The following is a 56953-nucleotide window of genomic DNA, read 5'->3' as shown; positions in this document are numbered from 1 at the left end:
GACGGGCGCTGGGGGCAGGTGCATGTCCGGATGGCGCCGGGACCGCAGGATGTGCCACCGCTGCTGATGCTGCACCAGACGCCCAAGAGCGGTTGGATCTGGGAGCCGCTGTTCGCGCGGCTGGCGCAGGGACGCACGCTGATCGCGCCGGATACGCCGGGCTATGGCGCGTCCGATGGTCCGGGCGAGCCGGTGAGCATCGAGGATTATGCGGCCGAGATGCTGGCCCTGATGGATCGGCTGGCGGAGCAGGGCGTCATCGCGGGCGGGGCGTTTGATGCGATCGGCTATCATACCGGATCGCTGATCGCGACGGCGACGGCCAACATGGCGGTCGATCGGGTAAGGCGGCTGGTGTTGGTGTCGCTGGGCGCGCTGACGCTGGAGGAGAAAGCCGGCTGGCTGGCGAAGATGCCGCCGGAGCCTGTTCTGCATGCCGACGGATCGCATCTGATCGCGATGTGGCGGATGATCGACGGCTTTACCGATCCGCGCGCGTCGCTGCGCTGGAAGCAGGATTCGCTGACCGAAAATCTGCGCAGCGGCGCGGGTTTCTATGATGGCTATCGCGCGGTTGCGGCGCATGACTTCTTCGCCGGACTGGCGCAGCTGGCGCAACCTACGCTGGTCCTGAACCCCGAAGATGATCTGTGGCACGAGACGCATCGTGCCGCAGCCTATGTGCCACAGGGGCGGATGGTGGAACTGCCCGGTGCGGGCCATGGCCTGTTTGCCATCGAAACCGATACTATCTGCGATCTGGTGGAGGCGCATCTGGCATGAGAGTGCGAGACGACATGGCGGCTGGACCACCTTCGCGCGTTTCCTGTTCGGGAAACGAAGAAAGAAGCCGGCATTCTTGCAGCGTCGGTCAAGTCTCTAGGATCGGTAGGGAGCCGCTGACAAAATGAGTCACCATGTCCATTTCGCTGCATATCAATAGCGCGGTCCGGCAGGTCGATGCCGATGCGGATTGCCCGTTGCTGTGGGTGCTGCGCGACGATCTGGGGCTGACGGGCACCAAATATGGGTGCGGCATCGCCCAGTGTGGGGCCTGCACCGTGCATCTGGACGGCCAGCCCGTGCGGTCCTGCTCCATTGCGGCCGGGGATGTGGGCGATGCGGAAATCGTGACGATCGAGCATGTGGCCGGGGCCGAGGCGCAGGCGGTGCGCGACGCATGGATCGCGCATAATGTCCCGCAATGCGGCTATTGCCAGTCGGGACAGGTGATGACGGCGGTCGCCCTGTTGCGCGAAACGCCGCACCCGGATGACGCAGCGATCGATGCGGCGATGGCGGGCAATATCTGCCGCTGTGCCACCTACTATCGCATTCGCGGCGCCATCCATGCCGCAGCGGAGGGCTTGCCCACGGAACAGGTGCGATGAAGTGGCTGGGCGCCGCCGCCGCCTGTCTGGCACTGGCCATGGCGGGCGGCGGCCAGTCGCGCGAACAGGATGGACTGCGCACGGCCGAAGACTTTGCCGGCATCCGCGATCGGCAGGCGCGCTCGCTCGCCTTGTTTGCGGAAGCGGGCAAGGTGATCCGCAGTCCGCGTTGCCTCAATTGCCATCCGGTCGGCGATCGCCCGACCCAGACCGACGCGATGATCCCGCACATGCCCGCCGTGACGCGTGGGCCGGACGGCATGGGGGCGGTGGCGATGCGCTGCACCAACTGCCATCGGGGCGGGAATTTCGCGGCCTCGCGCGTGCCGGGCGATCCGGCTTGGCATCTGGCGCCAGTCGAGATGGGCTGGCAGGGGAAGTCGCTGGGTGCCATTTGTCGCCAGATTCGCGATCCGGCGCGCAATGGCGGCCGATCGCTGGCGCAGATTGTCGATCACATGGCGACCGATCATCTGGTCGGCTGGGCATGGCGTCCGGGGGCGGGGCGCAGTCCCGCGCCGGGGACACAGGCAGGCTTTGGTCGTCTGATTGCGGCATGGGTTGCCAGCGGGGCCGCCTGCCCGATGGCCTGATCCATCCATTGTTCCGGCAAGGCTGCACGAGTCGGCGCCGATGCCGATTCTTCCGATCATCGCCAATGCTGCGTAGTTTCCCGGACTGGACAGGAAAAGCGGCGAAATCCGTGCATTTCCTTCGCTTCACAGCGCTGGGCTGACCAATGAGCCGGAGGATAAAATTCGTGGCGCGAACATTTTCGACCTATCGGATCGACCATGGCCTGCTTTGTCAGCAGCCTGCGATCGCACCGGTTCGGCGAAAGTCGTGCGATTGCATAACGGCATGAATGAAGGGCATTAAAAACCGTCATGTCGATAATAAATCATCATATTATAAAATAAAATAGAATGAAGTGACGCAGGCAGGATCGAAATTATGAGACATGAAATGGATTATATAGTTCATTTCATTTGGGGGTAAGCGATGATTATCAGGCAGCGTAAATCACTATTCATGGGGTCGGCAATGATGTTGCCGATCCTTTCGATGATGCCCGCCACGGCCCATGCCGCCGATGCGGGTGCACCCGCCGCGGCCGATCAGGCCGGGAGCGCGACCAGCGGCACGGAGGGCGCCGTTGGCGAAATCCTGGTGACGGCGCGCAAGCGCAAGGAAAGTGCGCTGGATGTGCCGGTCGCGCTCAACGCCTATTCCGCCGAGACGCTGACCGCCCGCAACGTCCAGACAGTCGAGGAACTGACCGCGATCACGCCGGGCATGAACCTCAACAATTCGATCACCGGCTCCGCCCGGTCGGACCGCAGCCAGACGGCGCTGATCATTCGCGGCATGGCGCCCAGTCGCGGCAACCGCACCAGCTCTACCTTCATCAACGGCGTCGCGGTGTCCGACGGCACCGTCACCGGCATTTTCGACATTGCCAGCGCCGAAATCCTCAAAGGTCCGCAGAGCGCCTATTTCGGTCGCCAGACCTTTGCCGGTGCGATCAATTTCGTGACGGCCGAACCCACCGATGAATGGCAGGGCTCGTTCAGCGCGCTGGGCGGATCGCGCAGCTATGTCGACCTGCGCGGCGCCGTGGGTGGCCCGATCATTCCGGGCATCCTGTCCTTCCGCGCGTCCGGCCGCTATTTCAGCCGCGACGGATCGTGGAAGAACGCAGCCGAGCCAGGCAACACGCTGGGCGACCAGTCGACGCGCAGCGGCACGCTGGCACTCAAATTCACGCCGACCGACAATCTGACCGTCAAGCTGCTGGGCATGGTTGCCAACGACGATGACGGCGCGGGCGCGACCGGCGTGATCCTGCCGTCGCAATCCAACTGCGTCATCAACGGCAATCCCTATTTCTGCGGCACGTTGCCCGCCCTGGCTGCCGGCCAGCCCAGCGCGCGGACGGAAGTGACACCGGGCGTTGCCGCAATGTTCGACGAATATTCGCCGCTATTCTCGAAGGACGAGAATATCGATCATTTCGGCATGAAGCGCGACAGCAACCATTTCAGCGCCACGGTCGACTATGAAACCGACGGCGGCGTCACTCTCTCCAGCCTGACCGGCGTCAACCGCACCAGCTGGACCGTGCTCTACAACCTCAACGGCCGCGCGTCGCCCTATCTCAACACCTATACGACCGGGCCGGAAGCGCTGGAATATACCGACTGGCCCTTGATGATCCAGCATGAGCAGAAGGATTTCAGTCAGGAATTCCGCGTCTCCTCACCGCAGGACGGGCCGTTCCGCTGGATGTTCGGCGGCAGCTATCTGTGGGCCAAGGGCTATGAAAGCTATGCCCAGCTCTATTTCTTCAGCGGCCTTTCCTCCGCCTTCTCCTCGATCAACGAGAATAAGACATGGGGCGGCTTTGTGGGCCTGTCCTACGACCTGTCGGACCAGTTCACGATCAACTTCGACGGTCGCTACCAGTCGGACAAGATCATCAGCTACACGGCCGCTGGCGATGTCGGCTATCAGAAGACCTACAAGGATTTTATGCCCCGCATCACGGCGCAATATAAGCCCAACCGCGACATGATGTTCTATGCCACCTATTCGCGTGGCGTGAATCCGGGGCTTGGCATCGATCCGCTGCTTTCGGTCCCGACGGAATATCAGTCCGCATTGGAAGCCCAGGGCGTAACCCATGGCGTGAAGCCTGAAATTCTCGACAATTTCGAGGCGGGCGTGAAGGGTAGCCTGTTCGACAATCGCCTGACGATTTCGGCCGATATCTATTATGATATCTGGAAGGACAAGATCGTCGAGCAGACGCTGCTGCTGCAACGTGAAAATGACACGCCACTGTTCGTGTCCGTCTTTACCAATCTGGGCAAGGTCGCGCTCAAGGGCTTTGAACTCGACATGACCGCGCGGCCGGTGGACGATCTGACGCTGACACTCGCTGGCGCGATCAATGACAGCGAAATCAAGAGCGGCGTCTGTTCGACCTGCTCCACCTTGTCAGGCAACAGCGATGTCCGGGGCAACCGCCTGCCCTTCACGTCCAAATATTCGGTCGATGCAAGCGGCGAATATTCGCACGACATCGCCGCGCTGGACGGGTTCAAGGGCTATGTCCGGTCGGAATTCACCTGGAAGTCGGGCGTGTATGAAAGCGAAGGCAACTACGCCAAGACGAAGGCGGCGACCAACGTCAACTTCCGGCTGGGCGTGCGGTCGAAGACGATCAATGTCGAAGGTTTCGTGACCAATGCCTTCAACAACAAGACCTATACCAGCGTTCAGCCCAACTGGGACATCAGCAACCCGGTGGAGGATTTTGGCGCGCACAAGACCATGTATGTGGGCCTGCCGCAGCTGCGCACCTGGGGCCTGCGGGTCGGTTACAACTTCTGACGGGGAGCACCGGTCCGGTCGCTGCAAAGGCGCCCGGACCGGATATGTCGCATTCTGGCCGCGCGGGTGAAGACCTGCGCGGCCATTTTTGCGTTTATACAGGGTGGTAGGGGAAGCGGACGGCCGGGGGGGCGCCCATGCGCTCCAGCGCGTTGATGACCGCCGCGCCGGCCAGCACCGATCCGGGTTCGCCGATGCCGGTCGGGGCGGCCGCGCTGTCGAGGATGGCGATATCGATCCGACGTGGCATGGCATCCATGCGCAGCACCGGATAGCGGTCGAAATTGCGTTCGACCACCGCGCCCTTGTCGATCGTCAGCGCGCTGTGAAAGCTGTTGGACAGGGCAAAGCCGATGCCGCCTTCGACCTGCGAGCGGATGATGTCGGGATTGACGGCAAAGCCGACATCGACGGCGCAGGCTACCCGCTCCACCCGGAAATCGGCGGGCGAGCCGGAAACTTCCACAATCTGCGCGACATAGCTTTCGTCCGCTTTGTGCACGGCGACACCGCGCATCCGGCCGTCGGCAGGCGGTGTGTTCCAGCCGATCATCTCTGCTGCACGCGCCAGCACTGCCGCCTGCCGGGGGTCGCCCTGCAACAGGGCGAGGCGAAAGGCGACCGGATCGGCCCCGGCGGCGCGGGCCAGGCGATCGACGAAAATCTCCTTCGCCACGCACATATGATTGTTGCTGATGCCGCGGAAGGTTTCGACCGGAATGTCGAGCTTGGGCCGCCACCAGGCCAGTTCCCCGGCGGCAAAGCCATACAGGTCGAAGGCATTGCCCAGCAGTACGCTGGACCTATGAAGATCGGGCAGGACGTCGATCAGATGGGCGAACACGCCTTCGCCCGCCGCATGATGAGCGATGGCGGTCGGCCGCCCCTGCGCATCCAGCGCGCCGCGCAGATGATGGCGCACCTGCGGGCGATAGCGCAGCCCGGCCATGTCATCCTCGCGCGTGCGCATCAGCTTGATCGCCCAGCGCCCGCCGGTGGCGCGCAGCAGATGGGCGATTTCCACCACCCAGTCGGAATCGGACGCCGCGCGCCGACCGAAGCTGCCGCCCGCCGCGATACTGTCCAGCGCGACGGATTCGATGGGCAGATCGAGTATCTTGGCGACGGCCGCCTGATTGGCGGTTTGCGACTGGAAGCCGCCGCGCAACAGGCAGCGCGCGCCCTCCATCCGCCCCATCACGCAGAGCGGCTCCATCGGCGCATGGGCGAGATAGGGAAATTCGAAGCTGGCCTCCACGCTCTGCGCGGCGTTGGCGAAGGCCTGATCGGGGTCGCCGCGCTGCTGGCGGTGATCGGGCGCGCGCTCTGCCATCATGGCTGCCAGACCCTGCATGAACGGGTCCGACCCGGTGATGCTGGCGGCGCTTTCGTCCCAGACGATGTGCAGTGCCTTGCGCGCCTTCATTGCCTGCCATGTGGTGTCGGCCACCACCGCCACGCCGGTCGGGATGGCGACGACGGCGCGGACGCCGGGTAGGGCGCTGGCCGCCGTCCCGTCGAAACTTTGCAGCCGTGCGCCGACGCGGGGAGCGCGGGCGACCAGTGCGACCTTGAGGTCGGGCCAGCCGCCATCGATCGCATAGCGCTGCGCGCCGGTGGATTTGGCGGCGGCGTCCAGCTGGCGCAGCGCCTGTTTGCCGAGCAGGCGATAGGCGCTGCGCGGCTTGGGTGTGGCCTTGGGTGCGGGCAGGCGGCCGGCGGCTGCGGCGAAGACGCCAAAGCTCCCCTGCCGGTCGCCTGACGAGAGCAGGCCCTTGTCTATCGCGATGCTGTCGACCGGCACGGCCCATGCGCTTGCGGCGGCCTGCACCAGCATCCGCCGGGCGACAGCGCCAGCTTCGCGCAACTGGTCCCAGCTATTGGCGATGGAGGTGGAGCCGCCGGTCGTCTGCGCGCCGAACATGGTGTGGGCATAATCGGGCATGCGCGCCGGCGCGCCCTCCACCCGCACCTTGTCCCAATCGGCATCCAGTTCCTCCGCGACGATGGAGGCAAGGCCGCTCCATATGCCCTGCCCCATGTCCAGATGCTTGGCATAGACGGTGACGATGCCGTCGCCGTCGATTGACAGGAAGGGGCGGACGAGGCCGACGGCGGAGGTGTCAGCTTTTGCGGGCGCAAGGCCCAGCATCAGCCCGCCGGCCGACAGGGCCACGAAGCTGCGGCGGTCGATATCGGAAGGAATGCCGCCGCCGCGCGGCATCAGGCGAGAAAGGCGGCGACCGCCGCGACCCAGGCTTCGGGCTGCTGGTCGACAATGTCGACGCCGCCGCCCTCCAGTGCGACGAAGGCCATGTCCGGGCGCAGCGCATGGGCGCGGCGGGCATGGTCGTAAATCTGGTCGCCGGTGTTGGTCAGGATCAAGGTCGGGCACTCAAGACGCGGCAGGCTGTCTTCATGGCGATAGCCAAAGCCGGCATTATGGCCATACCAGAAGGGGGCCTGTGCGCCCAGCGCCTGTATGAGGAAGCTGTTGATCCGCTCGATCGGCAGGGTACCGGCGACAAGCCGTTCGCGCACTTGCGCAAAAGCGACGAAATGGCCCGCGCCCGGCTGGGGCAGCCATTGCTTTTCGCGCGGCAGCTTTTCGGTGAAGAAGGCGTCGCGTTCCGCATCGGTCAGCGGCATGGGGCCGTTCAGTATCAGTCGGTCGACGGTGACGGCGCCGGACAGGGCGACTTCCGTGCCGACCATCGACCCGGTATGATGGCCGATGATGCTGACGCTGTTCAGCCTCAGTGCGTCCAGCGCAGCAAGGACGCCGGTCGCCAGATCCTCCACGCTGGGCGGGAAGGGCGGGCAATCGGACCCGCCAAAGCCCGGCATGTCGATGGCGACGACATCATAACCACGGGCCGCCAGCAGCGGATGGACGGCGTCGAACTGTCGTCCATCCATCCCCGCCTGATGCAGCAGCAGGACCGGGCGGCCGCTGCCCATGCGGCGATAGTGAATCTGGCCCCATGGCCCGTCGACATAGGCGCGGCGCGGTGTCGCTGGCAGGGCAGGGGTGGCGGTCAAGCCAGCACCTCCCGTCCCAGACGCAGGCCGAAGGTCACGGCGGAAGAGACGATGCCCCCGCTCAGGAAACCATGGCCCAGGAACCCGATGCCGATGGCTTCGCCGGCGGCGAACAGGCCAGCGATCGGCTTGCCCTGCGGATCGACCACGCGCAGATCATGGTCGACGCGGATGCCGGGATAGCAGCAGATGGAAAAGCCATAATGGCGCACGGCATAGAACGGCCCTTCCGCGATCGGCGCCGGCATATGATGGCGCCGCAACATGTCGCTGCCCACCGCCTGTCCGCGATTGTAGAGATCAACCGTCGCCGTCAGCCTGTCTGCGGGCAGGCCGCATCCTTCGGCCAGTGCTGCAATGCTGTCGGCGCGGACATAATCCTCGTCCGGGCCGTCGAACAATTGCGCAAGCTGCTCCGGCTCGAATTTGAAGAGCTGCGGCGATTCCCGCCGCGCCTTTTCGTCATAGATGACCCAGAAGGTCCAGCCGGGCTGTCGCATGATGGCCCGTTCTCGCGCGTCGATGATCTCTTCATCCTCCGGCATGAAGCGTTCGCCATCGGCGTTGACGTAGATTTCCCACGGCGGGCGCAGGATCGGGTTGATGACGGTGTTCATCCATGCCGATGCCGGCGCGCCCAGATTGCGCGTGCCGCCGAAGGAGGGGAGCAACGTGTCGCGATACCAGATGTCGCCGCCCGCCGCTGTCGCCAGATCGATGCCGTCGCCGACCACCGTGTCGATATGATAGCGCAGCGGGGTGATGCCATGGATTTTCTGCCAATGGTCTGCGCTGCCGCTGAAGCCGCCGGTGGTCAGGATCACGGCGCGCGCATCAAGGCGTATTTCGTCCTCGCCGCGTGTCGCGATCACGCCGCTGGCGACGCCGTCGTTCACGATTACCTCCCGTACCCGCGTACCCAGGAACAGCGTGAGATTGCCCGTATCCGCCAGTTGCGCCAGAGCGTTGCGATAGGCGTGGATCAGCGAGAAACCCTGCTGCGTGCTGCGATAGGTGCGCGGCGTGGTGTAGAGATCATGTTCCGGGGCGAAGACCGGCTCGAACGGGGTGCAGGTCCAGCCCTTGTCCAGCAGCCAGTCGATGGTGTCGGCCGCGCGGTCGATCCAGGCGCGTAGCAGCACATGGTCGCCGGTGCCATGGTTGATCCGCAGCGCGTCGGCGAAATGGGCGTCGGTGCTATCCTCCACCCCGGCCGCCTGCTGCATCGGCGTGCCCGCCGCGCTGATCGACCCCCCCGACAGGACCAGCGTACCGCCAATATCCTGCGCCGCCTCCACCAGTGCGACGCGCAGACCGCGCTCGGCCGCAGCGACCGCAGCCGGAACCCCGGCGGTTCCCGCACCCACCACAATGACATCGAAAGTCTGGCTCACTCGCTACTCCGCTTGGCTGATCGGGACAGGACGTCATCTTGTCGAGGACAGCCTATCCCCGCGAGTGGACAGACATCAATGTTCGTCACGCGAACAAGATGGCGCGGAGCGAGCCCCATGGCGGCGCGTTCATGCGAGAGCGGCTGAGACGATGCGCCAGAGCGGGAGAGCGACCATGAAGATCAGAGCGGCGATGCTGACGCAAAGCGGGGGGCACATGCTGCCCTATGAACAATCGCAACCGCTGACTCTGCCGCACCTGACGCTAGATCCGCCGGGGCCGGGCGAACTGTTGGTGCGCATCGATGCGGCGGGGCTGTGCCATTCCGACCTGTCGGTCATCAATGGCGATCGACCGCGCCCGATGCCGATGGTGATCGGTCATGAGGCGACCGGCATTGTCGAATCGCTGGACGAGGGGTGCGACGGGCTGACGGTGGGGGACCGGGTGGTGCTGGCCTTTCTGCCCGCTTGCGGCCATTGCCCCCGCTGTCTGGCCGGGGAAATGTGGTTGTGCGGCCCCGGCACGGCGGCCAACGGGCGAGGCACATTGCTATCGGGCGCGTGCCGGCTGCATGACGATCATGGTCCGGTCCATCATCATCTGGGCATTTCCGCCTTTGCCAGCCATGCCGTGGTCGACGCCCGGTCGGCGGTGAAGGTGGACAGCGACATTCCGGCTGAAATCGCCGCTTTGTTCGGTTGCGCGGTGCTGACCGGCGTGGGGGCGGTGGTCAATGCTGGGGTGCTGCGTCCGGGCGAAAACGTCGTCATCCATGGTCTGGGCGGGGTTGGCCTGTCCGCGTTGCTGGGGGCGAGGGCGGCCGGCGCGGCGACGATCCTGGCGATCGACCCGTCGGCCGAGAAGCGCGCCATCGCGCAGGAACTGGGCGCCCATGCCTGCGCGCCAGAGGAGGCTGCGCACCTGTCCAATTCGCTGTTCGCGGAGGGCGGGGCGGACCTGGTGATCGAGACGGTTGGCCATGCCGCCGTGCTGCGCGCCGCCATCGCATCGGGCCGCCGGGGCAGCCGGATCGTGACCGTAGGCCTGCCTCATCCCGACCAGATGATCGACCTGCCCGCGCTGACATTGGTGGCGGAGGCCAAGACGCTGATCGGCAGCTATCTGGGCTCCTGCGTGCCCGCGCGCGACATTCCCCGCTTCATCGCCCTGTGGAAGGCTGGGCGGTTGCCGGTGGAACGGCTGCTGACGTCGGTCGGGCCGCTCGACACGATCAACCATCTGCTCGATGAAATGCAGGCAGGCAGGGCGATCCGGCAGATCGTCAAACCCTGATAGGGTTCAGGCCCTGATAGAGTTCAGGCGCGCCCGATCATGTCGGTGCCGATGCTGCGGGCGGTCGCCCGCAAATGCGGCAGGTAGCGGGTGACGGCGTCGTCCAGCGTCATCGCCGCTGCAAAGAAGACCAGCGTCAGCGTGCCCAGCACCTCTTCCTCGCAGAAGATCGGCACCGCGAAGGAGGATGTGCGCCCCGGATTGGCGGAATAGGCGGTGCGGGCGACCGCAGCATAGCCCTGGCGCCGGATCTTGTCCGCCTCACCGCTCGATTCAAAGGCGCGCAGCATGCGGATTTCATGCTCGGTCCCCGAATCTTCGATATGCGCGATCAGCGTGTCGCGAATTTCCTTGCTGGTATGGGCCAGAAAGGCGCGGCCGGACGCGGACTGGATCAACGGCACCTGCCAGCCGGGATAATAATGGTTGAAGGTCATCGGCGTCTGGGTGCTGGTCGAATCGCGCACCACCATGAAATTGCCGACGCGCGTCACCACGCTGATCGGCCAGTGCACCGATTTGGTCAGCGCTTCGATATGCGGACGCGCCTGGGTAACGAGCGCGTCATGGCTCTGGAAGCCATAGGCCAGCGCCTGCACCAGCGCGGTCGCGCGATAGCGTTTGCGGTTCGGTTCCCGCTCGATCACCCCTTCCTCGATCAGCGCGCGCACGATGCGCAGCGCCGTGGGATAGGGCAGGTCAACCGCCTGCGCGATCTGCGTCATGCTGGGTGCGCCCTGAAGGTTGATCACGCGCAATATGTCGAGCGCGCGCCCGATCACCCGGATTGATGCGTCTTCGGTCAAGTCGGACCCTGTCTTTCTTCCGCCTGCGGCACGTTTCTCTGTGCCAGTAGAGCCTGACTTCCTTCACCGCGCAAAGACATTTGTTCATCAGACGAACATCGACGGGGACGGCGCTGGTTTCGCGTTCGCACGTTCCGCAAGCCTTGCCCTGTCGACGCACAGGGGCGTCGCCTTTCCACAAGGGGGCCAAGTGCTTCAGACCGAAGTTCTTATTGCGGGCGCTGGCCCGGTCGGCGCGATCGGCGCGGTGCGGCTGGCGTCGATGGGCGTGGACGTCATCTGCTGCGAAAAGACCGACAGTTTCGCCAGCGACCTGCGCGCATCCACCTTTCATCCGGTGACGGTCGAGATGCTGGATCAGGTCGGCGCGGCGGCGCCGTTGATCGAACGCGGGCTGAAGGCGCCGGTCTATCAATGGCGCGACCGGCGCAGCGGCCAGTTCCGCAATTTCGACATGGCTGAGATTGCCGACGCGACCCGCTTCCCGTTCCGCCTGCAATGCCCGCAGCATCATATGGCGGCGATGCTGACCGATCATTTGCCTACGCTGGCCAATGCCGACATGCGTTTCGGCACGACGCTGGTCGCGGCGCGGGAGGATGGCGAGGGCGTGGTCGCCACGGTCATGCGCGACGGGCGCGAGGAAGAGATACGCACCAAATTCCTGATCGGGGCGGATGGCGCGCGGTCGACGGTGCGGTCAATCATGGACGTGCCGTTCGACGGTTTCACCTATGAAGAAAAGTTCGTCAGCATTTCGACCGCGCATCCGATCGAACAGACGCTGACCGACATCGAATATGTGAACTATATCGCCGACCCGGACGAATGGCTGGTACTGCTGCGTGTGCCCGAATTGTGGCGCATTCTGGTGCCTGCCGCCGTCGATGCGGACAATGACGCCCTGCTGTCCGACGAAAGCGTTGCTGCCATATTCGACCGGATCGTGCCGGGCGTGCCCATCGAGACGGTATTCCGCAAAATCTATCGCGTGCATCAGCGCGTGGCGCGATCCTTCCACAAGGGGCGGATGATGCTGGTGGGCGATGCCGCCCATCTCAACAATCCGCTGGGCGGGTTCGGCATGAACAGCGGCATCCATGATGTGTGGAACCTGGCCGACAAGCTGTGGAGCATTTTGCGCAAGGATGGCGACGCGGCGTTGCTGGAGCGGTTCGACCGGCAGCGACGCGGCATCACCACCGCCTTCATCCAGGCCCAGTCGATCGAGAACAAGGCGTTCATGGAGCATGGTGCGGGCGAAAGCCATCAGGGCCGCATGGATAAGATGGAGGCGATCGCCGCCGATCCGGCACTACGCCGCCACTATCTGCTGAAGCAGGCGATGATCCAGAGCCTGGCCGACGCGGACAAGATCGCATGACCCGGAAGGACCGCATATGAGCGACGACCTGAACGACAATTACCAGCGCGCCTATGGCCGTTCCGTGGGGTTCGGCCAGCGGCCCGCACTGATCCTCATCGATTTTGCGCAAGGCTATTTCGATCCGGCCTGCGATCTTTATGCGGGCGTGGACGATGCGCTGGCGTCGGCGCTGCGGGTGCGGGAAGCGGCAAAGGCGGCGGGCGTTCCAGTGATCCTGACCAATGTGGTGCTGCACCCCAATTGCATGGATGGCGGGCGCTTCTTCGAAAAGTCCAAGCCCATGCGCTATTTCATCCGGGGCAATCCGATGGGCGACTGGGCTAAGGGACTGGTGCCGGACGACGACGAACTGATCGTGTCGAAACAATATGCCAGCGCCTTCTTCGGCACGTCGCTGGCCGCGACGCTGACCTCACTGGGTGTGGACAGCGTGCTGCTGACGGGCCTGACCACCAGCGGATGCGTGCGGGCGACCTGTGTCGATGCGATGCAGCATGGCTTTCGGACGCTGGTGGTGGAGGAAGCCTGTGGCGACCGCCATCCCGATCCGCACCGGGCCAACCTGTTCGACATGAACGCCAAATATGCCGACGTCGTCAGCGAAGCCGACACGATCGCCTATCTGGCCGCGCTCCGCGCCTGATCCCATCCTCCATCGAAAGAGGGTTCTGACCATGACCTATCGTCTCGGCGTCGATGTCGGCGGCACATTCACCGACCTGCTGCTTTTCAACCAAGTGTCCGGCGCCTTCTGGCGGCACAAGACCCCTTCCACCCCGCATGATAGCTCGCAAGGCATATTGAACGGCCTGACCGCGATCTGCGAGAAGGCAGGGATCACGCCGGCCGCCATCGACTATTTCCTGCATGGCACCACCGTCGCGACCAACGCCATATTGGAAGGCAAGGGATCGCGCGTCGGCCTGATCGTGTCGGAAGGCTATGGGCAGGTGATGCAGATCGCCAGGTCCTTCGTCCCCGGCGGTCTGGCCGGCTGGATCGTATGGCCCAAGCCCGAACCGCTCGCCGCGCTGGAAGATACGGTGGAGATTGCCGGGCGCATGGACGCGCAGGGCAATGAACTGCGCCCGATCGATGAGGATGGCATTCGCGCGGCGCTTAGCCGTTTTACTGGGTTCGAGGCACTGACCGTCAGCCTGATGAACAGCTACCTCAACGGCGCGCATGAAAAGCGGGTGGGCGAGATTGCCGCGGAAATGCTGCCCGGCGTGCCGGTGTCGCTCAGCCATGAAGTCCTGCCCGAAATGCAGGAATATGAGCGGACGCTGACGACGGTGGCCAATGCCGCCGTGCGGCCGGTCGTCGGCAAATATGTCCGCAACCTGCGGGCCAGCCTGCGGGATGGCGGGATGGCGGGATCGCTTTCGCTATTACGCTCCGACGGCGGCCTCATGTCGTCGGAAAAGTCGGAGGAGCATCCCGTCGCGCTGCTGATGTCCGGCCCGGCGGGCGGTGTCACCGGCGCGCTGTGGGTGGGCAAGAATGCCGGCATCCGCAACATATTGACGCTGGACGTGGGTGGCACGTCCACCGACGTCGCGCTGATCGAAAATCTGGAGGCGCGCCGGGTGCGCACCACCGAGGTCGGGCATCTGGCGGTGCGCGCCTCCGCACTGGACGTCAAGACGGTCGGCGCGGGCGGCGGCTCCATCGCCTATGTGCCCGAACTGACCGGCGCCCTTCGGGTCGGCCCGCAATCGGCGGGCGCGGTGCCGGGGCCGGTTGCCTATGGCAAGGGCGGGCAGTTGCCGACCGTGACCGACGCCAATGTCGTGCTGGGCTATCTACCCGAAAATCTGCTGGGCGGCGCCTTCAAGCTGGACCGAGAAGGGGCGACCCGCGCGGTCCAGACCATCGCCGACCGGCTGGGCATCGGCCTGATGGAGGCGGCGCGCGGCATCATCGACATCGTCAACGAAAATATGTTCGGTGCGCTGCGGATGATTTCGGTGCAGCAGGGCTATGACCCGCGCCATTTTGCGGTGATGGGCTTTGGTGGCGCGGGGCCGCTGCATGTCAATGCGATCTCGAAACTGATGGGCGCCTGGCCCGCCGTGTCGCCGGTCAGCCCCGGCGTGCTCTGTGCGCTGGGCGATGCGACCACGCGGATGCGGACGGAAACCGCACGCAGCTTCTCCCGCCGGTTCGACGAAACCGACGAGGGGCAGGTGACGGCCCTGCTGGCCGAGATGGCGACGCAGGTCACGGCCGAACTGACCGGGGAAGGCATCGCCCCCGCCGACATCACGGTCCAGTTCGAACTGGACGTCCGCTATGAAGGGCAGGCGTTCGAAGTGCCGCTGGCGATTGATCCGGCCATGCTGGCCAGCGATGGCCTGACCGGGGTCGCCGCGCGCTTCGATACGGAGCATAAACGGCTCTTCACCTTCAACATGGACAGCGCGCATGAACTGGTGAACCTGCGCGCCGTGGCGCTGGGGCCGGTGCTGGAACTGGAGGCGCAGCGTCTGCCGCAGGGCAATGGCGATCCGATTGCCGCCAAGTTGCGCGATCATCAACTGTGGGCCGATGGAGCCATGGCGCCCGCGGTCATCTATGATCGGGCCAGATTGCGGGCGGGCGATGTGATCCCCGGCCCGGCCATCGTGACCGAGATGGATTCGACCACCCTGATCGAAGCGGATTGCGTCGGCACGGTGGACGCATTCGGCAACATCCTCATCAACCTGGCCTGAGCGCGAAGGAGCAAGACCCATGCCGGCACAGATCATCCAGGCGAACCAGACCCCCTTCCAGAGCGGGGACATCGATCCGGTGACGCTGGAAGTCATCGAAAATGCCCTGCGCAACGCCCGCATCGAAATGGACGCGACATTGGTGCGCACCGCCATGTCGCCGGGCATCCGCGAACAGGGCGATGCCTTCCCGCTGATCGCCGACCATCAGGGTCGCATGATCGTGGGTCAGTTCGGCAGCTATATCGGCCCGTTCCTCGACGGTTATGATGGCACGGTGGAGGATGGCGACCTCATCTTCCTGTCCGATCCCTATTCGGTCGGCGGCGCGATCAGCCATTGCAACGACTGGCTGGTGCTGCTGCCGGTGTTCAAGGATGGCCGCCTGATCGCTTATACGTCGATGTTCGGGCATCAGTCCGACATTGGCGGCATGGTGCCCGGATCGATGCCGATCCACGCGACCGAAATCTTTCAGGAAGGCGTGCGGATTCCGCCGGTCAAGATCTGGAAGAAGGGCGACTATAATGAAGATCTGGTCCGGCTGGTCATGCACCAGTCACGCACGCCCGACTGGTGCAAGGCGGACCTTAACGCGCTGATCGCCTCCTGCCGCGTCGCCGCCCATCGCGTGGTGGAGATGGCGCAGCGGTTCGGCGACGATGTGTTCGTGTCCGCCACCGAATTGCTGCTCGATCGCAATTACCGGGCGATGCAGCATCTGATCGAAACCTCGATCGGCGAAGAGAAGGTCAGCTTCGAGGATTATATTTGCGACGATGGCATGGGCTTTGGCCCCTATCGGATCAAATGCACCATGTGGCGGGAAAATGGCCGGGTGGTGCTCGATTTCGACGGCACCGATCCGCAGTCCAAAGCATCGATCAACATGTTCCTCAACGAGAACATGATGCGGATGTTCTTCGGCATCTACATGATCATGGTGTTCGATCCGCAGATCCTGTTCAACGACGGCTATTATCCGCTGATCGACGTGCGCATTCCCGAAGGGTCGCTGCTCAAGCCCAAATTCCCCGCCGCCCTGTCGGGCCGTACCCATGTTCTGGGCCGGCTGTTCGACATTCTTGGCGGGCTGCTGGGGCAGAAGACGCCCCAATTCCTGAATGCCGCCGGCTTCTCTTCCTCGCCGCATCTTTTCTATGCCGGGACCGACCGGAACGGGAAATGGTTCCAGCTGTTCCAGATCGGCTTTGGCGGCATTCCGGGCCGGCCGCTGGGTGACGGGCCGGACGGCCATTCGCTCTTCCCCGGCTTCACCAACGTCCCCAACGAGTTTCTGGAACGCTATTTCCCGCTGATCATCGAAAGCTATGCGACGGTGGCCGACAGTGGCGGGCCGGGTCTGCATCGCGGTGGCAATGGCATCGACATGGTCTATCGCTTCCTGGAGCCGGGCGTGATCGCCATTCATGACGATCGCTGGTTCGTGCCGCCCTGGGGCGTGAATGGCGGCCTGCCCGGCGCCCGCGCCCGCAAACTGCTGGTAAAGGCGGACGGGACGGAAATCGTCGTCGGCAACAAGCTGGAGGATTATCCGGTGGAGGCGGGCGACAGGCTGCACTTCATCACCTGGGGCGGGGGTGGCTGGGGCGACCCGCTGGACCGCGATCCGGCCCTGCTGGCCAAGGAACTGACGCAGGGGCTGGTGAGCGCACAGGGCGCGCGCCGCTATGGCGTGGTGCTGGTCGACGGTGTGGTGGACGAGGCCGCGACCAAAGCGTTGCGGGCCGAGATGCGCAGCGCGCGCGGCGATGTGTCGGTGTTCGATTTCGGCCCGGATCTGGAGACGTTGCGGGCCAACTGTCTGGAGGAAACCGGCCTGCCCGCGCCAAAGGCGCCGCAATGGGTTCGCGCGATCGCCTGATTAGGCGACAGGCCGGTTTCGAAAAGCCTCCTCCCTCTGATCGAGGGAGGAGGCTTTTTCGTTACTTGTCCTGCGTAAATTCGGTGGGGTAGCGCCCCAGCGTGAAGAACAGCATCGCCGCCCCGGCGAGCATCGCCGCCGACAGGAAGAGCAGCAGATCATAGCTGCCGGTCTGGGCGCGCAGATAGCCGAACAGGATCGGCGCGACACCTGAACCGATCGCGAAGATCGCGAATTGTAGCCCGAAAATCTCGCTATAGTGGCGACGGCCAAAATAGCGGCCGGTGATGAAGGCCATCAGGTCGAACTCCGCGCCGGTGATCAGGCCTACCAGGATGACGCAGCCGATCGCCATGGCCGGATGGATCGCATCGGTGGTGAGCAGCAGCGCGCCCGCCATGGCTGGCAGGATCAGCGCCAGCGCGGCGACCGGCGCCCAGAGCCGGTCCAGCAGCAGACCGCACAGCAATCGTCCGCCGGTAATGCTGAGCGCCAGCACCGACAGCGCTTGCAACGCCTGTTCATGGGCCAGGCCCGCTTCGGTCAGCAGCGGCAGGAAATTGGTGAGCAGGCCGCCGCTGGCCGCATTGAGCAGCATCGCCCCCAGCGCCGCTGCCCAGAAGCGGTAATGGCTGACGGCTTGTTTCAGGGTGAAGCCAATCGCGTCGCCGCCCCTTGCCTGTTCCTCGTTCGGCGCGCTTTCAGTCAGCCAGCGATATTGCAGGGGCAGAGATAGCAGCAACGGCAGCAGTGCCAGCCCGATGAAGGCGCCGCGCCATCCGGCGGCATCGATCCAGCGATCGATATAGAAGGGATAGATGGCGCCGGCGATTCCGGTGCTGGCCAGCATCAGCCCCAGCGCCAGCCCGCGCCCGCGATTGAACCAGCGGGTCACGATCTTGGCATAGGTCATGGGCAGCGTGCCAAGTCCCAGGACGGTCAGCAGGCCCCACAAGCCGTAGAAGAGGGTGACATTGCCGCGCGGCGTGGTGGACAGCAGCAGCAGGCCGATGGCAACCCCGACCGTCGACCAGAGCGCGATCCGCCGCGCGCCCAGCCGATCGACCAGACGGCCCATCGTCGCGCCCAGCAGGATCACCGCGATCGTCGCGGCAATGGTCGCGCCCAGCACGCTGGCGCGGCTCCAGCCCAGATCCTGCCCCACCGGGCCGGCGATCAGGCCGATGGTATAGCCGCTATGGGGCGACAGACCCAGTGCCAGGCCAACGCAGCTGGCGACCAGCGGCCGCCAGCCGCGCCGCATCTCCGCCATGGCGGATGCCGGCGCGGCGATGGCGGCGGTCAATAGCCGAACTCGCGTTCGTCGGAAAAGTCGGTCACGTCATAGCGCGACAGTTCATAGGCGTGGCCCTTGCGATAGCCATTCATGCGCGCGACAATCTCATCCTCGCCAGTCGTCCAGATTTCTAGGTCGCCGTCAATATCCCCGGTGCGCCACATGTAATGATGGCAATTCATGATCTTGCCGGCAACGCTGATGTCTTCCATTCCCAGATATTCGACTGGCATCTCGACCTTGCGGCCATGGCTGATAGTGCCGCCATTCCAAGTGAGTGATGTGGTGAGCAGCCGGATAGTCTGCACGCCGCTGACGCTGCGGTCGAGCTTCATCAGCTTCCACCCTTCGGCCGTGGTGGGATGATAGCCCAGCACTTCCTGCGCCCGGTCGATCGGGAAGCTGGATTGATCCACAGGGCCGCCATCTGGCGGCAGGACGATCGACGTGACGGTGTCGCCGCTGACATGCCGCACCAGCGCGCCCAGATAGACATTGTCGGAAAACAGGCGGACGAAGCCGTCGCGGGGCGTGAAATCCCGGTCCGCCGTCTGGGTCACATGCCGCACGATCGCGCAGCCGGGAAAGCGCGACAGGCTCATCGCAGTGCGCGATCCGTCCGGGTTGCGGGTGACGATAAAATCCTCCCAGTCGATCGCCTGGTCGGGATGGCCCAGAGGATAGGTGACATAGGAACCGATAGTGCGGGTGAGGGGCATGAAGAGGAATATCCCTGGCTGGCGTTGATCGAGAGGCTGGACGGCGGGCCGTTCAGTTCGTCAGCCATGGCTCCGCGAAGCGACAGGGGGTGGCAAATATCGGGTGATGAATGTTCGTGTGGCGGATAGTGCCGGCGGCGCACATGGCAAAAGGGGCCAGTGCTCGCGCACCGGCCCCGGTCCTGATCTCAGTGCAGAACGGACGTCACGCCTTGCCGGTCAGCCCCCCGACGATCGGTGCGAGGATGGACTGAATCAGCCTTTCCCGCTCCACGCGGCGGGCGCTGTCGTCTTCGGCGTCCGGCGCCAGCATCTCTATGCCGGACGACACATTCAGCCCCTGATTGTCCAGCACCTGCTCCAGCGATTTCAGCCGCTCGCGGGTGACGGACAATTCCATCGTCAGCGTGACGACGGCACGCAGCAGGTTGTCGACCACCGGGTCGGGCAGGAAGGTGACATGGCGATCGGCCGCCGCCGGGCCTGCCGGCAGGTCGGTGGCGGCTTGCGGGTCTTGCGTCGTCATCACGGCTTGCGCCCTCCGAAGAAGAAATAGGCGGCCGGCCCGACTGCTTCATAATCGGCAAAGGCGGTCTGCGGATCGAAACCGGCCTTTTCCAGTTCGGCCTTCATGTCGAGATCGACAAAGCCGGTCCAGAAGGGTTCGCCATTATGCCGCACCTGCCAGTCGTTCGTGACCTGCTTGGCCAGCGGGATGCGGTGGGCGTGATAGGGCACGTCGAGGTGCAGCACCAGACCGCCCGGTTTCAGCAGCCGCCAGCATTCCTTGAGGATGCGGGGCACCTGCGCGGCGGACGTTTCGTGGAACATGATGATCGACGTGATGAAGTCGAAACTTGCGCCGGGAAAGCCGGTTTCGGCGGCATCCAGTTCATGGAAATGAATGGCGAGGCCCGCGCTTTCCGCCGCGCCATGGGCGTAGCGGACGAAGGGGCGGGCGCAGTCCAGCCCGTGGACATCGGCATCGGGCCAGAGCCGTTTATAGGCGTGCGTTTGTTCCGCCGTGCCGCAGCCCATGTCGAGGACGGCAGTGGGGACAAGGTCAGGCGCGCGCCGGGCCGCGACCTGCGCCACGAACTGCCCCAGCGTATCCTTGGTCGCCGACTTGCCAGCCGACATGCCCTTGGCCGCGCGATACATTTCGACCGTGCCGGTATAGACCAGCCCCGCCTCGATATCGTCGGGTCGCCGTTCACGCCAGTAGCCCCCCGGCTGGCGATGGATTTCCGTGGTCTTGACCGGCGCCTTGACCACCAGTTGATCGTTCAGGTGCAGACTGCCGCCGCTGGCGGGCTGATCGCGGATCGTGCGGAAGGTGGCGACGCGATCGTCGATGATGCGGTCCGTCGTCTGCTGGACGGTGTCCCACATCATATTTTGGCTGTGCCAGGTCAGCGACGCCCAGAGCTGGAACAGGGGATCGGCCGCGCTCGCCGCACCAGCTTCCTTCCGGTTCGCTGGCGGCTGGCCATGCGCGCGGGCATGGGCCGGTGCAATTTCCTTGTCGAACCGATCCTGAAAGGCGGCCTCGACGGTGAAATTGACATATTTCTTGAGCGCGCCGACGAAATTAAGCCGCGCCATTTCATCATGGACGGGCGTGAAGTCGAAGGGTTGAGCGGGGCGGCATTCGGTCATAGCGGCAGCATCACCAGAGTCGCCGAGATGACAATGATTTTTGCTTATGTTTCCGCAGCGCGAACAGTCATTGGAGGGATAGTCGACCAGAATACTATGCCTGTCGGCCGTCGTGAAAGCCTCGCTCATATGCGGCGTCGGAGGGATAATCGTCATAATGCTGGCCATTGTCGTGATTAGCGCCAATGATTGCGGCGAGAACCGACGCCCGCCGCGACTGCCGTTCCGCTCGGTCCTTTGCCGCCAACCTTTTGATTGCAATCGGGTGCTGGCGTTGGAGTGATGGAATCGATACGCCCCTATATGATGGCAATGCTGACGCAGTTTTTCTGGGTGGGCTGCCATTGCGCAGGCGCGCTGCCAGATCGAGGTTCGAGATAAAAGGCGGACCAAATTCTGCAAGATCGATCAGACCATTAGCGATCAAGCGCGCTGCGCGATCGGCAACCAGACCGCATGTTCCGCTCCCGTGAGGGCGCCGTCATCGCGCGTGGATCAGAACAGTTCCTGTCCAAGGCCAGGATCGAGGGGCAGTCAAGCTCTCCGATGGCCGCATGCTCAATGTTGATGGGGTAGTCGGAGGCGCGACACGCTGGCGCGTTGTCGCCAACGATTTTCGGCTCGACGCGGTATGGTGCCTTTTGGTGCCGTTCCGCAGCGCAGCTGTGGACCGCACGAAGATCCCGCTGCGAACCAGATTGTTCATACCCGAAACCGTCGGCATGCCTCTTCCCAGCGGCGCAATGCATGATGGAGGCTGGTACGCTATGGATACAGGCTCTGCTATCATGACGGATCGGATCGACCTATTTCTGGGTGCCGGCAAGGCTATCATGGATATTCCACGCCAGTTCGGGATCGGCCATCTTCGGACCTTGAAGGCGCGTATAGTGGTGAAGGTATCAGGGTGTGAGCGGCCCGGAGGATAGCTTGCGCATTGCGAGGTAGTAGATGGCATTATCGGCATGGACAGCATGAATGCTCATCCGGGACGATCGTGATCGGTGCTAGTTCCGCCACTGCGTTCCGGTATGCAAGGTGCCCTGCGCGATGGGCCGGGTAACTGATGGGAAGTGCAGCCGGGACTCGGGTAGGCGAGCCATGCGGTTCAGCCAGCAAGGCGCAGCCTTGGACTGCTGTTCTAGACGAGCCTTGCGAGCAGGGCAGCGCTCTCTCGCAGGCCGACAAAGGCGTAAGGGTTGAGAAACTGCCTGCGCCATAGAAGATTGCGATCAACTTCACCCAGATCAGCGGCATTGCATTCTTCGCGCCAGTGGTCGCAGATCGTGCGGATTTGCGCATCGGCGATGGCGATGGCTTGCGCTTCACTGAGATGGAAATGGGGTGCGGACACCAATGCTGTCTCGATCCGGCTCGAGCGATCCTGCCCCACGATCAACATCGCCTGACTTGCCTCTTGTCCGGCTCGTCCCTGCGGGCAGATGTCATATGCGGGCGTGAGCGTCAGTGCGCTTCCGTCCCAGAAAGCAGCATGGTTGCGCGCATGATCGTCAGTGTTTCCAATCAGAATATTGAACATGATGCGCCTGAAAAGTTCATGGAGCGTGCGCGTGGGATCAGTGAAGCGATGCCGGATAATCTCTGCCAGATCCTCATAGCTCGCATAACGCGCCATCATTTCGTCCAGGCCGACAAGCGTGAGGGCGGACACCATGGCCCGTCTCACCCAGCTCTCATCGCACCGAACACGATCGAAGCGCTCCACAAGCAGCACATCGCGCCCGGAGGCTTTTACGAGTTGCACTTGGGCGGCATGAAGACCAGCGCGCCTCGCGAGACGCATTGCGACGAACTCGACCTTGACCACGCTGTAAACGTCGCTGGTCGACGAGAATTTTGCGATCAGTTTGCGATCGCCGTCTGTGATCAGGGCCTTGGGCCGTGCGCCGCCAATCGAGCTGCCATGATGCAAAGCTTGATCGAGATCGGGCGAAAGCGGCAGATTGTCCTCGACCTTCTGCGCTGAGGCGACCAACTCGCTCAGGGTGGCCTGGGATGCGCGCGCGGCATAGTCGGTCGCCGATGTCTGGAAATCGAGCGCGCCGATCCGGTCGGACCCGGACTGAAGGAGGAATGTCAGTTCATCCAGCTGCAGGTCATCCAGGTCATCGCCCTTCACGCCGAAATTCCTGTTCAGGATGACTCGACGCCCCCACGCGTCAGGCGCCGCGTCCCGGATTGCACTTGGCATGGAAAGTCCGGTGGGCAGTGGCAATAGACCGGACCGCAGCGGCAATTCGGGTTCGTAGAGCGGGACTGCGTCTTTTCTTTCCAGATAGCTCCGGCCATAAGCGAAGCGGATACCTTCTGGCCGTCGGTCGAGACGCCCGGCAATCACCGGCCTTGTCTCGCCAGCCAGCCATGTCCAGACAAAGCCACTGTCCGGGTGCGGGATCTTAGAAGTCATCATCGACCTCTCGATCATTTTCGCGGACATATTTCGGAAGGACCGCAAGCCGGTCACGGGTGCGCTCGGTCATCGCAGTAACGCCCTTGAGGTCGCTTTCGAAAAGCTCGATCCCTACAATGGCGGCGGCTTCGAAATACACGCCGATCTCGACTTTGGGATCGCCATTTTCAAGGCGCCGCAAGGTGCCCCGAGAAACGCCGATCCGTTCGGCAAGCAATTCCGCCGTCATGCGCTTCTGCCGACGCCCGAGGAGAACCAGGCGTCCCAGCAGGGTTATGGCCTCGCGGGTGTAGCGGCCGTAAATTCGCTTGGTGGTGGCAGGCATATGGTCGCTCCGCAGGCCATATAGGGACGATATGGTCATTCCATAAAGCAGATAGGCTGACACCGCAATAGCCATATATGCTGTTTGATCCTTCCATGATCCATATAAAACTAATGTGGTCTATGCGTAGGCCATTTTGTGATTTAGCCTTATCCGGTCGCTCCAACCAATCATTAGGGCGTGCAGCCATTACGCATTGTGTCAATCGCCCCTTAATTGCGGGTTTCCGTCAAGCCTGGCTTGCGGTCCGTACCGGGGTCACGGTCCTTTCGAGGTCATGGCCTCAAGATGAAGTCCGGGTCGGGTGCCTCAACGTATGCACGAATGTGCAATTCGAAGAAATAAAAGATAATAAAAACAATGATATAGTAACAATTCGACCGGCAAAATCGGGGAGGAGTTTACCTCTGTCCGATGGCCATTTGCTTACAGAAAATAGTGTCATTTCATGCGCTTCGCCGCAGCGAATCAGCACTCAAAACGACTATTTGCTTCCAGATGGGAATTTGGCACGCAGGACGGCCCTGACGCCGGGCTTCTACTGGGATCATGAGCTACCCGGCGTTGGTTTACGGGCCTATCCGTCGGGGCGCAGGCGCTCGATCGTTCAGTACCGCCATTGCGGTAACACACGCCGTGTCACGCTTGGGGATCCTGAAAGAATTATCCCAATATGTTATTAATTCCACAAAGCCGGCTCCTGGGGATCTTATTAATTTAACATAATTAATATTATCACACTTTTGTCCATGTAAGGGTGGATTCTAGATCGAAGTGCGAAATCCTAGGATTTATAGGGGTTTGATCCCCTTTCCAGGAAGGCACGATATGAACGCCTATCAACATCTGGGTTTCGACGACCCCCGGGATAGTTATCAACTTAGATCATGGTCAACGGCCGTCGTGTCCGCAGCGGCAAGATCGCTCGTAGTCCGGAGCTCGCCGCTTACATCGCCAACCGTTTGTCGGCAGCCTGATCGCCAGAGCAGATTGCGGACTACCTTCGCCGCCATCAGGGTTTCAACGAGGCGGTGTGCCACGAGACCCTCTATCAAGAGGTCTACGGACCCGATGGACGTAACCAGAAGCTGTGCCCCCCCGTGCGGCTCGGTGTGTCAGCCCCACAGGCTCGATAGCGGCGCTGCAACCAGCTTTTCGCCAAAGGACACCACATCCGTGCTGTCATAGAGAACGACGCCGCAGGCGAAGCGGTCGCCGCAGGCCTCGGCCAGCGCTCGCAGCCCGCCAAAGTCGCTGGGCTTGACCGTCGCACTTGCCTTTACCTCGATGCCGACGATCATCCCGTCGTCGCGCTCCAGAATCAGATCCACTTCGCGCCCGTCACGATGCCGGAAATGATAGGGCGATAGACGCAGGTCGGTTGCGGTCATGAGTTTCAGGATTTCCGAGAAGACGAAGCTTTCCAGCAATGGGCCGAATGTCGTACGATCGGCCTTCACCCGATCAAAAGTCAGCCCGCGGGTTGTCGCTAGCAGACCGGAATCAAGAAAATGAATCTTGGGCGTCTTCACCATACGCTTGAGCGCGTTGGTGAACCACGGTTGCACCATCGAGATGAGAAACACCTGCTCAAGCAGGCCAACATAGCGCTGGCCGGTCTTGTGACTCACGTTTATCCCGCTGCCGAGCTGCGAGTAATTGACGAGCTGGCCTGAATGCTCGGCCAGCAATCGCACAAATTTCGGCAGTTCCGTCAGCTTCTCGATATCGGCGATATCCCGCAGGTCGCGCGTGAGGATCGACGTTAGATACGATCGTAACCAATCCTGTCGCCGACGCTCGCTTATCCGGCTGATCGCCTCGGGGAAGCCGCCAAGCAGGACTAACTGCACCAGGTCGTCCCCCAGAACAGCATCGGCCGGTTTCACCAGCTTTCCTTCGAACATCATTTCCAGGAAATGAGACGGTTGCTCCGCGATCTCGGCGCGCGCCAGGGGGAGCATCGCGATCGTTTCCATCCGCCCCGCCAGACTGTCGGCGACCCGCGGCAACGTCAGCACGTTTGCCGATCCGGTCAGCAGGAACCGTCCGGGCCTGTAGTCTTCATCGACCGACTTCTTGATCGCCAGCAGCAAATCGGGAGCGCGCTGGATTTCATCGATGATCGCCCGGTCCAGCCCTCGAATGAAACCGACTGGATCCGAACGAGCTGCTTCAAGCGCAGTCTGGTCGTCGAGTGTGACGTAGTACCGGCCGTCATCGCCCATTTTACGGACGAGCGTTGTCTTGCCTGCCCGGCGTGGTCCCACGATCAGAACCACGGGCGTATCTGCGAGCGCTTCCCTCGCCCGTGCCTCTACAAGTCGCTCAAACATAGGTGCTTCATTCTCCGGCTGATTGGCCTATGCAGATCCGCTGATTGGAAGTCAATAATTCGCTAATTGGAAGCGCCAGACGTGCAATCTTGAGCTTCCAGTATGAACCGAGCAGCACGGTCGACGACGATCGTCGCGTGTACGAAGGCAAACTTCGCCCTCGAGCCCAAGCGCTTCCTCCCCTCCAACACCGACCTTGCTCTGCTGTCGGACAAGGAGATCTAGGCCGTTGCCGATCGCCTCAACAGCAGACCCCGCAAGTGCCTGGGCTGGGCCGATGAAGCGGAATGTCTGATGCCGATGGGGCGTCCCTTCGACGGCTTTGTGGAATATGGGAAGCGCGTCTCGCCGACCTGCCTCGTCCATCTGGAACGCAATCGCTACAGCGTGCCGGCGTCCTTTGCCAATCGGCCTGTCAGCCTGCGCGTCTATCCTGATCGCTTCCTGGTTGTCGCCGAAGGACAGGTGATATGCGAGCATCAGCGCATCATTGACCGATCCCATGATGGGCCGGGGCATACCGTCTATGACTGCGCCACTATCTGGCGGTGGTCCAGCGAAAGCCCGGCGCCCTGCGCAACGGCGCTCCCTTCCTCGAACTGCCCGAGGCCTTCCAGCGGTTGCAACGACATCTGCTGCGCAACCCCGGCGGCGACAGGGAAATGGTCGAGATCCTGGCGCTCGTCCTGCATCATGACGAACAAGCCGTGCTGACCGCCGTCGCCACGGCGCTGGACGCCGGTGTTCCAACCAAGATCCATATCCTCAACCTGCTGCACCGGCTGCTCGATGGAAAACCGCTCTCGACGCCGCCGGTGACGGCGCCGCAGGCGTTAAGGCTGGTCAGTGAACCGATGGCCAATGTCGAACGCTATGATGCGTTGCGCGGGGAGAACCGTCATGCGTCATGATCCCGCCACCGGCGCCCTTGTCGTGATGCTGCGCGGCCTGAAAATGCCCGGCATGGCTCAGGCCGTGACCGATCTCATGCAGCAGGGATCGCCCGCCTTCGAGGCGGCGGTGCCGATCCTCTCCCAGTTGCTGAAAGCCGAAACGGCCGAACGAGAGGTCCGGTCCGTGGCCTATCAGCTCAAGGTAGCGCGGTTCCCGGCCTATCGGGATCTGGCGGGCTTCGACTTTGCCAGCAGCGAGGTGAATGAGGCGCTGGTGCGCCAGTTGCATCGATGCGACTTTATCGATGTCGCGGACAATGTGGTGCTGGTCGGCGGCCCGGGCACCGGCAAAACCCATGTCGCCACAGCGCTGGGTGTTCAGGCCATCGAGCAACACCGCAAGCGCGTCCGCTTCTTCTCCACGGTCGAGTTGGTCAACGCCCTCGAACAGGAAAAGGCCCAGGGGCGAACCGGGCAGATCGCCAATCGGCTCGTGCACTCGGACCTCGTCGTGTTGGACGAACTGGGTTATCTGCCGTTCAGTGCCTCCGGCGGCGCGCTGCTCTTCCACCTGCTGAGCAAATTATACGAGCGCACCAGCACCAGCGTCATCATCACCACTAACCTGAGCTTCAGCGAATGGGCCACCGTCTCCGGCGATGCCAAGATGACCACCGCGCTCCTCGATCGGCTCACCCATCACTGCCACATCCTGGAGACCGGCAACGACAGCTTCCGGTTTAAAAACAGCTCAGCCCACCAAGCTAAACCCAGAAAGGAGAAACCCGCACCTTGACCCACCGATGACATCCGAAACATAATATCAGGCGGGTCACTTCTCGGTGGAAATCCCGGGTCAACTCTCAGTGGCAATCAACATCCAGGAGGTGGATTCCCAAAACGGCCGCTTGCTTCACCATCAGCTTGTCCGATCATCACCATCGTCGAGATCTATGAAAAGATCATCAAATGCCGAACGGACCGGCTGACTAGGTTGGGTCGAGCCCTTTTCTACGACCATCTCCTGTATCTGCTTAGCCTGACCTCTGGGAACCAGGACCGGTACGACATCAAGCGCGTCGCAGGCCTCGGCGAACAGTGTTAACCGGTCCCGGCCCCAGCGTTCGCCTGCCAGGTCTCGTTCAAGCTCGGATATTCGCGCCCGATCGCGCCCCAGCCGCTGAGCCAACTGAGGCTGGGTAAAATTGCGTCTGCGGCGCCAGTTGCGCAGCTGGACTCCCAAAATTGGGAAAATACCTTCCATAATGCGTTTTTCCGCTCATTCCGGCAAAAGTAGCGGAATAACGCTCTTTTACTCGTAAAAAGCGCTATTCCGCTCCTACTATGGTCCCTTCATTGTCGATCTGCTCATCTTAAGGGCGTAATTGTGCCGACGTAATACACGCGAGACCCAGGGGATGCTCGTGCGGCTTTGGAGCCGTGAAGATCGGCATCGAGACGGGTCCTATGACAGTGTGGCTGTGGCATGCGCTGACTGAGCGAGAGCTGCCGGTCTTGGGCATTTTGCGCGGCTCGGCGGCGGACGGACGGTCCATCTCTACGATCCGGACCTTCCTGCTTGCGACCTTGTCGACGGACGCCCAACTCGTCATGCACCGACTCGCGCTGTTCGAGGCATGGGGCCTCGGCATCGACTGGCACCGCTTCGATCTCGGCACTGCGCGGCTTGGCCATGTAGCGGCCTCGCTACAGGCCAGCGGAGCCTGGGACCATTTCCTTTGCGTCGCCAGCGCCGAACGCGCGGCGATCGAGCTGATGGATGACGTGCCTGCGAGCCTCAGCTTCGACCATGCCGACAAAATATTCGAGAACCTCACGACCCTTCGTCCCCGTCTGATGACGGACCTGCTGAAGGGTTGCACGAGTATCAGGGCCGAGCGATTGTTCCTGTTCTTCGCCGATTGTCACGCTCATGGCTGGGCGAAGCGGATCGATCGTGATGTCGTCGATCTGGGTCGGGGCAAACGCCAGCTCGTCCCCGGTGGCCGACTGGATGCGCGCTATCAGATTACGGTGCCGGAAGCCTTTGGCTCCAAAACCGAAAGTGAAGAGCAATGACGGCGCGGATCTATGCGGACCAAGTACGCCTGCTGGTCCGCGCCATCCCGGCAATCGCGCATGAGGAGATCTTCGCGCTTAAGGGCGGAACGGCGATCAACCTGTTCGTGCGGAAACCGTTGAAGCGCTTCCCCGCCTAGCCGTTTTCGAAAAGGACGGCTGCCGGATCCTATGCGTAATGGACTGGGGGCTCCCCGCACCTCACCTGTGAGATGCGCTAGCCGGGCAAGCGGCCAAGTCGTATCGGTCTCGTCGCCGACCTGACCAATCCGCTGTGGGACATTATCGTTGTCCACCCGCAATATCGCTGCCTGACCCCTCACCCATTTCGCCAATCCATATGGCAATGCGGGGGCGAAGACGCGCAGCCGGTCTACGATCGTCAACCGGCCCCTCCTTGATGAAAAGAAATTCTTACTCTGGGTCAGCTCCGGCACCAGTGGATCGCCAAAAAGGTCGGCTTGCCTAGATCTAACCGGTGCGAACAGGGGACCGTGCGTGCGCCTCAAAATGCCAAAATGGTCTGGACAGGTTTGGTCAGTATCTTTTCGATCGTAAAGGTGCCTGCTGCCGGCGTTAGCAGCAGTTCTTCTTCAGCGAGCCTGTAATCCAGCCATTTCTGCACATCACGACGTTCAATGATGGCGCCATGCCGCGCCTGATAAAGGATGACGTTCGGGTTCGCGTCGAGGGTGACGATCCTATAGCTGGTTGGTCATTCACCAATGGCTGGCTCCCAGATTGCTGCAGGATAAAAGAAGTTGCCATCCTCGCGAAAGGCGCGGAACGCCTTCTTGCCATTACGGATGTGGAATTCCGACGCTGCGACGAGACAACGACTATGCGGAAATGCACGCCCCTCGCTGCCTATCTCAACTGGTTGTTCGAGCCTGCTGCAACGGCTCCCGCAAAGGCGCGCTGACCCGAGATACGGCCCTGCTTCAGAACGGAATTTCCTGTCCCTCATAGTCCAGCAGCTTCCCGCTGTCGGCAACCTTGAGCCCCTCAATGACATCGAGAAGCTGCAGGGCCGCTCGCTCGGCATCAAACAGCCGACCGGCTGCGACATTAGCTTGAAACGGCCTGGAAAGCATGGTGTCCACCGTGCCGGGATGCAGGGCAACCACAATCGCGCGATCGTTACGCCGCTTCTCCTCGATGGCGAGATTGCGCACCAGCATGTTGAGCGCTGCCTTGGACGCCCGATAGCCATGCCAGCCCCCCAGGCGATTGTCGCTGATCGAGCCCACGCGCGCCGAGAGCGCGGCAAAAACGGCTTGCCCGGTCCTGGGCATCAAAGGCAGAAAATGCTTGGCCACAAGCGCCGGACCGATGGCGTTTATGGCATAGCTTCTGGCCAGCCACGCGGGATCTAGATCCCTCAGCGCTTTCTCAGGGCCATGGACGCCCTCATGCAGCAGTCCTGTCGCGACGATCACGAGCGTCGGTGCCGGTCCTGCCGCGACATGGGCTGCGGCCGCCGCAATCGACGCCTCGTCCAGCAGATCGATATGCTGCGCCCCTTCCCGCGATCGGCCGAGGCCATGCACCCGCTCGAGCGCGCCTTCCTCAAGCAAGGCCGCCTCCAGCGCGCCACCGATACCGCCGGATGCGCCGACAATGACGGCGCAACCCTTTGCAGCGCCGCTCATGGCTGCGTGCACCGCACAAAGGGGCGCACGGCCTGGAGACCAGGCATTGCCGCATGAGAGCTTCCGCCCATGACCTGCATGTTCCACCACCGATACCGTGGCGCCCAGCCTCCCTGCCATACGACTTTCATCAATCCGAACTCCCTGCTCCGTGCGCCCACGCGGTAGATCAGCCGGATAAGCCAGAGCAAGCGACGCCAGATCGAGCCCGGGCGCGGCCCCTTGCAACATGGCGACTCTATCGTTAGCGACCGGCCTATTCCCAAGGACCCGGTGCAAATCCCGGTAGCTATTCCGGCCACCGATCCGCCGGACAACGCATGACGCCCGGCAGTCCGCCAGCTTTCCACTGCGTCATCGCCTGCGACACAGGTCGGTTCCCCCATTATGAACAACACTGCTCTTTTGTGCTACCGCGCCGGATGGTTCAGTGGCGCGGCCAATGCCCCTCGCGACATCCTCGCCGGCATGGTCGCCACCCTCGCCCTTACACCGGAGTGTATCGCCTTCTCCTTCGTCGCCGGCATTGATCTGTAGGTCGGCCTGTTCGCCTCTTTCATGATAGGCATCGTCATAGCCTTCGCCGGAGGGCGGCCAGCCATGATCTCCGGCGCGGCGAGATCCGTGTCGTAGAGGATCGAGCCTGACCATTCCTGGACCGACAAACCTGCAATGCCGGTATCGAGCGTAAGTGTGACGTTGGCCGCTACGCCTTCGGGATCATCGGCAACGCCATTTTCGAAGTCGGCATTGACGCGGGGATCGATGGCCGCGACCTGCAGACGCAGATGGCCAAGCACCTTATCCAGGCTGAGATCGCCATCATCCCTGCCCGTAATCCAGGCCGCGCCCGCGCTCGTCGAGGCAATGGCCTTGAAGCCGAGCTTCGTCAGCCGAACGGCGCTGCCCGCATCTCAGGCATTGGGGATGATGATGAAGCCGCTGTCATGCATGCGACGGAAATGCCGGCGCAACTCGGCAGTCGTCATGGATCAGTTCCTCTTTTCGTTTTGTTCGATCATTCGTTTGGCCTTCGCTGACAGGGATCGAAAGGTGATCGACCAGCGAGTGGCGTCCATGGCGGCAATGCCATGCTCCCAGTCATGCCGCGCCTCGCCGCTCAGATGATATATCGAACGAGAGGCAAGCGCAGCGTTGAACCGCGAAAAGCCCGTCGGGGTTCGGCGCCGCATACGTAGGGTAGCCGCTTGCCCCAGAGAAATGCCCACGACATGCTCGAAGACTGGGCGATCTTTATGCCAGCCGATGCCGGCGCCAGGATCGTAGCGGGTCACGAGCGCCTGGACGAGTTCGGAAGCGTCGAGCCCGGCAAAGTAAGCGGCGCGCAGTCTCAAAGAGTTCAGCCATTCGGGCATAGGCTCGGCGCGCGCGAAAGCGCCATTCTCGAAATCATAGCTCCAGCCAAAGCTGCAGGTCAGCCTGTGCCCGGTCCACTGCTGGAACCGGAAGGGCGTGAGTGGGACACCCGCAATATGCGCGATGAGCATCTGTTCTTCGCGCGTGGTCAGGAACTGCTCGGTCTGCGCAAAGCCCGACAGTTGTGGCCCTCCGAACAGGTCGGCCTGCCCTCCAGTCTTAGCGATCGCTTCCATGGAGAAGCTCAGAGCGCCAAAGCCGTCTGGACCGGCTTGGGGTCTATCTCCACGATCGTGAAGATATGGGCGGGCGGCGTCACCAGGAGGTCCGTCTCCGGCACGGTCAGGTCCAGCCACTGCATCACCTGGCGCCGATGGATGATCGCGCCCTGGCGCTCCTGATAGCGCATGACCTCGGGGTTGGCGTCCAGCGTCACGATCCGATAGCTGACCGGCCATTTGCCCATCGCAGGTTCCCAGATGGCGGCGAGATAGAAGAAATTGCCGTCCTCAAGCGTCACGCGAAACTTCCGGTCGCCGTTGCGGATATGAAATTCCGATGCGGCGACGAGACAGCGATGGCTTGGGAATGTGCGCCCTTCGGACCGTACGAACTGATAGCTCACACCGTCGCTGAACCGCGGATTGGAACCCCAGGCAGCCTCGATCATCTCTACCTCTTGAAAATCGTTCGGATTGCGTCGGATGATGGCACGGCGGCTGCCAGGCCCGGCATCTGGATCAAAAGCGGTAGGTGTCGAGTCCATGAAAAGAACATATAACGAACATTAGACGTCGGCAAGGCTGCCGATCAGGAGAAAGGCCTATGTGCAATGACTACCGGCTGATCGTCGATATCGCCTCGATCGTCGAGGATTTCGAGGACCTGACGATCAAGATCAAAATGCCTGAGGGCAAGCCCAATGTGGCGGCTCGCGAGGACATCAAGATCACCGATCCCGCCCCGATCGTCCGCAGCGTGGAAGGCGAACGCGCAGCAGGAGAGCTTGTCAGCCGCCGCTGGAGCTGGGCCGGACAGAAGGGCCGTCCCGTCTATAATTTCCGGTCCGAAGGGCGCCAATTCACCTCCCACCGCTGCTTGATCCTGGCGGACGGTTTCTATGAGTTTACAGACCCCGCCGACGCAAAGCAGAAGCGCCTCGACAAATGGCTCTTCACCATGGCGGATCATCGCTGGTTCTGCATTGCGGGCATCTGGCGCGCGGCGCCCGAGGGCGAGGCCTTCACCATGCTCACCATGGACGCGGGGCCCGATGTCGCGACCTATCACCATCGCCAGATCATCCCGCTCCCGCACGACCGTTGGGCCGACTGGCTCGACCCAGCTGTTCCTGCAGAGAAGACGCTCGCATGGATGCCCAAGGGCAGCCTGCCCGTGACCCAGGTCTATGGGTCGCCACCCGCTCAGGCGGTGCTGCTCTAATGGCCAGCGCTGATCTGCCACGTTTCCTCGAGGCGCAGGCTGGCGTTTACGAGGTAGCGTTGGCCGAGATCGCAGCCGGCGCCAAGCGCTCGCACTGGATGTGGTTCATTTTCCCGCAGCTACGTGGCCTTGGGAACAGCGCCATGGCCCGGCATTACGGGATCGCGTCGCTGGCCGAGGCTCGCGCCTATCTCGACCATGCTGACCTTGGAGCGCGATATCTGGCCTGTGTCGAAGCACTGGAGCGCCTGGAAGGAAATGATCCCATAGCGGTTTTCGGTTCGATCGATGCCATGAAGCTGCGATCGTCCCTCACCCTCTTCGAGATGGCGAGGTGCCTCCCCCTTTTCGACGCAGCCATCGAACGCTGGTTTGACGGGAAGCGCGACGATGCCACACGACAGCGGATCGGTTAAGCCGGCAAAATGTGATCCCATTGCCGGTTCCCACCTATGGCCGGCATCTCGCAATCATGCGAATTGCAATCTGCTGCCCGGAGCCCTCCCATCTTTCACCTGATCTTCGCGCTGCCCGCCATTTTGGTCATCACCCAGTTCCTGTGGCCTATGGCTCTGCCGCTGCTGGCGAAGATCTTGGTAGCAGCCCTCATGCTCGCGGCGTCGCAATTTCAGTTCTGGAGCAAACTTTCCTCCGGATCGGTATTCGCACCTGAATTTCCGCGCAGCGTCGTCATTCTCTTCAATTGGGCGAGTGGGAGCATCCTGTTTCTCGCGCTGGTGCAGTTGCTGCTCAGCGCTGGGTATCTCGGCGTCTGGATGGCGTCCGGCAACGCCCCGGCTGTGCCGGAAACCCTTCGCTATGCGATGGCAGGCGCCTCCGGTCTGCTGGGCGCTATCGGTGTGCTGAATGCCGTGCGCGTCCCGCCGCTCAAGGATGTCGACCTTCTTATTCGAGACCTGCCTTCGCAATATGAAGGCTACACGATCCTTCAGCTCACTGACCTCCATATCAGCCGTCTGTTTCCCGCTTCATGGACTCAGGCAGTTGTCGATCGCGCCAATGCGCTGGCTGTCGATCTCGTCGTCGTGACGGGCGACGTGATCGACGGCTCCCTTGCGATGCGTCGTGCGGATGTAGCGCCTCTCGCGAGACTTGAGGCAAGGGACGGGATCTACATGAGCCCTGGGAACCATAAATATTTCCTCGGCTTCCGCGAATGGATGCAGCATTTCTCGGAGATGGGGATGCGTATTCTCGGCGATGCCCATACGATCCTGGAAAGAGGTGGCGCGCGCCTGATGCTGGCCGGCGTAACAGACAGGTCCGCGCCGGCAACCGGCCAGCCCAGGCCGGACCTCGCCGCTGCTCTTGCCGGAGGCCCTAATGGCGTGCCCATCATATTGCTCGATCACCAGCCTGGCGGCGCGCATCGTGCCGCAGCCTGTGGCATCGCGGCCCAGCTGTCGGGTCACACGCATGGCGGGATGATGCCGGGCCTCGCCTGGTTGGTCGCACGCGGAAATGCCGGTTTCGTGTCTGGCTCATATGATGTCGATGGCATGACGCTCTACGTCAACAACGGAACCGGTATCTGGCCAGGCTTCGCGCTACGCCTGCGCCGCCCTTGCGAACTGACACGCCTGACACTTCGCCGCGCGCCGTGATCTTCCGCGCGATGGCGGCCATGAGCGGCAAGTGCCCAAGCAGCCGGGAAGACCTTGATGCAATACGACTATGACCATGACCGCCGCGATGGCCTTCGCCTCGCCTTGGCCGCGCTGGCGGCAGAGGAAGCCAAATGGGCAGTCTTGCTTGGAGAGAGCCGCTCCTCGCGAACCAATGCAGCCCGTCAGATACGGCACAAGGCGATCCAGATCGCTCAAAAGCGCTTGCAGACTATCCTGAACCGATTGATACCCGATGAAGACACTTCGGCGACGGCCGAACTGGCATCGGCGCTCGACAAGCTAGGTCTTTAGGGCTGATCAGCCCGGCGCATCGATCGCCAGCAAATCCTGCTCCTGCGGATGACGCTCGATATAGGCCGCGACAAATTCACAGAGTGGAACGACCTTGAGATTCTGCGCACGTGCATCAGCCAGTGCAGCTCCGATGAGGCGGCTGCCCACGCCCTGCCCTTCGAGCGCAGCGGGCACCTGGGTATGGGTAAAGACCAGTGCGCCCTCGCGCCGATCATAGGCCGCGACAGCCAATTGGCCCTCGACCGACAGCTCATAGCGCCCTTCAGCCTCATTGTTTCGAAAATCACCTATATTGGCCATGATCCTGTCTCCGGTTCGATCCGCTCGTCACTCGCCCATGAGATGAAGGGCGAGCCGCCGGGCGTGGCCCACGCGTCTATGCTCGAACAAGTAGATGCCCTGCCATGTTCCAAGGCTCGGCAAGCCATCGAGCACGGGAATGGAAAGCTGCGCCTGGGTGAGCGCCGCGCGCAAATGCGCTGGCATATCATCGGGTCCCTCGTCGTCATGGTCGTATCGATCCGGGTCCTCTGGTGCGATCCGCGCGAAATAGGCTTCGAGATCGCGGCGGGCCGCGGGCGCCGCATTTTCCTGGATGAGCAGCGAGGCCGATGTGTGCTGGCAGAAGATCGTCAGCAGACCCTCGACTATGCCGCTTTCCTCTACCCAGCGCCGGATCAGCCGGGTCACCTCGTGCAAGCCCTGCCCTGCCGTATCGATCGTCAGGATCGTCGTTTTCTGTAGCACACCTGCCTCCGCGCCGAAGTTCAACTCTCGCGATCGCGCGAAAATTGCGGAACCGCAAGCGGCGCGATCCAAGGCAGCCGTCTGATGGTCCAGCTCTCATATTGCGGGACGAGGCCCGATGCATCCTCGAAGCTAGCGACCGGCAGCTCGACTTCCGCCTCTGTCAGATTGGCGAAGCGCGATCCGCAGATCTGACAATAGAGCCGGCGATAGTCTGGGCTGCTCTCCCACTGCGCGTAAGTCCCTGACAGGCTGACTGCAGTGCGCGGAAAGACGGCGAAAGCGAGATAGGGCGCCCCATGTGCCTTTCGACAGACGAGACAATGGCACAAGCCGACCCGCAAGGCCTCGCCTTGCGCAACGAAGCGCAGAGCACCACAGGCGCAGCCGCCCGACCGTTCCAGTGTTCCGATCGTCATCGACGAAGTTGGCTCCGGCTTTGGACCATCACCCTTTGGCCCTGCTCAGCTGTTTTCTGTTGGCGTTCATCTTACGCTGAATATCGCTTATCGCCTTCCTCCCGCCGCTGAGCGGTGTGGCACCCAACGTGCCCGCCGTCATGGGCATTGGTGGCTCTCCGATTGAACCTTCTTGGCTACTATGCGCTGCGCCTCCTTCCGGGCGCATGGTCCGCCCATCGCGAGCCGCGTCATCCTCAGCATGATCACGACATTAGCCTCCGCGCCAGTTGCCACAGCGACAGACCGGTCGTTATCCCATCCTGGAAGGTTTTCCTGGCCATCAGCATTTCCAGCTCGCGCAGCGCAAACGCTCAACGCGCCTGCCCGGGATTGTTTCATTGGCCGGCCGGTGCGTTTCTGGTCCTTCAAATCGAGAGAGAGCGGCGAGGTACGCCACTGCTGCGGGGCCGATCCGCATAGCCGATATCCTGGTTGTCCGCAAAAAATCGGAGGGGGTGTCGACAACCAATTGAAAGGTAACAGTTTCGCTATGCAGGCCCGGATCGGAACAGAGCATTACGCTTCTTTTGTCCAAGCGATGCTTGACCACGATCGCAAATATAAGGAACATATAGGGAACATTTGAGTCGCCTCGTTTTTATGCCCATTGCCCCTGCCCCCGCCTATCGGCCTCGCGCTGATGATCTTGCCGCGTTGCGTGCAGAGCTTGACCGTGCGCGACCGGCGCGCAGGCCGGTACTCGCCTTCGGGGTAGCGGAACTGGACGATCGTCTGGCGGGGCATGGACTTGACGGCGCTGGATTGCATGAAATGGCCGCTTCTTCCCCGACTCTCAACGACGACGCCGCCGCAACCCTGTTCGCTGCGGGCATCGCCGCCAGATTTGCGGGCCGCAGGGGGGCCGACATATTCTGGACGGCGAGCCAGTTCGATCTCTACGCGCCTGGCCTTGAGCAAAGCGGCCTTAAGCCGGCCGCCATCCTCTACGCCCAGGGCATGAAAGACAACATCGTCCTGGCAATGGCCGAGGACGCGCTGCGCGACGGCAGCTTCGCCTGCGTGATCGCCGAGGTGAAGGCAGCCGACCAGACCGCGACCCGTCGTCTGCAGCTTGCAGCATCGGATGGGAGCACGCCCGTTCTCCTCTATCGGCGTCATCGCCGGCTTGATCGCTGCCCGTTGAGCAGCCTCTCGTCGGCCATGACCCGCTGGCGCATCGGCTGTACGCCCTCGGCACCCCTTCCCCATCCCGGCGTTGGCCGGGCGCGCTGGCTGGTCGAGCTGGTCCGCCAGCGAAACGGCAATCCATTTTCCCTCGAGCTGGAGGCATGCGATGACACGGGTCGCCTCGCTCTACCTGCCGCAGCTCCCGATCGAGCGATTGCGACAGGCAGAGCGGCTATCCAGGCCGCCTGAGCCTGGCGCCTTCAGCATCGCCCGACACCTGCCTGCACCTGTCGACGATAATCCCGGCGCATGCTCTGTCCCACGCGGTGGCGGGTGGCGACCGGGCGCGCGCTGGGCCCGCGATGGCGCGCTTGGCAGCTGGCCGAGCCAGTCTGAGATCGACGCGCTTCCCGCCCACCAGCGCCCGACGATGCGCGAGTTGGGCAGGCGCAGCGAACATGCCGAGCACCCGTTCCGAGCATTGGGTTCAGACGATGGCGGCGACGCCGGCGCCACGCCGCCAAGTCTCAGTTGGGCAGATTTGTGGGGCCGACCCACCATAATCATTGCCAGGACCGGGCAGCGTGACATCGTGACGGCCGCCTGCCCCGTTGCGCTGGACCTCGGCCTGCGCCCCGGCATGGCAGCCGCTCACGCGCGCGCGCTCGTCACCGATCTCGACGTGCATGATGCGCAGCCGGACGCGGACCGCGCCTGGCTCGACCGGTTGGCGCTTCATGCCGTCGCGCACTGGACACCGACGGCAAGCGTCTCAGGCAAGGATGGGCTATGGCTCGATCTCACCGGGACCACGCATCTGTTTGGCGGCGAAGAACGCTTCTGTCGCCGGCTACTGCGCTTCCTTCAGCGCCTGGGCATGACCGCCAGCATCTGCGTTGCCGGAACGCCGGGCGCTGCCCATGCGCTCGCGCGATATGGCGGCGAGACGATCAGTCTGCTGCCGACCGGTGCAGAGACACAGGCCATTGCATCCTTGCCGCTCGCCGCGCTGCGCCTCGATCCCCAGGCGCTCGTCTCGGCGGCACGCTTCGGGATCGAGCGGATCGCCGATCTCTACCCCATGCCGCGCGGCCCGCTGGCGCGACGCCTCGGGCTCGCGGCCGTTGAACGGCTCGACCAGGCGCGCGGCGCCAGGCCCGAGCCGATCATCGCGGTCGTTCCTTTTACAGCACCGCGAGCCGCGCGCGGCCTGCTGGAACCCATCGGCACGGCTGAGGCGATCAACCAGGTGATCAGCGATCTGGTGGACGATATAGCTGCCCAGCTGCTGGCTCGTGGCGCAGGCCTTCGAACTGGAATCCTGGCCTGCGGTATCGTTGACGGGAGCGAGCAGCGCGTCGCAATCGGGACGGCGCGCGCGACCCGGGATGCCCGGCATCTCAAGCGCATGTTCGCGATGCGGGTGGAACGGATCGATCCGGGCCTTGGGATCGAAGCGATGTCGCTTGTCGCGCCCCGCATTGAGGATCTCAGGGCCGAAGCGATCAATGCCAGCTTTGCCATTGACGATCGGCCGGCCGATTTGGCACCGGTCATCGACCAGCTTGTCGGCCGCATAGAGCCCGACACACCCTTTCGTCTGTCGTCGCGCGAGAGCGATGTGCCAGAACGCGCGGTCGGCCGGATTGGGGCCCTGGAGGCCCCGATTGGCTGGCCCCGCTGGCAGCGTCCGGTGAGGATGCTGGGGCGCCCGGAACTTCTTTCAAACGTCGTGGCGCTCCTGCCCGACCATCCGCCCCGGCGCTTTACCTGGCGTCGAACGGATTATCGTGTCGTGGCGGGCGATGGTCCTGAACGGATCCATGGCGAATGGTGGAGGAGTGCTCGCGAGATGTGGGCGATACGCGACTACTTCCGGGTCGAGGCGCAAGGCGGCGCGCGCTTTTGGTTGTTCCGGCGAGGCGACGGCTTCGACGAGCAGACCGGAAATCTGAGCTGGTTCATGCATGGGATCTTCGGCTGATGTCCCGCTATGTCGAGCTCCAGGTCATAAGTCATTTTTCCTTCCTGCGCGGCGCCTCATCGCCTGAACAGCTCTTTGCGGCCGCCGCGCTTCTGGGACATCGCGCTCTTGGCTTGGCCGACTGGGGCAGTGTGGCCGGGGTCGTGCGCGGTTGGGACGCGCAGAAGACGACTGGCGTCCGGATGATGCCAGGCGCGCGGGTGACGCTCACCGATGGCCGCACGCTTCTGCTCTATCCTACAAACCGGTCCGCCTGGAGCCGGCTCACTCGTCTCCTGACCTTGGGTAAGGCGCGTGGCGGAAAGGGATGCTGCATCCTCGCCTGGAGCGATGTCGACGCCCATGCCGAAGGCATGGTGGCGATCCTGCTGCCCGATCAGGTGGATGGCTCCACGGCGGCGCATCTGGCGGACCTGCGCGCAGTCTTCGGCACCCGCGCTCATATCGCACTTGTGCTTCGACGCCGCCCCGAAGATGCCGCACGACTGCATGCGCTGGCCGCCTTGGCGCGGGCTGCAGATGTGCGGGCAGTAGCCACGGGCGACATACTCTATCATGACGCCCAGGCCCGCCCGCTCCAGGACGTCATGACCGCGATCCGCGAACGTAGCACGATCGACGCTCTTGGTTTCAAACGGCAGCGCTTCATGGATCGCTGCCTCCAGAGACCGCAGGAAATGGAGCGGCGCTTCGCCGCTTTTCCCGACGCGATCCAGGCGAGCGCTGACATCGCGCAAATGTGCCAGTTCGATCTCGGCGAAATCCAGTATCAATATCCCTATGAGGAGGTGTTGGCCGGGCGAACGGCCCAGCAAGCCCTGGTCGATCTGACCTATGCAGCGGCGCATCGCTTGTTTCCTGATGGCCTCCCGCCTGCCTATCGCAGCCAGATCGACCATGAAATCCGCCTCATCGACCAGCTTGGCTACGCCCCATATTTCCTGACGGTCAACGCGATCGTCGCCGAGAGCCGCCGTCGCGGCATTCTCTGCCAAGGGCGCGGCTCGGCCGCGAACAGTTGTGTCTGCTATATACTGGGCATCACCTCTATCGATCCCATCCGCCATGAACTGCTCTTCGAGCGCTTCGTCAGCGGAGAGCGCAAGGAGCCGCCCGACATCGATGTCGATTTCGAACATGAACGGCGCGAGGAGATCATCCAGTGGATCTATGAGACCTATGGCCGTACTCGCTCGGCTCTGACCGCGGTTGTCACTCGCTACCGGACCCGTGGCGCGGTTGCCGAGGTCGGCAAGGCGCTAGGCCTGCCGCGCGACCTCACCAAGATGTTGACGGGCCTGGTGTGGGGCTGGTCCATGGACGGTATTACCCAGGAGCAGATCGAAAGTCTCAATCTCAACGCGGACGATCATCGCCTTAAACTCACCCTCGAGCTTTCCCGTCAGCTGATCGGCACGCCGCGCCACCTCTCCCAGCACCCCGGCGGCTTTGTCTTGACCCAGGATCGGCTCGACGACCTCGTGCCGATTGAACCAGCGCGCATGGATCAGCGGCAAATCATAGAATGGGATAAGGACGATATCGATACCCTCAAGTTCATGAAGGTGGATGTTCTTGGCCTCGGCATGCTCGGTTGCATGAACCGCGCCTTCAACCTGCTGGAAGAGCACAAGGGCATCCGCGTTGGGATGGCCGATCTTCAGGAAGATGATCCGGCCGTCTATGCCATGATCCAGAAGGCGGATACGCTGGGCGTCTTCCAGATCGAAAGCCGGGCGCAGATGTCGATGCTGCCCAGGATCAAGCCGAAGGAATTTTACGATCTCGTTATTGAGGTCGCGATCGTACGCCCCGGCCCCATTCAGGGCGACATGGTCCACCCCTATCTGCGCCGCCGTGAGGGAAAGGAGAAGCCGCAATATCCCAAGCCTGAACTGGAGGCGGTACTCAAGAAGACGCTCGGCGTTCCTCTCTTCCAGGAACAGGCGATGAAGGTCGCGATCGTGGGCGCCGGCTTCACGCCAGCCGAGGCCGACCAGCTCCGCCGCGCCATGGCGACCTTCAAGATGACCGGCGGGGTCAGCCATTTTTACGACAAGCTGGTGAACGGCATGGTCGAGCGCGGTTATCCAAAGGACTTTGCCGAGCGCACCTTCAAGCAGATCGAGGGGTTCGGCTCCTACGGTTTCCCCGAGAGCCACGCCGCGTCCTTCGCCAAGATTGCCTATGCCTCCTGCTGGATGAAGCATCATCACCCGGACGTCTTCTGCGCCGCGCTCCTGAATGCCCAGCCGATGGGCTTTTACGCACCGGCCCAGATCGCGCGCGATGCCCGCAACCATGGCGTGGAAGTCAGGCCCGTCTCGATCAACGACAGCCATTGGGACTGCACGCTGGAACCTGCGCAAGGTCGTTACAAGGCTGTGCGCCTGGGTTTCTGCCAGGTCCGCGGACTGTCCAACCTGCACGGCGCGGCGATCGTGGCCGCTCGCGGCCCAGCGCTTTATGAAAGCGTCGAGGAGGTCTGGCGGCGCGCACACGTGCCGCGCGCCGCTATCGAGCGGCTGGCCGAGGCTGACGCATTTGCCTGCATTGCCCAAGACCGCCGACAGGGTTTGTGGAAAGTGAAGGGTCTGGGCGATGCCCCCCTCCCGCTGTTCGCGGCTGCCGATGCGCGTGACGCGACCTTCTCGCCCGAGGGCATGGAACCCCAAACGAGCCTCAGGCCCATGACGCAGGGGCGTGAGGTGGTCGAGGATTATCGGGCTCTGCAACTATCGTTGCGCGCTCATCCTTTAAGCTTCCTGCGCGATCGGCTCGATAACATGCAGATCGCGCGCTGCGCCGATCTTTCCTCGATCCGCGATGGCCGCAATGTCGAGGTGGCGGGCGTCATCCTCGTGCGACAGCGGCCGGGCTCGGCCAAGGGCGTATTGTTCGTCACGATCGAGGACGAGACCGGTGTCGCGCAGGGCATTCTCTGGCCAGACCGGTTTGAGATCTACCGGCGGCAAGTGATGTCAGCGTCGATGATTGCCATGCGCGGTCGGTTGCAGAAGGAAGGCGAGGTCATCCACATCATCTGCGACCGGATCATAGATCATAATGATATGCTGCGTTCGATCGGGCAGTCGGAATTCTTCGTTGCGCCCGGTCGCGGCGATGGTGCCACGCATGGCGGCGGCCCCGATCCTCGCGAGCCGGACATTCAACGGGGACGAACGCTGAGTTCCCCTTCCTTTCGCACAGAGATAGAGAAGGAAGAACTGCTACATATCCGCAGTCATGATTTCCGCCAATTTAATGCTTATCCGCATCGAGATGGCCATAATCAAACCTTGGATGGAGATTGATGCCTAGCCGAGGCGAATGGACGCAGGTGAGAATGCCACACAGATGCAGAAATATTCTTGTGGGGAGATAAGCAAAGGCCCAAGGCCCAGGCATTGCACATTAACCGCCGCCTGATCAGGCGTACTGATCAATCAGAATGTCTGTCACGACGACCGGATCAGCAGATGCTGTCACGATTGGCCGAACCCCATTTTCCTGAATGAAAGCCGCAGGATCCAGTCCATGGGCAAGCAGGACGCCACATCTATTCTCACCGCACCATATGATCGTCGCACAAACTTCGAGACGATCGACCTGAATGGAGATTGAAGTGCCAACCGGCGGAAATTCGAACCCTTCCAATTGCGCGCCATAAAGTGAAATATTCTGGATGGTGGCATATTCATAAAGCCCCTTCCAAAAAACCGTGCAGGGCACGTTGACAGATTGTCTGGAATGTTCGCGGCGATCGAGGTCGAGGGGTGCTGGTGCGTGCTGCATATCATCCATCCTGATCCCCGTCCTTAAAGCGTCCGGGTAACAAGTTGGTTCCGCAGTGACGGAAAATGCACCTTTGACCATGGATTGCAAATCACCGATGCCGGGCGTCAAGCCCGAATGCAATGGCGACTGCCAGTCAGTTGGTTGCGCAAGGCACAATTGCAACGTCCCGCTTCGCATTTGCTGAAACGCATCTGCGATGTGATAGAGGCGCTGCCTTTCAGACAACCTCTCCTAAAAACTTTCAAGGCTGGTCGATCCCAATCAGCCTTTCTTTTTGCGCAGATGCGCCGCCAGCTATGGCTTGTGCGTCAGAGATTTGCGCAGCTTGTCTTCCCTTCGAGCTGAAATATTGCCACACACAGCCCATGCGTTTTCCATATCTTATCGCCCTCCCGCTGCTCTTTGCTACCCCTGCGCATGCCTGGGGGCCCGTTGGCCATCGTATCACCGGCGCGATTGCGGATGAAAATCTGAGTGGTATTGCCCGCGCCAATGTGCAATTGCTGCTTGGCACTACCGATCTTGCTGAAGCAGCGACCTGGCCCGATGATATGAAATCTGATCCAGCTGAGTTCTGGCAAAAAAGGGCCAGTTCCTGGCATTATGTGACGGTGCATGAGGGTGACGCCTACAAGCCATCGGATGCCCCCGCTGAGGGTGATGCGATGACCGCTCTCACACGCTTCACGGCAACGCTCCGCGATCCGCGTGCCTCCCTGGACGAAAGGCGCCTGGCGCTGCGTTTCATAGTCCACATCATCGGTGATCTTCATCAACCCCTTCACGCCGGCGGCGGTGATGATCGCGGCGGCAATGATTTCAAAGTGAGTTGGTTTGGCCGACCGACTAATCTTCATTCGGTCTGGGATAGCGCCATGATCGAGCAGCGTTCCCTTTCCTACTCCGAACTTGCCGGTTGGTTGTCCCGTTCAATCACGCCACAGCAGGTCATTGACTGGAATGATCGTAATCCGTCTGACTGGATTGGTGAGAGTATCGCGCTGCGCAAGACCATCTATCCGGTCGACCCCGCTCTTTCCTGGGACTATGCCCATCGGCATCGAACAGAGATGGATAATCGCCTTCAGCGCGCGGGTATTCGCATTGCTGCCTATCTCAATGCGATATTTGAGCGGCCTGCCAGCAGCGAAGCGGTCCGCCAGTAGCATGCCTCGGGGATCGCGCCATGATCTGACCGGCATATTGATCGATAACGGTTTCTACCCGATCCTTCGTGTTGCTGATGGCGGCGATTGGCGGCTCGACGTCAGCGACTGTTTTCGTCAACTCCTTGGACATAGGGTACGGGGGCTGGGCACGCGATCGGGATTCGACATGCTGGACGTCGATCGGATCGAGCGTGCTTGATCGCCGTGATGGTGGAGAGGTTAGGACCTGCTCTCATGTGGGGCAGCATCGCCAGTGATTGAGGCAGGCACCCATAGGCGCTTGGAAATTGAGGGCTCTGCCATAGCGGACATCCATTCTTTCTACAGAGAAATAAACCGGGTTTTCATGTCGGATGAGACATGGGTTCTCGGGGAAAGCCTCGATGCCTTGGATGACATGCTTTATGGCGGCTATGGCGCAATAGCTGGCGCCGCCTCGGTAGAGATCATTTGGAAGGACATTGCGGTAAGCCGCAAATCTCTCGGAGCGGATACGACGCTGGAGTTTCTGCAAGCGCGACACGCTATTCGTGACCAGTTCAATGGCCAGTCTATTACGCAGCAAATGGAGGCGCTACTAGCTGGTGCCGGCAACACATATTTTGATATAGTTATGGAGGTGTTCGCCAGCCATCGCTCCATCAAGATAGTTGCGAGCTAGGACGCTCTTGCCCCAAGCGGTGTAGAGCTGACACGTTGCACTGCGCGAGAGCCGATCGGATGGTTGATTAGTCCGCTCGAGATTCTATTCTGCCTGTCCCGACTGGCAGACAGGTGGCTGTTTTAAGCAGTTTGTTGGTGCGCTCGGGATTACAGTATGTGCCTCTAGCCACGACGAGGTGCCATACCCACGCCCGCCTATGTCGTAAAGACTGCCGCGTGCGCGACAGCGATGTGCCCTTCCTCTTAACGTTCCTCAGTGCCTATTTTCAAATCCAGCTGGCGGCAGACCCGTCGCGCATGAAAGGAAGACCGGCATGGCGGAGCATCTGAGGATCGATTTTGTATCGGACATTGCTTGTCCCTGGTGCATCATCGGGCTCAAGGGATTACAGACTGCGCTGGAAAGGCTTGACGGCAAGGTCAGCGCCGACATCCGGTTCCGGCCTTTCGAACTCAATCCGGACATGGGCGCGGAAGGACAGAATCTGGGGGAGCATATCACCCAGAAATATGGATCGACGCCGGAACAGTCAGCCGCCAGCCGAACGATGATACAGGATCGGGCCGCGGCGCTTGGCTTTACCATCACAATGAGCCAGGACAGCCGCGTCTATAATACATTCGACGCTCACAGGCTTTTGCACTGGGCTGGTCAAGAAGACCGGCAGGTAGATCTCAAACTTGTTCTGTTTCGGGCCTATTTCACCGGCGGTCGCAATGTCTCGGATCATGCAGTGCTGCTGGACGCCGTCGAGCAGGCAGGGCTGGGCAAGAAACAAGCTCTGAACATTCTGGAGAGCGACATGTTTGACGCGGCCGTGCGAGACGAGGAAGCTTTATGGCGATCACGCGGGATCGACGGCGTGCCAGCGATTGTCGTGAACGAGAAATATCTCATTAGTGGCGGACAACCTCCGGAAGCCTTTGAACAGGCGTTGCGCCAGATTGCAACGGAAAATCGGATCGCCTGAGCTCGTGTCGAAACGCGTATAAATGCAGAACGGCCTTTGTCATTTGTATGTTGCAGTAGCAACGACCCTATTCGATAGTCCTTGTCTCTCACGGTCGTTTGTCAGGAGGCCTGCCCTGGATAGCAAATCGAGCCCACCCTCTCAGCAGATTGCTGCGCCATTTGCGGCATCAGCCTGATGGAAACCATCGGTCGCGATCTTGGCGAGATGCAGCGCGTCCCGCTTGCTCCAGCCCATGTCAAGGCATTGCGCGCCGCTGGTAAGCTGGCGAACTATGCGGCAGGCACCTACATTGTACAGCCCGGAGACCCGGTCAATTGCTTTGTCTACGTCGATGATGGCGAGATCGAGGTCGTCGATGCTTTTAGCGGAAAGCGCTATGGCTCCTCGACCCTTGGCCCTACCCAGTTCATGGCAGAGATATCCTTCCTGAGCGGTGGCGTCTGGACCATGCCGATGCGCGCTGCGATCGACACACGGGTTATCGAAGTGCCGCGGCATGCCATGTTGCGCCTGATGGCTGACATGCCGGAAATGTCAGATATCATCATCACCGTCCTGTCAGCCAGACGTCGTCGGCAGCTCGACAATCGTGACGGAACCCTCGTGCTGATCGGCGAGGATGATGATCGAGATCTACGTTGCATTGCCGAATTTGCGAGCCGCAATCGCCTGCCCTTCGCATCCCATCCTGTAGGGAGCCCCGAGGCAGTTCGGATCGCCACCAGTTGCGCCATTCCGCTCGATCAACCTGCGGTTATCTTCGGCCGTGATCGGGTCATCGCTGACCCAACGCCGCACAAGGTTGCCCAACTGCTTGGCCTTAATCTTGATGTGGTCCAGTGCGAGGCATTTGACGTGTTGATTGTTGGTGGTGGTCCAGCTGGCGTCGCGGCAGGCGTTTATGCCGGTGCCGAGGGGCTCAATGCCCTTGTAGTCGAAGATATCGCAATCGGCGGCCAGGCAGGTACGTCGAGCCGGATCGAGAATTATATGGGTTTCCCGACTGGCATATCGGGTGCAGACCTTGTCTGGCGCGGTGAAGTCCAGGCCATGAAATTCGGCACTCGGTTCGTAATGCCCCGCCGGGTCGAGCGACTGGAGCGATTGGAGAACGGCCAGTTTTGCGCGACGTTCGATAATCGACATCAGGTTCGGGCAGGTGCCGTTATAGTGGCAACCGGCGTGCAATATAGGCGTCTTCCGATCGCACGTTTTGCAGATTTTGAGGGTGCAGGCATCTACTATGCGGCAACTGAGAATGAAGCGCGCTATTGCCAGGGTACAGAGGCTATCGTGATAGGCGGCGGCAACTCGGCGGGGCAGGCGGCTATGTATCTGAGCCGATCGGCCGACCATGTCTGCCTTCTAGTAAGGGGCACCTCGCTGGCTACGTCCATGTCGCATTATCTATCGAGCAGACTTGAAGCCGATCAGAGAATCAGTATCGAATATGAAGCGCAGGTGACGCAGCTTCACGGCAACGGGAAACTTGACGCCGTCACGATTGAGAAGGCTGGAGAACAGCGGACGGTTGCAGCCTGCGCAATGTTCGTGATGGTGGGCGCCGCCCCCAATTCGGACTGGCTGAGGGGCCTGGTGGCCCTCGACGACAAGGGCTTTGTCATGACCGGCGATGCCGTAAATGGTGGATCGCCTTACGCGACTTCCTGTCTTGGCATATTCGCGGTTGGGGATGTCCGTTCCGGTTCGGTCAAGCGTGTGGCATCGTCCGTCGGAGAAGGTTCCGTCGTCATTTCCAAAGTGTGGGAATATCTTAACAGTTGAAGCAGCTACGAAAATAACTGCGTTGCTCCCGTTCCCTTCGGCGTTTGCTATAACTCAGCAAAGCTTTCCAGACGGGGATGGGATAGAAGGTGAATAGCGCTGTACCAATGTCCGCATACTAAACATAAAAATGGAAAATACGAAGTTTTACTCTGCCCGCCTTGGAGAAGTTACTTTTCTGTTTCCAGATTACTGGCAGTGCAAACTTCGTATTGTTTTCGCTTGGCGAGGCGTTCCAGTTCGACTGGAGCGAGGACTGGGCGGTCATTGATGGCGTGCACCTCAGACTGCACGTCCCACATTTCAAGATCCGCTACAGCCCGGCCTTTTCGTGCGCGTCCAGGTCTCGCTGGGCTGGAACTGAATGGGAATGCACGCCATCATCCCGTTGCCGAAACCCCTTCGCCTCTCTACTTTCCACCGGGCAGCATAGCGCCGCACGGCATCGCAAGAACCTTTGAAACCCTCATACGCCAAAAGGTTGCCTGTCATGCCGTGAGCAGGATACGCGTTCACATGTCCATGCCGGTTGGCGAGCAGCGTAGGCGGAACAGGCCTGCTTCTGCAAAGCGAAACCCGGTTTCCCTACCGTAAAACGGATAGAGAACGGCAAAGCGGTCCGCAGCATCGCTCCATCGCCGTCGAACCCCCGGGCCGAGGCGCAGTCGCGCCAGGCATCTACGCCTCGTCGGGCCTGCCAGACGAAGAGCGCGGCTTTTCAAGGACACTATCCGTCCCTTCCCTTGCATTGGCGGCAATTATAGCAAAGGGGTCAACCGGTACGGAGAAGGCGACGCCGCACAGTCGATCATTTCTCCATCGGATTTCGCCATTCACATCCAGATCTATTGCCTTGAGCGAAAGCTGGCGGCCCGGCCATAAGTCCATGTCAGCTTGAAGCATCGCTCCGCCCGCAGAAATGTCTCCAACCACGACGGATCTGCTGCCGGAATCTAAGACGAGCGTGGCTTTGAACGACGTGGCGAACCTTGCATCGCGACGTCGGTCAGCTTTGCGCATTCGTTCATATAGCGACGGCAGCATAGTCTGCACTCCTCGACAAGGGTATCCAACGTCATCGCCTAAGCTGCAACAATCCTGTCCAAGAATTGAAACGATGGAGGTGCGTGTGAAGCCCCAAGGCGTAAAAGCATCGCGTCTAATGACGATCAAATCTTTAAAAAGCGTCACAATGCGAATCTCTTGCAGACCAAAAAAGCGCGCACTGTCGTTGATGCCAACAGGCGGGCGCCATCCTTCGGGCGGACCAATCCAAAAAATAGGTGAGCCCTAACCTGAGTTAAACCCGCCATTAATCTATTTTTTTATCTTCTTTCATAGACTTGCCTCCACTGCTCGGAGATCAATATGAAAAGCCTGCTCTATATCAGCACAGCGCGCTCCATTCTGGACCTATCGCAAATTGAAGATTTGCTTTGCAAATCACGCGCAGCAAATGCCATGGTCGGCCTTACGGGACTACTGGTCGTGGGCGGGCGACGCTTTTTGCAGGTGCTGGAAGGCCCTGACGAGGCGGTGATCGAAACATATGAGCGGATCAGGCAAGATCCGCGTCATTTCGCTCTGGTCAAGCTCCGCGAGAAGGCGGTCGAAACCAGAGAATTTGGTTCATGGTCAATGGGATTTGAGCAAGGCGGCGAAGCTGCAACTTCAGCTTCGCTCTCGGATCAAGTGAATGCTATGGCTTCGTCGATTACGGACCCGACGTTGCGTGCTTACTTTGCCGGCTTCGCCGAAACCCACGCCCGCAAACAATTGAATGAACGGGTTTGAAGATGAAAACCGCGCGATGAAAGCGAACGTGCGGCGCATTTCGGGCAGGCGGCATAATTTTCTTTGAAAAAGAATCGCGTCTTAGCAAAGCGCGCTAAAAGGTATTTAGGCGCGCAAAGCTTCGCAGACCATCTCAAGGCAGGTCGAGGCAGGAGCAGGTGCTCTTCTAAGCGAACCCTCGACAATTAATCTCGGTTCCGGAGAACAGACTGTGCGTGAGGAGCGCGAAGAGCAGACGCAGCGCTGCCTCGAGGCGGTTCTGTCTGGATCGAACATGCTCACATGCGGCCGGTTGGACAAGTCAAAGGCTGCCATGAAAGCTACGTCAAAGGCCAATCTGCCCATCACCGCTATCTTTGCGAATGAGGAAACCGATATCAACGTCGGTCTTCGGGGCCCCCGATGCGATTGAAGATAGTCAAAAAGACGCTGCAAAGCGGCTCGAGCAGGCGATTATGCTCCGACAAGATGAACCCCGCCAGCGATAATCGCCGACGGGGCCATGTCGATCATTGCTCTTTAGAAGTGGAAAATAACACCAGCCATGGGGCGGAAGCTATCCCAGTCATAGGTATCGACCTGGACACGCAAGCGTACGCCGCTGTTGCCCGTTACGCCGCCAAGCCCGATTTCCTTGGGGCCTACTTCAACGCCTGCGCCGTACATCCAGTCCTTGCGATCGGGCCAGCCGCCCTTGCCATTCACCCACTGATAGCCAGCCGACGCATAGATCAGCCCGCTTTCGCCGGCGCGCGCACCAAAGCGGCCCTTGACGCCATATTCCCAGTCAATGTCGCTAAACCCCTTGGTGGCGTTACCTTCCACGCCAACGAAGACCGGGCCCAGAGGGACGTTGACGCCGGCAATGCCACTGATCAAAGCGCCATTCATGATGGTTTCGCCGGGAATGGCTCCGAACTCGGAACCACGATCAAAAGTGTGATAACCGCCAAGCACGCCGACATAAGGCTCGACGCCGAAAGCGTCGGTGCCGTCAGGCGCGGTGTCCTGCGCAGAAGCGATTGCGGGCAAGGCCACCAGAATTGCGGCGGCGGCGAGAAACTTCTTCATACGAACCCCTGTTTGTGTCGATTAGGTCGACGGCAAAACATGTCGCGTTGCAACAAGTTGCGATGATATGACAACAATTTGAAGGCGTTGCATTTATACAACAGGGTTTTGGCGGAACCAAGGGCGTCTGCATTTGCCTTATCGTCGTGAGTAGTCACCCGCCCTTTGCAGTCCTCACCCTCTCGTACCGCGAGGAATTTATTCATGCGCGGATCTGTGTGGAACGAGGTTTCCCCCGGAGTACGTCAGGCGAAGCAAAGACGAAATATTGTCACGACAGATTGCAAGTATCGTCCGTAAGCCGGTTCAACATGTCCTGCAATCGGATGGGAGAACAGGGTTTGCCACAGACTACGGCATTGGGGAAACGTTCGATGAGCAGCGCTGCGTCCGCATGTCCGGAGTGAAAGATGAATGGAACGCCTGCTGACTGCAACGCCTCCGCTACCGGATAGACTTCGCCATCTGCCAGTCTCACATCCAAGATTGCATAATCCGGTGGAGCGTTTTTGACGGCATCCAGTGCTGACGCCACGGAAATATATGGTCCATCAACGGATAATCCCACTTCCTCGATGATATCTTGGAGGTCGAGCGCCACAAACAGTTCGTCTTCAACCAGCAAAACCGTCCCGGCCATTCAAATCATCCATCGGTAAGCACATTTGACGGCAAACGGAGCTCGATGAAGAAAGTTCCGTCCTTCATCTCTCGCGTGACTTCCGCACCAAGTTGCTTCGCAGAAGTGTTTACCAGGATTGTGCCAAAGCCAGTACCTTCTGAAAGCACGACAGCTTGAGAACAGCTCTCCACCCATCGCAATCGCAACGCGTCCTTTTCAAGCGCCCAGCTAATTTTGAGCACTCCACCATCAGGACCTAATGCACCATATTTCGCTGCATTCGTGGCCCATTCATGCATCATGAGCGCAAGAGGGGAGAGAGAGAAGCGCGCGATGCAGACATCAGGTCCTTCGACTGTTATGTCGGCATGATCGCGATAGGGCGCAATGGTGGCATCGACTAGATCAATCAGCTTTATTGACTGTACCTCTCCTGTCGGCGAAGCTAGCGAATGCGCGTTCCCCAATGCGGCAATTCGTTCGCGCAAGTCTATTGCGAACGCGCGGACATCGTGGTGGCAGCGGGAGCCTGCTGAGACCATACCTGCGACGATCGCGAAGAGGTTCTTCACCCGGTGGTTCATTTCGCGCAACATCAGTTCGCGCGTCTCAGCAAGGGCATATTCCGGGGTCACGTCGATGGAGACCCCGACAAGCCGAGGAGATCCATCGCCCGTAACCATTCGGCCGAAACTCTTGATACGACGGGTGAGCTCGCCTTCCATGACGCGGTAGCTGGCCTCGAAGTCCCCGCCTCGCGCAATGACATTCGCGAGCGCGGCCTCGAAGCTGGGTCGATCATCGGGATGCAATCGGCCGAGCCGCCTTTCAGCATCTGTGGAAGCGGTATCGAGCGAAATTCCGAGAATTTCGCGACCGTGGGCGTCTACAAATGCTTCCCGAGTTTCAACATCATATTCCCATACGGCGATGCCTCCCGCGCGGATCGCCATATCCAGCCGTTCGCGCTCCGCTGCAAGGTCCCGCTCCATTGACAGGGCATCCGTAATGTCCGTCAGGACCAAAGTCGCCCCGTCCGTAGCACCATTCTGCATGCGATAGGGGAGAGTACGCAACGACAGCGCGCGCTCACCATCGCGTGTCGTCACCCGCCTCTGAATTGCCGCGTGCCCTGAAGCCACGGCGCGGGCATCATCCATATAGTCCGGCTCAGCAAGGCGCGTCGATACGTCCTCGAGCGGCCGCCCCCGGTCGCCGGGCTGCAATGGGAAAAGAGCTGTCGCTGCCTCCGTGAAGCTACGAATGCGAAGATCCGAATCCAGTACGATCACTGCCAGCTCGGTTGATTCGAAGAAATTGCGCAGGTCGGAATTGGCGACGGTCAGTTGATCGACCTTGGACTTGAGTTCGTCGTTGACCGTGGATAGCTCCTCGTTCGTGGACTGAAGTTCCTCGTTCATCGACATCATTTCTTCATTGGAGCTTTTAAGCTCCTCGTTTGCCGTCTCAAGTTCCTCCACGGTCGAGCGCAGCCGGTGGCGGGTGACGCGCAATTCATCTTCCAGCGCGTCGAGATGATCGTCGCCTGCGTCCATCTCCGCCACGTCGTCTTCCAACTCGGGGCGAAATGGCGCGGTTTCGCGAAAGACAAAGAGCAAAGTGCCGTCGGGCAGTGGATCGCACACAACGTCGATCTGCTGGTTGCCATATTCCGTTCTGACCTGAACATCGCGGACAATGGCTCGCTTACGGGTATCACGCCCCTCTCGCAGCAAAGGCCCAATTACGGTGCGCAAGCCGGCCCGAGCCAGGCTTATCGCACTCGATCCGCCTGTGCGAGTGACAGGAAAATCAAAATAACGTCCCAACCGACCATAGGCGGCGATGATACCCCCATCCTGGTCCAGTACCAGACTGGCAGGCGCATAACGGTCCACCAGGCGGCGCACCGCGGCACCCTCGTCCGACAAGGTGCGTCCGCTACCCCTCTCCGTCCGTCCGTCGGCGCGCGTACCACGCGGATAGGCGCTGCCAGGCAGATCAATGGGGTAGCTGGGCGGACCGGGTGCACGTTTGAATAGACGTCCCTGCTGGTCAAGGGTCGGGAAAAGATGCTCGAAGCGACCGACGCTTTCCGACGGGCCGAGAAAAAGATAACCGCCCGGTCGGATCGCATAATGCAGGAGGGGCATGACCGACTGCTGCAAACGGTCGTCGAAATAGATTAGGAGGTTCCGGCACGACAGCAGGTCTATCCGCGAAAAAGGCGGATCCTTGACGATGCTGTGGCTGGAGAACCGAATCATGTCCCGGATCTGCGACGCAATGGTGAAGCGCTCCGCGTGCGGGATTGTATAATGTTCTCTCAGCGCTATCGGCATGTCGGCAAGAGCAGAAGCTGGATAGATGCCTTCGCGCGCGATCTGGAGCATGCTCTCGTCGATATCCGTCGCGAAAATCTGAACCGTAGCCGGGGTCACGCCCAGCTTGCGCGCCGCCTCCGCGAACAGGATCGCAATACTATAGGCTTCCTCACCCGAGGAACAGCCTGGGACCCAGACGCGTACTTCCTCGCCATCGCTCTCTTGCATCAGCGGCTCCACGACTTGTGTACGCAGTCGTTCGAACAGCTCGGCGTCCCGGAAGAAGCGAGTGACGTTGATGAGGAGATCGCGGAATAGAGCCTCGCACTCATCTGGGTCAGACCTGATGCGTGCGAGATACGTGGTCCCCGAATCGATACCGAGAACGTGCATGCGCCGTTCGACCCTACGGATCAGGGTCGTGCGCTTATAGCCTGAGAAGTCGTGGCCGACGATGGCGCGCAAGGTCTTGCACATCTCGTCGACATGGTCTGCCACCAGTGCCGCCTCTCGTTCCGCCGGATCAACGGTACGGTGGTTGAAGAAGGCTGTCAGGCAGTCGAGCATCTCGCCAGGTGGCTTTATATAATCAACGAGTCCCGTCCCCACGGCGGAGAGAGGCATGCCGTCGTAACGTGCGCTTTCCGGCCGCTGGACCAGGCAGACGCCGCCATTCTCCTTGATCGCGCGGAGGCCCGTGGTCCCATCTGCGCCGGTGCCAGACAGTATGACGCATGCTGCATCCCCCTGCTGGTCGGCAGCGAGTGAGATGAAGAAGTCGTCGATGGGACGGCGCAGTCCACGCGGTTGTGCGAACTCCGTCAGTTCAAGCACACCTTCACGGATGGCAAGGCCATGTCCCGGCGGAATGATGTAGACCTTGTCCGCCGCGATCTCCTCGCCCCCTTCGGACTGTAGCACTTCCAAGGTCGTGTGGCGGTCGAGCAACTGCGCCATCATGCTCTCATGCGTGGGATCCAGATGCTGCACAATGACGAAGGCCATGCCTGTCGGACCATGCGCCGTTGACAGCATCTCGCGTAGCGCCTCCAGTCCGCCGGCTGAGGCGCCGATGCCAACGACCGGAAGGCGTGGTGAGCTAATGTCTCTGCCGGTCAAAGGAAGGAGCCGCGGTCTAGCTCTGCCAGCGTCAGCTTGGCCTGAGCGATGGTTGCGGCCGAGTTGGCGATGGTCAAAAGCGATCCTTCCACCACGATGCCGCTTTCCGCCAGCACCGGGCTTAGCCGATCAAGCGTCCGACCTAGGTTTGCGTCATAGTCCTGCAGGAGATCTGCCCGTGTACGGCTAACATCGAACTGCGATGCGAAGATATAGCGCACCTCGCCCGAATGGGCCCGCAACTTAGACATATAGAGAAGGTTGATGAATGGACGCCCGTCCTTGCGAAAGTTGACGATCGGGGTGCGGACGTTGGCGATATGGTCCTCTGCGAGAAACGCGTGAATCTTTGTGCGGGCATCATCATTATGGCTCTCGCCTTGCAGGAAACGGCAGTTGTGGCCGAGAACCTCGTTAGTTGCGTATCCGGTAAGGTCGCGGAAACGCCTATTTGTCAGCAACAGAGGGTGATCGCCCGAGGCTTCGCCCAACGACAGGGCGACTGGCGAGCTGTCGAAATAATCCAGCAGCTCTACAGGAAGTTCGATATCGCGCATGGACTCTCCGAAAGGCGCCAGTTTGCTGGAAACGGTCCAACATGCTCAAAGCCCGTTACCTGCCCTAATGATTAAGGCACATAGCCACAAGGCGGGCTGGCTTGATCCACATTGGGACTCATCGATTCGTGGAACGCCTAAAGCGCTCCACCTCTCCAATCTGCAGCAAAAAATCCTTCGCCACATGATCCTGCGGTTTGTGCCTTGATGTGTTCGATCAACACAGTACGTGCCGACATAAGGGCGTGATTGCTTCACGCACACCAGATATGAGCTCAGCCTTCATTATCCGCTTCAGGCTTGCTGCTCCTGCCCTCCTCTGCAATCCAAACGTCGTGCAATGATCGCGAGTCATGTCGTGGAACCTGTCAGGCTCTTCTTCCAGACGGCCGTGCGCGATGATCAAGCTGTATAAGCGATGCGCAGCCGCAGATTGGAATATGCCTCGCTGTAGGGGCCGGCGCGTCAATCACCTTGGCCCCTCGATATACGAGGTGGGGTTGTTCCGCGATATCGCCTTCAGGCCCCTGCCTATCCAGCCCCCGCCTTGCATGTCGCCTTCTGCAGCCCAGGCGATCTCTCCGACCGAAAAATTCCGGTAGCGCAAGAGGTACATTTACAGAAATTAGAACCGACGTGCGATGCGGCCGAACGCAAGGTAATAGGATCTAAGTTAAAGCCTATGTTAAGGCGCATGATCGCCCACCCTGTTAATCGGCCCGTTGGCGACTGAGAGATGTTCATGCTCCCGCCAATGGGAGTTGATATGTCCGATGAACGGAACCTGGAGTTTCTTGCGTGCCGCCTTGCCCGGCTTTGTGGCCTCTCCAAGCGGGATATGGCTGCGGTCGCGGATTTACCCCATAGCATTCGGTACGTTAACCCAAATGCGTATCTTATCCGCGAAGGGGAGCCACCCAGAGCCGCCTGCCGGCTTGTACTTGATGGGATGGCTTTTAAACATAAGCTGACCGCGGACGGTGCACGCCAGATCGTATCGATTCATTTGCCGGGTGATCTCCTGGACCTGCAACATCTGTTCCTGAATATTGCCGACCACAGCGTGCAAGCATTGACGGCCATCGAGGTCGCAGAGATTGATCGTAATACCAACCTCCAATGATCCTGACTCACGTTGGGGATTCCCAAAGCGATGAATGTCTGAATCTATGGGTGCCGGTTGGAGGGCATTGCCATGGGTGCAGCGATTGGATTGCGGGACGACTTTGATGCGGCAGGCTTGAGACGGCTGGCGCGCGCGACCAGAAGCGCGAACCAGGGTCGTCGG

General features: G+C 61.3%; 52 protein-coding genes, 4 pseudogenes and 1 other annotated feature (1 of these 57 cut by a window edge). Of the genes and pseudogenes, 31 read left to right on the top strand and 25 right to left on the bottom strand.

Features of this window, described 5'->3' with window-relative positions; all coding sequences use genetic code 11:
• The 4 genes from BMY84_RS24050 to BMY84_RS24035 all read left to right on the top strand — a co-directional run.
• A protein-coding gene (locus BMY84_RS24050; RefSeq protein WP_177204168.1) for an alpha/beta fold hydrolase crosses the window boundary here: on the top strand, positions 1-783 show its 3' portion. Its footprint begins 24 nt before the window's first position; 783 of the gene's 807 nt are visible here — the last part of the coding sequence; its start codon lies beyond the left edge, outside the window; its stop codon occupies positions 781-783.
• 134 nt (positions 784-917) lie between these two features.
• On the top strand, positions 918-1391 hold the full coding sequence (locus BMY84_RS24045; protein ID WP_093087216.1) for a (2Fe-2S)-binding protein: 474 nt from the start codon (positions 918-920) through the stop codon (positions 1389-1391).
• Positions 1388-1984, top strand: coding sequence for an Isoquinoline 1-oxidoreductase subunit (locus BMY84_RS24040; protein ID WP_093087214.1), 597 nt, complete (start codon positions 1388-1390; stop codon positions 1982-1984). Before BMY84_RS24045 ends, BMY84_RS24040 begins: the two co-directional genes overlap by 4 nt.
• Positions 1985-2435: 451 nt before the next feature.
• Entirely contained in the window at positions 2436-4787 is a 2352-nt protein-coding gene (locus tag BMY84_RS24035; protein ID WP_177204167.1) for a TonB-dependent receptor, read from the top strand.
• Between the two features lie 94 nt (positions 4788-4881).
• Here BMY84_RS24035 and BMY84_RS24030 read toward each other — a convergent pair whose 3' ends face one another.
• Genes BMY84_RS24030 through BMY84_RS24020 form a run of 3 tightly spaced genes read right to left on the bottom strand, consistent with a single transcriptional unit; the run spans position 4882 to position 9223 of the window.
• Positions 4882-7011, bottom strand: a complete 2130-nt coding sequence (locus BMY84_RS24030) for a xanthine dehydrogenase family protein molybdopterin-binding subunit (RefSeq protein WP_093087211.1) — start codon at positions 7009-7011, stop codon at positions 4882-4884.
• Entirely contained in the window at positions 7011-7829 is an 819-nt protein-coding gene (locus BMY84_RS24025) for an alpha/beta fold hydrolase (protein ID WP_143075146.1), read from the bottom strand. Before BMY84_RS24025 ends, BMY84_RS24030 begins: the two co-directional genes overlap by 1 nt.
• Complete coding sequence (locus tag BMY84_RS24020) at positions 7826-9223, bottom strand: FAD-dependent oxidoreductase (protein ID WP_093087207.1); 1398 nt, start codon at positions 9221-9223, stop codon at positions 7826-7828. Before BMY84_RS24020 ends, BMY84_RS24025 begins: the two co-directional genes overlap by 4 nt.
• Positions 9224-9398: 175 nt before the next feature.
• On the opposite strand from BMY84_RS24020, the gene BMY84_RS24015 reads away from it, so the two are divergent.
• Entirely contained in the window at positions 9399-10520 is a 1122-nt protein-coding gene (locus BMY84_RS24015; RefSeq protein WP_093087205.1) for an alcohol dehydrogenase catalytic domain-containing protein, read from the top strand.
• Positions 10521-10543: 23 nt separating this feature from the next.
• On the opposite strand, the gene BMY84_RS24010 is transcribed toward BMY84_RS24015, so the two are convergent.
• On the bottom strand, positions 10544-11326 hold the full coding sequence (locus BMY84_RS24010) for an IclR family transcriptional regulator domain-containing protein (RefSeq protein WP_143075145.1): 783 nt from the start codon (positions 11324-11326) through the stop codon (positions 10544-10546).
• Between the two features lie 190 nt (positions 11327-11516).
• On the opposite strand from BMY84_RS24010, the gene BMY84_RS24005 reads away from it, so the two are divergent.
• From BMY84_RS24005 to BMY84_RS23990, 4 genes are read left to right on the top strand one after another with little or no spacing between them, the layout of a single operon-like run.
• A complete protein-coding gene (locus BMY84_RS24005; RefSeq protein ID WP_256215409.1) occupies positions 11517-12710 on the top strand; it encodes an FAD-dependent oxidoreductase in 1194 nt (397 codons plus the stop codon).
• 16 nt (positions 12711-12726) lie between these two features.
• Positions 12727-13356, top strand: a complete 630-nt coding sequence (locus tag BMY84_RS24000; RefSeq protein ID WP_093087202.1) for an isochorismatase family protein — start codon at positions 12727-12729, stop codon at positions 13354-13356.
• A 31-nt stretch (positions 13357-13387) separates the two neighbouring features.
• Positions 13388-15430 carry a hydantoinase/oxoprolinase family protein gene (locus BMY84_RS23995; RefSeq protein ID WP_093087200.1) on the top strand — a complete coding sequence of 681 codons (2043 nt, stop codon included), beginning with the start codon at positions 13388-13390 and terminating at the stop codon, positions 15428-15430.
• A gap of 19 nt (positions 15431-15449) precedes the next feature.
• Complete coding sequence (locus tag BMY84_RS23990) at positions 15450-17315, top strand: hydantoinase B/oxoprolinase family protein (RefSeq protein WP_093087198.1); 1866 nt, start codon at positions 15450-15452, stop codon at positions 17313-17315.
• Positions 17316-17376: 61 nt separating this feature from the next.
• Here BMY84_RS23990 and BMY84_RS23985 read toward each other — a convergent pair whose 3' ends face one another.
• The 4 genes from BMY84_RS23985 to BMY84_RS23970 all read right to left on the bottom strand — a co-directional run bounded on the left by BMY84_RS23985 (position 17377) and on the right by BMY84_RS23970 (position 20990).
• Complete coding sequence (locus BMY84_RS23985) at positions 17377-18621, bottom strand: MFS transporter (RefSeq protein ID WP_093087196.1); 1245 nt, start codon at positions 18619-18621, stop codon at positions 17377-17379.
• On the bottom strand, positions 18618-19331 hold the full coding sequence (locus tag BMY84_RS23980; RefSeq protein WP_093087195.1) for a hypothetical protein: 714 nt from the start codon (positions 19329-19331) through the stop codon (positions 18618-18620). Before BMY84_RS23980 ends, BMY84_RS23985 begins: the two co-directional genes overlap by 4 nt.
• Before the next feature lie 205 nt (positions 19332-19536).
• Positions 19537-19860 (bottom strand): hypothetical protein, encoded by a 324-nt coding sequence (locus BMY84_RS23975; protein WP_143075144.1) that lies wholly within the window; start codon positions 19858-19860, stop codon positions 19537-19539.
• Positions 19857-20990: a class I SAM-dependent methyltransferase gene (locus BMY84_RS23970; RefSeq protein WP_177204166.1), complete on the bottom strand. Its 1134-nt coding sequence runs from the start codon at positions 20988-20990 to the stop codon at positions 19857-19859. Before BMY84_RS23970 ends, BMY84_RS23975 begins: the two co-directional genes overlap by 4 nt.
• A gap of 554 nt (positions 20991-21544) precedes the next feature.
• Between BMY84_RS23970 and BMY84_RS30885 the strand changes: the two genes are divergently transcribed.
• Positions 21545-21919 carry a 3D domain-containing protein gene (locus BMY84_RS30885; protein WP_093087187.1) on the top strand — a complete coding sequence of 125 codons (375 nt, stop codon included), beginning with the start codon at positions 21545-21547 and terminating at the stop codon, positions 21917-21919.
• 212 nt (positions 21920-22131) lie between these two features.
• On the opposite strand, the gene BMY84_RS23955 is transcribed toward BMY84_RS30885, so the two are convergent.
• The 3 genes from BMY84_RS23955 to BMY84_RS23940 all read right to left on the bottom strand — a co-directional run bounded on the left by BMY84_RS23955 (position 22132) and on the right by BMY84_RS23940 (position 26082).
• Positions 22132-23436 carry a type II toxin-antitoxin system HipA family toxin gene (locus BMY84_RS23955; RefSeq protein WP_256215408.1) on the bottom strand — a complete coding sequence of 435 codons (1305 nt, stop codon included), beginning with the start codon at positions 23434-23436 and terminating at the stop codon, positions 22132-22134.
• Positions 23408-23821, bottom strand: a complete 414-nt coding sequence (locus BMY84_RS23950) for a helix-turn-helix domain-containing protein (RefSeq protein ID WP_218147017.1) — start codon at positions 23819-23821, stop codon at positions 23408-23410. Before BMY84_RS23950 ends, BMY84_RS23955 begins: the two co-directional genes overlap by 29 nt.
• Positions 23822-24861: 1040 nt before the next feature.
• Entirely contained in the window at positions 24862-26082 is a 1221-nt protein-coding gene (locus BMY84_RS23940) for an ATP-binding protein (RefSeq protein WP_093087185.1), read from the bottom strand.
• 273 nt (positions 26083-26355) lie between these two features.
• On the opposite strand from BMY84_RS23940, the pseudogene BMY84_RS23935 reads away from it, so the two are divergent.
• Positions 26356-26993, top strand: a pseudogene (locus tag BMY84_RS23935) (IS21 family transposase); the annotation flags it as partial.
• Positions 26983-27771 carry an IS21-like element helper ATPase IstB gene (gene istB, locus BMY84_RS23930; RefSeq protein WP_093087183.1) on the top strand — a complete coding sequence of 263 codons (789 nt, stop codon included), beginning with the start codon at positions 26983-26985 and terminating at the stop codon, positions 27769-27771. The pseudogene BMY84_RS23935 and the gene istB, both read left to right, overlap by 11 nt.
• 123 nt (positions 27772-27894) lie before the next feature.
• On the opposite strand, the gene BMY84_RS23925 is transcribed toward istB, so the two are convergent.
• Positions 27895-28239, bottom strand: coding sequence for a helix-turn-helix domain-containing protein (locus BMY84_RS23925; protein ID WP_256215407.1), 345 nt, complete (start codon positions 28237-28239; stop codon positions 27895-27897).
• A 176-nt stretch (positions 28240-28415) separates the two neighbouring features.
• Here BMY84_RS23925 and BMY84_RS23920 point away from each other — a divergent pair, with 176 nt between their 5' ends.
• The 3 genes and pseudogenes from BMY84_RS23920 (at position 28416) to BMY84_RS30600 (ending at position 29976) form a co-directional block, all read left to right on the top strand.
• Entirely contained in the window at positions 28416-29054 is a 639-nt protein-coding gene (locus BMY84_RS23920) for a type IV toxin-antitoxin system AbiEi family antitoxin domain-containing protein (protein ID WP_256215406.1), read from the top strand.
• Positions 29051-29167 (top strand): annotated as a pseudogene (locus BMY84_RS29415) (nucleotidyl transferase AbiEii/AbiGii toxin family protein); the annotation flags it as partial. The gene BMY84_RS23920 and the pseudogene BMY84_RS29415, both read left to right, overlap by 4 nt.
• Before the next feature lie 536 nt (positions 29168-29703).
• The gene (locus BMY84_RS30600; protein WP_177204165.1) at positions 29704-29976 is read left to right on the top strand and encodes a hypothetical protein; all 273 of its coding nucleotides are present in this window, start codon (positions 29704-29706) and stop codon (positions 29974-29976) included.
• A 19-nt stretch (positions 29977-29995) separates the two neighbouring features.
• Here BMY84_RS30600 and BMY84_RS23905 read toward each other — a convergent pair whose 3' ends face one another.
• Positions 29996-30706, bottom strand: coding sequence for an SDR family NAD(P)-dependent oxidoreductase (locus tag BMY84_RS23905; RefSeq protein ID WP_093087179.1), 711 nt, complete (start codon positions 30704-30706; stop codon positions 29996-29998).
• Between the two features lie 263 nt (positions 30707-30969).
• Positions 30970-31025: a sequence feature (sul1 is cis-regulatory element that is thought to sense ions involved in sulfur or methionine metabolism; They are found in Alphaproteobacteria), on the top strand.
• Between the two features lie 149 nt (positions 31026-31174).
• Here BMY84_RS23905 and BMY84_RS30880 point away from each other — a divergent pair.
• A pseudogene (locus BMY84_RS30880) lies at positions 31175-31336 on the top strand (SulP family inorganic anion transporter); the annotation flags it as partial.
• Here BMY84_RS30880 and BMY84_RS30595 read toward each other — a convergent pair.
• Positions 31324-31575: pseudogene (locus tag BMY84_RS30595) on the bottom strand (isocitrate lyase/phosphoenolpyruvate mutase family protein); the annotation flags it as partial. The pseudogenes BMY84_RS30880 and BMY84_RS30595 sit on opposite strands and share 13 nt — an antisense overlap.
• Here BMY84_RS30595 and BMY84_RS30590 point away from each other — a divergent pair.
• Positions 31495-31746, top strand: coding sequence for a hypothetical protein (locus BMY84_RS30590; protein WP_256215405.1), 252 nt, complete (start codon positions 31495-31497; stop codon positions 31744-31746). The pseudogene BMY84_RS30595 and the gene BMY84_RS30590 sit on opposite strands and share 81 nt — an antisense overlap.
• Here the strand turns inward: BMY84_RS30590 and BMY84_RS23895 are convergent.
• Positions 31699-32319 carry an alpha-ketoglutarate-dependent dioxygenase AlkB gene (locus tag BMY84_RS23895; RefSeq protein WP_093087177.1) on the bottom strand — a complete coding sequence of 207 codons (621 nt, stop codon included), beginning with the start codon at positions 32317-32319 and terminating at the stop codon, positions 31699-31701. The genes BMY84_RS30590 and BMY84_RS23895 overlap by 48 nt on opposite strands.
• Before the next feature lie 8 nt (positions 32320-32327).
• Positions 32328-32753: an SOS response-associated peptidase family protein gene (locus BMY84_RS23890; protein WP_093087175.1), complete on the bottom strand. Its 426-nt coding sequence runs from the start codon at positions 32751-32753 to the stop codon at positions 32328-32330.
• Positions 32754-32908: 155 nt separating this feature from the next.
• Here BMY84_RS23890 and BMY84_RS23885 point away from each other — a divergent pair, with 155 nt between their 5' ends.
• The 4 genes from BMY84_RS23885 to BMY84_RS23870 are packed head-to-tail and all read left to right on the top strand — an operon-like array spanning position 32909 to position 35466.
• Positions 32909-33526: an SOS response-associated peptidase gene (locus tag BMY84_RS23885; protein ID WP_093087173.1), complete on the top strand. Its 618-nt coding sequence runs from the start codon at positions 32909-32911 to the stop codon at positions 33524-33526.
• A complete protein-coding gene (locus BMY84_RS23880) occupies positions 33526-33942 on the top strand; it encodes a DUF1810 domain-containing protein (protein ID WP_093087171.1) in 417 nt (138 codons plus the stop codon). Before BMY84_RS23885 ends, BMY84_RS23880 begins: the two co-directional genes overlap by 1 nt.
• Positions 33943-33978: 36 nt before the next feature.
• The gene (locus BMY84_RS23875; RefSeq protein ID WP_218147016.1) at positions 33979-35151 is read left to right on the top strand and encodes a metallophosphoesterase; all 1173 of its coding nucleotides are present in this window, start codon (positions 33979-33981) and stop codon (positions 35149-35151) included.
• Positions 35152-35208: 57 nt separating this feature from the next.
• On the top strand, positions 35209-35466 hold the full coding sequence (locus tag BMY84_RS23870; protein WP_093087169.1) for a hypothetical protein: 258 nt from the start codon (positions 35209-35211) through the stop codon (positions 35464-35466).
• Between the two features lie 6 nt (positions 35467-35472).
• Here BMY84_RS23870 and BMY84_RS23865 read toward each other — a convergent pair whose 3' ends face one another.
• From BMY84_RS23865 to BMY84_RS23855, 3 genes are read right to left on the bottom strand one after another with little or no spacing between them, the layout of a single operon-like run.
• A complete protein-coding gene (locus BMY84_RS23865; RefSeq protein WP_093087167.1) occupies positions 35473-35769 on the bottom strand; it encodes a GNAT family N-acetyltransferase in 297 nt (98 codons plus the stop codon).
• A 27-nt stretch (positions 35770-35796) separates the two neighbouring features.
• Positions 35797-36216 (bottom strand): secondary thiamine-phosphate synthase enzyme YjbQ, encoded by a 420-nt coding sequence (locus BMY84_RS23860; protein ID WP_093087262.1) that lies wholly within the window; start codon positions 36214-36216, stop codon positions 35797-35799.
• A 20-nt stretch (positions 36217-36236) separates the two neighbouring features.
• Positions 36237-36635 (bottom strand): GFA family protein, encoded by a 399-nt coding sequence (locus BMY84_RS23855; RefSeq protein WP_093087165.1) that lies wholly within the window; start codon positions 36633-36635, stop codon positions 36237-36239.
• Between the two features lie 642 nt (positions 36636-37277).
• Here BMY84_RS23855 and BMY84_RS23850 point away from each other — a divergent pair.
• From BMY84_RS23850 to BMY84_RS23840, 3 genes are read left to right on the top strand one after another with little or no spacing between them, the layout of a single operon-like run.
• The gene (locus BMY84_RS23850) at positions 37278-38054 is read left to right on the top strand and encodes an ImuA family protein (protein WP_093087164.1); all 777 of its coding nucleotides are present in this window, start codon (positions 37278-37280) and stop codon (positions 38052-38054) included.
• Positions 37972-39789: a DUF6504 family protein gene (locus BMY84_RS23845; protein WP_093087162.1), complete on the top strand. Its 1818-nt coding sequence runs from the start codon at positions 37972-37974 to the stop codon at positions 39787-39789. The genes BMY84_RS23850 and BMY84_RS23845 overlap by 83 nt, the downstream gene beginning before the upstream one ends.
• The gene (locus BMY84_RS23840) at positions 39789-43103 is read left to right on the top strand and encodes an error-prone DNA polymerase (protein WP_093087160.1); all 3315 of its coding nucleotides are present in this window, start codon (positions 39789-39791) and stop codon (positions 43101-43103) included. Before BMY84_RS23845 ends, BMY84_RS23840 begins: the two co-directional genes overlap by 1 nt.
• A gap of 115 nt (positions 43104-43218) precedes the next feature.
• Here BMY84_RS23840 and BMY84_RS23835 read toward each other — a convergent pair whose 3' ends face one another.
• The gene (locus BMY84_RS23835; protein ID WP_177204164.1) at positions 43219-43695 is read right to left on the bottom strand and encodes a PilZ domain-containing protein; all 477 of its coding nucleotides are present in this window, start codon (positions 43693-43695) and stop codon (positions 43219-43221) included.
• Positions 43696-43952: 257 nt separating this feature from the next.
• Here BMY84_RS23835 and BMY84_RS23830 point away from each other — a divergent pair, with 257 nt between their 5' ends.
• The 5 genes from BMY84_RS23830 to BMY84_RS23810 all read left to right on the top strand — a co-directional run bounded on the left by BMY84_RS23830 (position 43953) and on the right by BMY84_RS23810 (position 48178).
• Positions 43953-44753: a S1/P1 nuclease gene (locus tag BMY84_RS23830; RefSeq protein WP_093087157.1), complete on the top strand. Its 801-nt coding sequence runs from the start codon at positions 43953-43955 to the stop codon at positions 44751-44753.
• 1 nt (position 44754) lies between these two features.
• Positions 44755-44955: a DUF5818 domain-containing protein gene (locus BMY84_RS23825; RefSeq protein WP_093087156.1), complete on the top strand. Its 201-nt coding sequence runs from the start codon at positions 44755-44757 to the stop codon at positions 44953-44955.
• Positions 44956-45036: 81 nt separating this feature from the next.
• The gene (locus BMY84_RS23820) at positions 45037-45417 is read left to right on the top strand and encodes a barstar family protein (RefSeq protein ID WP_256215403.1); all 381 of its coding nucleotides are present in this window, start codon (positions 45037-45039) and stop codon (positions 45415-45417) included.
• Between the two features lie 316 nt (positions 45418-45733).
• Complete coding sequence (locus BMY84_RS23815) at positions 45734-46390, top strand: DsbA family oxidoreductase (protein WP_093087154.1); 657 nt, start codon at positions 45734-45736, stop codon at positions 46388-46390.
• Positions 46391-46567: 177 nt separating this feature from the next.
• A complete protein-coding gene (locus BMY84_RS23810; RefSeq protein ID WP_093087153.1) occupies positions 46568-48178 on the top strand; it encodes an FAD-dependent oxidoreductase in 1611 nt (536 codons plus the stop codon).
• 678 nt (positions 48179-48856) lie between these two features.
• Here the strand turns inward: BMY84_RS23810 and BMY84_RS23800 are convergent.
• Positions 48857-49369 (bottom strand): PilZ domain-containing protein, encoded by a 513-nt coding sequence (locus tag BMY84_RS23800; protein ID WP_143075143.1) that lies wholly within the window; start codon positions 49367-49369, stop codon positions 48857-48859.
• Between the two features lie 177 nt (positions 49370-49546).
• Between BMY84_RS23800 and BMY84_RS23795 the strand changes: the two genes are divergently transcribed.
• The gene (locus BMY84_RS23795; protein ID WP_093087148.1) at positions 49547-49972 is read left to right on the top strand and encodes a BLUF domain-containing protein; all 426 of its coding nucleotides are present in this window, start codon (positions 49547-49549) and stop codon (positions 49970-49972) included.
• 519 nt (positions 49973-50491) lie between these two features.
• Here the strand turns inward: BMY84_RS23795 and BMY84_RS23790 are convergent.
• From BMY84_RS23790 to BMY84_RS23775, 4 genes are all read right to left on the bottom strand, one after another.
• On the bottom strand, positions 50492-51043 hold the full coding sequence (locus tag BMY84_RS23790; protein ID WP_093087147.1) for an opacity protein: 552 nt from the start codon (positions 51041-51043) through the stop codon (positions 50492-50494).
• 271 nt (positions 51044-51314) lie between these two features.
• The gene (locus tag BMY84_RS23785) at positions 51315-51683 is read right to left on the bottom strand and encodes a response regulator (protein ID WP_093087145.1); all 369 of its coding nucleotides are present in this window, start codon (positions 51681-51683) and stop codon (positions 51315-51317) included.
• 5 nt (positions 51684-51688) lie between these two features.
• Positions 51689-55108 (bottom strand): chemotaxis protein CheB, encoded by a 3420-nt coding sequence (locus BMY84_RS23780; protein WP_093087144.1) that lies wholly within the window; start codon positions 55106-55108, stop codon positions 51689-51691.
• A complete protein-coding gene (locus BMY84_RS23775; RefSeq protein WP_093087142.1) occupies positions 55105-55665 on the bottom strand; it encodes a PAS domain-containing protein in 561 nt (186 codons plus the stop codon). Before BMY84_RS23775 ends, BMY84_RS23780 begins: the two co-directional genes overlap by 4 nt.
• A 766-nt stretch (positions 55666-56431) precedes the next feature.
• On the opposite strand from BMY84_RS23775, the gene BMY84_RS23770 reads away from it, so the two are divergent.
• The gene (locus BMY84_RS23770) at positions 56432-56788 is read left to right on the top strand and encodes a Crp/Fnr family transcriptional regulator (protein WP_256215402.1); all 357 of its coding nucleotides are present in this window, start codon (positions 56432-56434) and stop codon (positions 56786-56788) included.
• Positions 56789-56953 lie beyond the last annotated feature (165 nt).

This window comes from Sphingobium sp. AP50 (assembly GCF_900109095.1).
In the GTDB taxonomy this organism is placed as follows: Bacteria; Pseudomonadota; Alphaproteobacteria; order Sphingomonadales; family Sphingomonadaceae; genus Sphingobium.
Note: the sequence above shows the minus strand (reverse complement) of the source record. Positions and strands in the feature narration are given on the sequence as shown.

Coding starts and splice junctions, on each gene's coding strand:
- BMY84_RS24045 (WP_093087216.1), top strand. CDS start 918: ATGTCCATTTCGCTGCATATCAATAGCGCGGTCCGGCAGGTCGATGCC.
- BMY84_RS24040 (WP_093087214.1), top strand. CDS start 1,388: ATGAAGTGGCTGGGCGCCGCCGCCGCCTGTCTGGCACTGGCCATGGCG.
- BMY84_RS24035 (WP_177204167.1), top strand. CDS start 2,436: ATGATGTTGCCGATCCTTTCGATGATGCCCGCCACGGCCCATGCCGCC.
- BMY84_RS24030 (WP_093087211.1), bottom strand. CDS start 7,011: ATGCCGCGCGGCGGCGGCATTCCTTCCGATATCGACCGCCGCAGCTTC.
- BMY84_RS24015 (WP_093087205.1), top strand. CDS start 9,399: ATGAAGATCAGAGCGGCGATGCTGACGCAAAGCGGGGGGCACATGCTG.
- BMY84_RS24000 (WP_093087202.1), top strand. CDS start 12,727: ATGAGCGACGACCTGAACGACAATTACCAGCGCGCCTATGGCCGTTCC.
- BMY84_RS23995 (WP_093087200.1), top strand. CDS start 13,388: ATGACCTATCGTCTCGGCGTCGATGTCGGCGGCACATTCACCGACCTG.
- BMY84_RS23990 (WP_093087198.1), top strand. CDS start 15,450: ATGCCGGCACAGATCATCCAGGCGAACCAGACCCCCTTCCAGAGCGGG.
- BMY84_RS23980 (WP_093087195.1), bottom strand. CDS start 19,331: ATGCCCCTCACCCGCACTATCGGTTCCTATGTCACCTATCCTCTGGGC.
- BMY84_RS23970 (WP_177204166.1), bottom strand. CDS start 20,990: ATGACCGAATGCCGCCCCGCTCAACCCTTCGACTTCACGCCCGTCCAT.
- BMY84_RS30885 (WP_093087187.1), top strand. CDS start 21,545: ATGCTCAATGTTGATGGGGTAGTCGGAGGCGCGACACGCTGGCGCGTT.
- BMY84_RS23955 (WP_256215408.1), bottom strand. CDS start 23,436: ATGATCGAGAGGTCGATGATGACTTCTAAGATCCCGCACCCGGACAGT.
- BMY84_RS23950 (WP_218147017.1), bottom strand. CDS start 23,821: ATGGCTATTGCGGTGTCAGCCTATCTGCTTTATGGAATGACCATATCG.
- BMY84_RS23940 (WP_093087185.1), bottom strand. CDS start 26,082: ATGTTTGAGCGACTTGTAGAGGCACGGGCGAGGGAAGCGCTCGCAGAT.
- istB (WP_093087183.1), top strand. CDS start 26,983: ATGCGTCATGATCCCGCCACCGGCGCCCTTGTCGTGATGCTGCGCGGC.
- BMY84_RS23925 (WP_256215407.1), bottom strand. CDS start 28,239: ATGGAAGGTATTTTCCCAATTTTGGGAGTCCAGCTGCGCAACTGGCGC.
- BMY84_RS30600 (WP_177204165.1), top strand. CDS start 29,704: ATGCCGCGCCTGATAAAGGATGACGTTCGGGTTCGCGTCGAGGGTGAC.
- BMY84_RS23905 (WP_093087179.1), bottom strand. CDS start 30,706: ATGAGCGGCGCTGCAAAGGGTTGCGCCGTCATTGTCGGCGCATCCGGC.
- BMY84_RS30590 (WP_256215405.1), top strand. CDS start 31,495: ATGGCCAAGCACCTTATCCAGGCTGAGATCGCCATCATCCCTGCCCGT.
- BMY84_RS23895 (WP_093087177.1), bottom strand. CDS start 32,319: ATGGAAGCGATCGCTAAGACTGGAGGGCAGGCCGACCTGTTCGGAGGG.
- BMY84_RS23890 (WP_093087175.1), bottom strand. CDS start 32,753: ATGATCGAGGCTGCCTGGGGTTCCAATCCGCGGTTCAGCGACGGTGTG.
- BMY84_RS23885 (WP_093087173.1), top strand. CDS start 32,909: ATGTGCAATGACTACCGGCTGATCGTCGATATCGCCTCGATCGTCGAG.
- BMY84_RS23880 (WP_093087171.1), top strand. CDS start 33,526: ATGGCCAGCGCTGATCTGCCACGTTTCCTCGAGGCGCAGGCTGGCGTT.
- BMY84_RS23875 (WP_218147016.1), top strand. CDS start 33,979: ATGGCCGGCATCTCGCAATCATGCGAATTGCAATCTGCTGCCCGGAGC.
- BMY84_RS23870 (WP_093087169.1), top strand. CDS start 35,209: ATGCAATACGACTATGACCATGACCGCCGCGATGGCCTTCGCCTCGCC.
- BMY84_RS23865 (WP_093087167.1), bottom strand. CDS start 35,769: ATGGCCAATATAGGTGATTTTCGAAACAATGAGGCTGAAGGGCGCTAT.
- BMY84_RS23855 (WP_093087165.1), bottom strand. CDS start 36,635: ATGACGATCGGAACACTGGAACGGTCGGGCGGCTGCGCCTGTGGTGCT.
- BMY84_RS23850 (WP_093087164.1), top strand. CDS start 37,278: ATGCCCATTGCCCCTGCCCCCGCCTATCGGCCTCGCGCTGATGATCTT.
- BMY84_RS23845 (WP_093087162.1), top strand. CDS start 37,972: ATGACACGGGTCGCCTCGCTCTACCTGCCGCAGCTCCCGATCGAGCGA.
- BMY84_RS23840 (WP_093087160.1), top strand. CDS start 39,789: ATGTCCCGCTATGTCGAGCTCCAGGTCATAAGTCATTTTTCCTTCCTG.
- BMY84_RS23830 (WP_093087157.1), top strand. CDS start 43,953: ATGCGTTTTCCATATCTTATCGCCCTCCCGCTGCTCTTTGCTACCCCT.
- BMY84_RS23825 (WP_093087156.1), top strand. CDS start 44,755: ATGCCTCGGGGATCGCGCCATGATCTGACCGGCATATTGATCGATAAC.
- BMY84_RS23815 (WP_093087154.1), top strand. CDS start 45,734: ATGGCGGAGCATCTGAGGATCGATTTTGTATCGGACATTGCTTGTCCC.
- BMY84_RS23810 (WP_093087153.1), top strand. CDS start 46,568: ATGGAAACCATCGGTCGCGATCTTGGCGAGATGCAGCGCGTCCCGCTT.
- BMY84_RS23795 (WP_093087148.1), top strand. CDS start 49,547: ATGAAAAGCCTGCTCTATATCAGCACAGCGCGCTCCATTCTGGACCTA.
- BMY84_RS23790 (WP_093087147.1), bottom strand. CDS start 51,043: ATGAAGAAGTTTCTCGCCGCCGCCGCAATTCTGGTGGCCTTGCCCGCA.
- BMY84_RS23785 (WP_093087145.1), bottom strand. CDS start 51,683: ATGGCCGGGACGGTTTTGCTGGTTGAAGACGAACTGTTTGTGGCGCTC.
- BMY84_RS23775 (WP_093087142.1), bottom strand. CDS start 55,665: ATGCGCGATATCGAACTTCCTGTAGAGCTGCTGGATTATTTCGACAGC.
- BMY84_RS23770 (WP_256215402.1), top strand. CDS start 56,432: ATGTCCGATGAACGGAACCTGGAGTTTCTTGCGTGCCGCCTTGCCCGG.